The 57671-nt window shown below is 69.8% G+C and carries 58 protein-coding genes, 2 tRNA genes and 1 riboswitch (1 of these 61 running past the window's edge); of the genes, 46 read left to right on the forward strand and 14 right to left on the reverse strand.

Going from position 1 to position 57671, the window contains the following annotated elements; all coding sequences use genetic code 11:
- Positions 1-145: 145 nt before the first annotated feature.
- On the reverse strand, positions 146-751 hold the full coding sequence (locus tag SM418_RS34820; RefSeq protein WP_371945846.1) for a response regulator transcription factor: 606 nt from the start codon (positions 749-751) through the stop codon (positions 146-148).
- Positions 752-877: 126 nt separating this feature from the next.
- Between SM418_RS34820 and SM418_RS34825 the strand changes: the two genes are divergently transcribed.
- Positions 878-1609 carry an ABC transporter ATP-binding protein gene (locus SM418_RS34825; protein WP_371945847.1) on the forward strand — a complete coding sequence of 244 codons (732 nt, stop codon included), beginning with the start codon at positions 878-880 and terminating at the stop codon, positions 1607-1609.
- The gene (locus SM418_RS34830) at positions 1609-4035 is read left to right on the forward strand and encodes an FtsX-like permease family protein (RefSeq protein WP_371945848.1); all 2427 of its coding nucleotides are present in this window, start codon (positions 1609-1611) and stop codon (positions 4033-4035) included. Before SM418_RS34825 ends, SM418_RS34830 begins: the two co-directional genes overlap by 1 nt.
- 35 nt (positions 4036-4070) lie before the next feature.
- Here the strand turns inward: SM418_RS34830 and SM418_RS34835 are convergent, their stop codons facing one another.
- Both SM418_RS34835 and SM418_RS34840 read right to left on the reverse strand, forming a co-directional pair.
- Positions 4071-4817, reverse strand: a complete 747-nt coding sequence (locus SM418_RS34835; RefSeq protein ID WP_371945849.1) for an SDR family NAD(P)-dependent oxidoreductase — start codon at positions 4815-4817, stop codon at positions 4071-4073.
- Positions 4817-5512, reverse strand: coding sequence for an SDR family NAD(P)-dependent oxidoreductase (locus SM418_RS34840; protein ID WP_371945850.1), 696 nt, complete (start codon positions 5510-5512; stop codon positions 4817-4819). The genes SM418_RS34835 and SM418_RS34840 overlap by 1 nt, the downstream gene beginning before the upstream one ends.
- A 192-nt stretch (positions 5513-5704) precedes the next feature.
- Here SM418_RS34840 and SM418_RS34845 point away from each other — a divergent pair, with 192 nt between their 5' ends.
- From SM418_RS34845 to hpnH, 9 genes are all read left to right on the forward strand, one after another.
- Positions 5705-6745: a PucR family transcriptional regulator gene (locus tag SM418_RS34845; protein WP_371945851.1), complete on the forward strand. Its 1041-nt coding sequence runs from the start codon at positions 5705-5707 to the stop codon at positions 6743-6745.
- Positions 6746-7052: 307 nt separating this feature from the next.
- Entirely contained in the window at positions 7053-7865 is an 813-nt protein-coding gene (locus SM418_RS34850; protein WP_371945852.1) for an SAM-dependent methyltransferase, read from the forward strand.
- A gap of 98 nt (positions 7866-7963) precedes the next feature.
- Positions 7964-8863, forward strand: a complete 900-nt coding sequence (locus SM418_RS34855; RefSeq protein WP_371945853.1) for a helix-turn-helix domain-containing protein — start codon at positions 7964-7966, stop codon at positions 8861-8863.
- A 334-nt stretch (positions 8864-9197) separates the two neighbouring features.
- On the forward strand, positions 9198-10055 hold the full coding sequence (gene hpnC, locus SM418_RS34860) for a squalene synthase HpnC (RefSeq protein ID WP_371945854.1): 858 nt from the start codon (positions 9198-9200) through the stop codon (positions 10053-10055).
- A 2-nt stretch (positions 10056-10057) separates the two neighbouring features.
- On the forward strand, positions 10058-10924 hold the full coding sequence (hpnD, locus tag SM418_RS34865; protein WP_371945855.1) for a presqualene diphosphate synthase HpnD: 867 nt from the start codon (positions 10058-10060) through the stop codon (positions 10922-10924).
- Positions 10921-12279 (forward strand): hydroxysqualene dehydroxylase HpnE, encoded by a 1359-nt coding sequence (gene hpnE / locus SM418_RS34870; protein WP_371945856.1) that lies wholly within the window; start codon positions 10921-10923, stop codon positions 12277-12279. The genes hpnD and hpnE overlap by 4 nt, the downstream gene beginning before the upstream one ends.
- Positions 12276-13286 carry a polyprenyl synthetase family protein gene (locus SM418_RS34875; protein WP_371945857.1) on the forward strand — a complete coding sequence of 337 codons (1011 nt, stop codon included), beginning with the start codon at positions 12276-12278 and terminating at the stop codon, positions 13284-13286. The genes hpnE and SM418_RS34875 overlap by 4 nt, the downstream gene beginning before the upstream one ends.
- Before the next feature lie 50 nt (positions 13287-13336).
- On the forward strand, positions 13337-15235 hold the full coding sequence (gene shc, locus SM418_RS34880; protein ID WP_371945858.1) for a squalene--hopene cyclase: 1899 nt from the start codon (positions 13337-13339) through the stop codon (positions 15233-15235).
- Between the two features lie 28 nt (positions 15236-15263).
- A complete protein-coding gene (gene hpnH, locus SM418_RS34885) occupies positions 15264-16268 on the forward strand; it encodes an adenosyl-hopene transferase HpnH (RefSeq protein WP_371945859.1) in 1005 nt (334 codons plus the stop codon).
- Between the two features lie 99 nt (positions 16269-16367).
- On the opposite strand, the gene SM418_RS34890 is transcribed toward hpnH, so the two are convergent.
- The 4 genes from SM418_RS34890 to SM418_RS34905 all read right to left on the reverse strand — a co-directional run bounded on the left by SM418_RS34890 (position 16368) and on the right by SM418_RS34905 (position 20090).
- A complete protein-coding gene (locus SM418_RS34890) occupies positions 16368-17075 on the reverse strand; it encodes an NlpC/P60 family protein (protein WP_371945860.1) in 708 nt (235 codons plus the stop codon).
- 9 nt (positions 17076-17084) lie between these two features.
- Positions 17085-17226, reverse strand: a riboswitch (cyclic di-AMP (ydaO/yuaA leader).
- 536 nt (positions 17227-17762) lie between these two features.
- Positions 17763-17999 carry a hypothetical protein gene (locus SM418_RS34895; protein WP_371945861.1) on the reverse strand — a complete coding sequence of 79 codons (237 nt, stop codon included), beginning with the start codon at positions 17997-17999 and terminating at the stop codon, positions 17763-17765.
- Positions 18000-18035: 36 nt separating this feature from the next.
- Positions 18036-18866, reverse strand: a complete 831-nt coding sequence (locus SM418_RS34900) for an SAM-dependent methyltransferase (protein WP_371945909.1) — start codon at positions 18864-18866, stop codon at positions 18036-18038.
- 105 nt (positions 18867-18971) lie between these two features.
- Complete coding sequence (locus SM418_RS34905; protein ID WP_371945862.1) at positions 18972-20090, reverse strand: DUF5753 domain-containing protein; 1119 nt, start codon at positions 20088-20090, stop codon at positions 18972-18974.
- Positions 20091-20691: 601 nt separating this feature from the next.
- Between SM418_RS34905 and SM418_RS34910 the strand changes: the two genes are divergently transcribed.
- Complete coding sequence (locus SM418_RS34910; RefSeq protein WP_371945863.1) at positions 20692-21255, forward strand: hypothetical protein; 564 nt, start codon at positions 20692-20694, stop codon at positions 21253-21255.
- 290 nt (positions 21256-21545) lie between these two features.
- Here SM418_RS34910 and SM418_RS34915 read toward each other — a convergent pair.
- Positions 21546-21634 (reverse strand) — tRNA-Arg (locus tag SM418_RS34915).
- A 159-nt stretch (positions 21635-21793) separates the two neighbouring features.
- Here SM418_RS34915 and SM418_RS34920 point away from each other — a divergent pair.
- Positions 21794-23158 carry a hypothetical protein gene (locus SM418_RS34920; RefSeq protein WP_371945864.1) on the forward strand — a complete coding sequence of 455 codons (1365 nt, stop codon included), beginning with the start codon at positions 21794-21796 and terminating at the stop codon, positions 23156-23158.
- Here SM418_RS34920 and SM418_RS34925 read toward each other — a convergent pair.
- From SM418_RS34925 to SM418_RS34935, 3 genes are all read right to left on the reverse strand, one after another.
- Complete coding sequence (locus tag SM418_RS34925) at positions 23155-23766, reverse strand: 2'-5' RNA ligase family protein (protein WP_371945910.1); 612 nt, start codon at positions 23764-23766, stop codon at positions 23155-23157. The genes SM418_RS34920 and SM418_RS34925 overlap by 4 nt on opposite strands.
- A 17-nt stretch (positions 23767-23783) precedes the next feature.
- Entirely contained in the window at positions 23784-25037 is a 1254-nt protein-coding gene (locus SM418_RS34930; RefSeq protein WP_371945865.1) for a hypothetical protein, read from the reverse strand.
- A gap of 180 nt (positions 25038-25217) precedes the next feature.
- A complete protein-coding gene (locus SM418_RS34935; protein WP_371945866.1) occupies positions 25218-25562 on the reverse strand; it encodes a helix-turn-helix domain-containing protein in 345 nt (114 codons plus the stop codon).
- A gap of 123 nt (positions 25563-25685) precedes the next feature.
- Between SM418_RS34935 and SM418_RS34940 the strand changes: the two genes are divergently transcribed.
- From SM418_RS34940 to SM418_RS35015, 16 genes are all read left to right on the forward strand, one after another.
- Entirely contained in the window at positions 25686-25835 is a 150-nt protein-coding gene (locus tag SM418_RS34940) for a hypothetical protein (protein WP_184888295.1), read from the forward strand.
- A gap of 45 nt (positions 25836-25880) precedes the next feature.
- A complete protein-coding gene (locus tag SM418_RS34945) occupies positions 25881-26195 on the forward strand; it encodes a WhiB family transcriptional regulator (RefSeq protein WP_371945867.1) in 315 nt (104 codons plus the stop codon).
- Positions 26195-26665, forward strand: coding sequence for a transcriptional regulator (locus tag SM418_RS34950; RefSeq protein WP_371945868.1), 471 nt, complete (start codon positions 26195-26197; stop codon positions 26663-26665). Before SM418_RS34945 ends, SM418_RS34950 begins: the two co-directional genes overlap by 1 nt.
- Positions 26662-27006: a hypothetical protein gene (locus SM418_RS34955; protein WP_371945869.1), complete on the forward strand. Its 345-nt coding sequence runs from the start codon at positions 26662-26664 to the stop codon at positions 27004-27006. Before SM418_RS34950 ends, SM418_RS34955 begins: the two co-directional genes overlap by 4 nt.
- A 72-nt stretch (positions 27007-27078) precedes the next feature.
- Positions 27079-27330 (forward strand): hypothetical protein, encoded by a 252-nt coding sequence (locus tag SM418_RS34960; RefSeq protein ID WP_371945870.1) that lies wholly within the window; start codon positions 27079-27081, stop codon positions 27328-27330.
- A complete protein-coding gene (locus SM418_RS34965; RefSeq protein WP_371945871.1) occupies positions 27327-28490 on the forward strand; it encodes a DUF2637 domain-containing protein in 1164 nt (387 codons plus the stop codon). The genes SM418_RS34960 and SM418_RS34965 overlap by 4 nt, the downstream gene beginning before the upstream one ends.
- Positions 28487-30649 (forward strand): P-loop NTPase family protein, encoded by a 2163-nt coding sequence (locus SM418_RS34970; RefSeq protein WP_371945872.1) that lies wholly within the window; start codon positions 28487-28489, stop codon positions 30647-30649. Before SM418_RS34965 ends, SM418_RS34970 begins: the two co-directional genes overlap by 4 nt.
- Before the next feature lie 126 nt (positions 30650-30775).
- Positions 30776-31054 carry a hypothetical protein gene (locus tag SM418_RS34975; protein WP_371945873.1) on the forward strand — a complete coding sequence of 93 codons (279 nt, stop codon included), beginning with the start codon at positions 30776-30778 and terminating at the stop codon, positions 31052-31054.
- Between the two features lie 18 nt (positions 31055-31072).
- Positions 31073-31582 (forward strand): single-stranded DNA-binding protein, encoded by a 510-nt coding sequence (ssb, locus tag SM418_RS34980; protein WP_371945874.1) that lies wholly within the window; start codon positions 31073-31075, stop codon positions 31580-31582.
- 96 nt (positions 31583-31678) lie between these two features.
- Positions 31679-31918, forward strand: coding sequence for a hypothetical protein (locus SM418_RS34985; protein WP_371945875.1), 240 nt, complete (start codon positions 31679-31681; stop codon positions 31916-31918).
- Positions 31915-32313 (forward strand): RRQRL motif-containing zinc-binding protein, encoded by a 399-nt coding sequence (locus SM418_RS34990; RefSeq protein WP_371945876.1) that lies wholly within the window; start codon positions 31915-31917, stop codon positions 32311-32313. The genes SM418_RS34985 and SM418_RS34990 overlap by 4 nt, the downstream gene beginning before the upstream one ends.
- Positions 32310-33299: a DNA cytosine methyltransferase gene (locus SM418_RS34995; RefSeq protein WP_371945877.1), complete on the forward strand. Its 990-nt coding sequence runs from the start codon at positions 32310-32312 to the stop codon at positions 33297-33299. Before SM418_RS34990 ends, SM418_RS34995 begins: the two co-directional genes overlap by 4 nt.
- Positions 33296-34240, forward strand: a complete 945-nt coding sequence (locus SM418_RS35000; protein WP_371945878.1) for a bifunctional DNA primase/polymerase — start codon at positions 33296-33298, stop codon at positions 34238-34240. Before SM418_RS34995 ends, SM418_RS35000 begins: the two co-directional genes overlap by 4 nt.
- Positions 34237-35487, forward strand: a complete 1251-nt coding sequence (locus SM418_RS35005; RefSeq protein ID WP_371945879.1) for a DUF3631 domain-containing protein — start codon at positions 34237-34239, stop codon at positions 35485-35487. Before SM418_RS35000 ends, SM418_RS35005 begins: the two co-directional genes overlap by 4 nt.
- Positions 35488-35664: 177 nt before the next feature.
- Positions 35665-35853 carry a helix-turn-helix transcriptional regulator gene (locus SM418_RS35010; protein ID WP_075024635.1) on the forward strand — a complete coding sequence of 63 codons (189 nt, stop codon included), beginning with the start codon at positions 35665-35667 and terminating at the stop codon, positions 35851-35853.
- 116 nt (positions 35854-35969) lie between these two features.
- On the forward strand, positions 35970-37271 hold the full coding sequence (locus SM418_RS35015) for a tyrosine-type recombinase/integrase (RefSeq protein WP_371945880.1): 1302 nt from the start codon (positions 35970-35972) through the stop codon (positions 37269-37271).
- A 61-nt stretch (positions 37272-37332) separates the two neighbouring features.
- Here SM418_RS35015 and SM418_RS35020 read toward each other — a convergent pair whose 3' ends face one another.
- The gene (locus tag SM418_RS35020; protein ID WP_371945881.1) at positions 37333-38436 is read right to left on the reverse strand and encodes an MrcB family domain-containing protein; all 1104 of its coding nucleotides are present in this window, start codon (positions 38434-38436) and stop codon (positions 37333-37335) included.
- A 338-nt stretch (positions 38437-38774) separates the two neighbouring features.
- A tRNA-Arg gene (locus SM418_RS35025) sits at positions 38775-38846 on the reverse strand.
- Between the two features lie 128 nt (positions 38847-38974).
- On the opposite strand from SM418_RS35025, the gene SM418_RS35030 reads away from it, so the two are divergent.
- The 13 genes from SM418_RS35030 (at position 38975) to SM418_RS35090 (ending at position 53387) form a co-directional block, all read left to right on the forward strand.
- Positions 38975-39337, forward strand: a complete 363-nt coding sequence (locus tag SM418_RS35030; RefSeq protein WP_371945911.1) for a response regulator transcription factor — start codon at positions 38975-38977, stop codon at positions 39335-39337.
- Between the two features lie 36 nt (positions 39338-39373).
- On the forward strand, positions 39374-40048 hold the full coding sequence (locus SM418_RS35035; RefSeq protein WP_371945882.1) for a DALR anticodon-binding domain-containing protein: 675 nt from the start codon (positions 39374-39376) through the stop codon (positions 40046-40048).
- Positions 40045-41436, forward strand: coding sequence for a diaminopimelate decarboxylase (lysA, locus tag SM418_RS35040; protein ID WP_371945883.1), 1392 nt, complete (start codon positions 40045-40047; stop codon positions 41434-41436). Before SM418_RS35035 ends, lysA begins: the two co-directional genes overlap by 4 nt.
- Positions 41433-42737 (forward strand): homoserine dehydrogenase, encoded by a 1305-nt coding sequence (locus SM418_RS35045; RefSeq protein WP_371945884.1) that lies wholly within the window; start codon positions 41433-41435, stop codon positions 42735-42737. The genes lysA and SM418_RS35045 overlap by 4 nt, the downstream gene beginning before the upstream one ends.
- Before the next feature lie 82 nt (positions 42738-42819).
- A complete protein-coding gene (thrC, locus tag SM418_RS35050; RefSeq protein ID WP_371945885.1) occupies positions 42820-43887 on the forward strand; it encodes a threonine synthase in 1068 nt (355 codons plus the stop codon).
- Positions 43888-43925: 38 nt separating this feature from the next.
- Positions 43926-44846: a homoserine kinase gene (gene thrB, locus SM418_RS35055; RefSeq protein ID WP_371945886.1), complete on the forward strand. Its 921-nt coding sequence runs from the start codon at positions 43926-43928 to the stop codon at positions 44844-44846.
- Positions 44847-45302: 456 nt separating this feature from the next.
- On the forward strand, positions 45303-47345 hold the full coding sequence (gene rho / locus SM418_RS35060) for a transcription termination factor Rho (RefSeq protein ID WP_371945887.1): 2043 nt from the start codon (positions 45303-45305) through the stop codon (positions 47343-47345).
- 252 nt (positions 47346-47597) lie between these two features.
- Entirely contained in the window at positions 47598-48980 is a 1383-nt protein-coding gene (locus SM418_RS35065) for a sensor histidine kinase (protein WP_371945888.1), read from the forward strand.
- A gap of 74 nt (positions 48981-49054) precedes the next feature.
- Positions 49055-49708 carry a response regulator transcription factor gene (locus tag SM418_RS35070; RefSeq protein ID WP_371945889.1) on the forward strand — a complete coding sequence of 218 codons (654 nt, stop codon included), beginning with the start codon at positions 49055-49057 and terminating at the stop codon, positions 49706-49708.
- A gap of 195 nt (positions 49709-49903) precedes the next feature.
- On the forward strand, positions 49904-50119 hold the full coding sequence (gene rpmE / locus SM418_RS35075; protein ID WP_371945890.1) for a 50S ribosomal protein L31: 216 nt from the start codon (positions 49904-49906) through the stop codon (positions 50117-50119).
- A gap of 117 nt (positions 50120-50236) precedes the next feature.
- A complete protein-coding gene (prfA, locus tag SM418_RS35080; RefSeq protein WP_371945891.1) occupies positions 50237-51301 on the forward strand; it encodes a peptide chain release factor 1 in 1065 nt (354 codons plus the stop codon).
- 110 nt (positions 51302-51411) lie between these two features.
- Positions 51412-52272, forward strand: a complete 861-nt coding sequence (prmC, locus tag SM418_RS35085) for a peptide chain release factor N(5)-glutamine methyltransferase (protein WP_371945892.1) — start codon at positions 51412-51414, stop codon at positions 52270-52272.
- A 146-nt stretch (positions 52273-52418) separates the two neighbouring features.
- Positions 52419-53387: an L-threonylcarbamoyladenylate synthase gene (locus tag SM418_RS35090; RefSeq protein WP_371945893.1), complete on the forward strand. Its 969-nt coding sequence runs from the start codon at positions 52419-52421 to the stop codon at positions 53385-53387.
- A 330-nt stretch (positions 53388-53717) separates the two neighbouring features.
- On the opposite strand, the gene SM418_RS35095 is transcribed toward SM418_RS35090, so the two are convergent.
- Positions 53718-54149, reverse strand: coding sequence for a hypothetical protein (locus SM418_RS35095; protein ID WP_371945894.1), 432 nt, complete (start codon positions 54147-54149; stop codon positions 53718-53720).
- Positions 54150-54385: 236 nt separating this feature from the next.
- On the opposite strand from SM418_RS35095, the gene SM418_RS35100 reads away from it, so the two are divergent.
- The 4 genes from SM418_RS35100 to SM418_RS35115 all read left to right on the forward strand — a co-directional run.
- A complete protein-coding gene (locus SM418_RS35100) occupies positions 54386-55567 on the forward strand; it encodes a DUF2207 domain-containing protein (RefSeq protein WP_371945895.1) in 1182 nt (393 codons plus the stop codon).
- A 111-nt stretch (positions 55568-55678) separates the two neighbouring features.
- Positions 55679-56833, forward strand: coding sequence for an MraY family glycosyltransferase (locus SM418_RS35105; protein WP_371945896.1), 1155 nt, complete (start codon positions 55679-55681; stop codon positions 56831-56833).
- Between the two features lie 241 nt (positions 56834-57074).
- A complete protein-coding gene (locus SM418_RS35110; RefSeq protein ID WP_371945897.1) occupies positions 57075-57491 on the forward strand; it encodes a Cg1360 family ATP-synthase-associated protein in 417 nt (138 codons plus the stop codon).
- A gap of 84 nt (positions 57492-57575) precedes the next feature.
- Positions 57576-57671 carry the 5' end (the start) of an AtpZ/AtpI family protein gene (locus SM418_RS35115; RefSeq protein WP_371945898.1) on the forward strand. The gene runs 129 nt beyond the window's last position, so 96 of the gene's 225 nt are visible here — the first part of the coding sequence; the start codon lies at positions 57576-57578; its stop codon lies off the right edge, out of view.

Below are 57671 nucleotides of genomic sequence, written 5' to 3' on the forward strand. Positions count from 1 at the left end.
CCTGGCACAACAAGATCCTTCCAGAAGGACCTCGTTGCAACAGACACTAGAAACCGCCCGCGCTCATACCAACAACACGCCGCAAGTCGACGCACCGGTGAACCTTGGTGGACACCGCACTAGCGGATCGGCAAGCGGGGATCGGCTAGAGCCACCCGGCTTCCAGGGCGATGCGGGCGGCGTCGGTGCGGTTGCGGGCGTTGAGCTTGGTGACGGCGGCGGTCAGGTAGTTGCGCACCGTCCCGGCGGACAGGTGCAGGCACCCGGCGATCTCCGGCGCCTCGGCTCCCTCGGCGGCGAGCCGCAGGACGTCGGTCTCGCGCGGGGTGAGCGGGTTGTCGGCGCTGTCCCAGGCGGTCAGGGCCAGCGCGGGGTCGAGGACGCGCTCCCCGGCGGCGACCTTGCGGATGCCCGCGGCCAGTTCCTGCGGGGGTGCGGTCTTCAGCAGGAACCCGTGGACCCCGGCGGTGAGAGCGCGGCGCAGGTGCCCGGGTTTGCCGTGGCCGGTGAGGATCATGAGCGCGATGTCCGGGACGGCGCCATGCACGGCCGCGGCGGCGGCGAGGCCGTCCAGACCGGGCATGTCGACGTCGAGGACGGCGACGTCGGGACGGGACGCGCGGGCGGCGGGCAGCACCTCGTCCCCCCGCTCCACCTCGGCGACCACGGTCAGGTCGGGTTCCAGGTTCAGCAGGGCGGCGAGGGCGCCGCGCACGATGTGGTGGTCGTCGGCCAGGAGCACCTTGATCACCCTTCATGTCTACCAGCCCTCCATGTCTGCCGATGACGCCGTCACACCCGGACCCATGACGAGGTCACGGGTGACCGGTGATCTCCTCTCTGGTCCGCGAACGCCGAGCTCAGAAGACTTGCAGGCATGGAAGACGCGGTGCGCATGGAGACGGTCAGCAAGGTCTACGGACGGGGCAGGGGAGCGGTCGCGGCGCTGCGGGAGGTGACGACGGCCATCCCGCGGGGCCGTTTCACGGCGGTGATGGGGCCGTCCGGCTCGGGCAAGAGCACGTTCCTGCACTGCGCCGCGGGCCTCGACACGCCGACGGCCGGGACCGTCCGGCTGGGCGACACGGAACTGTCGGCGATGAACGAGACGAAACTGACCGAGTTGCGCAGGCGGCGGGTCGGTTTCGTGTTCCAGGCGTTCAACCTGGTGCCGTCGCTGACGGTGGAGCAGAACATCACCCTGCCGCTGCGGCTGTCGCGGACCAGGGTGGACAAGGCGTGGCTGGCGGAGGTGGTCGCCCGGGTCGGCCTGGCGGACCGCACCGGGCACCGCCCGGCGCAGCTGTCCGGCGGGCAGCAGCAGCGGGTCGCGATCGCGCGCGCTCTGGTGACGCGTCCGGACGTGGTGTTCGGTGACGAGCCGACCGGCGCGCTCGACACGATGACCGCCCGCGACGTGCTGACCCTGCTGCGGGAGACGGTGGACGGCATGGACCAGACGGTCGTGATGGTCACCCACGACCCGGTCGCCGCCTCGTACGCCGACACGGTGCTGTTCCTTGCCGACGGGCAGATCGTCGACTGGCTGGACGCCCCGTCCAGCGACGCGGTCGCCGCCCGCATGACCCGCCTGGGGGCGTGGAAGTGATGTTCCGAATCGTCGTCAACACGCTCTGGCACCGCAAGGCGGGGTTCGCGGGGGCGTTCGTCGCGCTGCTTTTCGCCGCCGCCCTGGTCTGCGCGTGCGGTGTCCTCCTCGACACCGGCCTGCGCGGCTCGATCGCTCCTGAACGGTACGCGGGCTCGCCGGTCGTCGTCACCGGGGACCAGTTCGTCCACAAGACGATCGTGAAGAAGAAGGGCAAGCGGAAGCACAAGGCCAAGGCGCTCGCCGAGCGCGCGTGGCTGCCCGCCTCCGTCGCGGACAAGGTCCGGGCGGCGGACGGCGTCCGGGACGTGGTGACGGAGGTGTCGTTCCCCGCCGAGATAGGCCGGGCCGGCGGCGACCGCGAATCGTGGGGCCACGGGTGGGAGTCGGCTGCGCTCACCCCGTTCACCCTCCGGGAAGGGCGCGCCCCCACGGCGGACGGCGAGATCGTCATCGACGCCGCGACGGCCCGCACGCGCGGGCTCCGCGTAGGCGCGACGGTGCAGGTCGCCTCCGCGGTCCCCGGCACCTACCGTGTCGTGGGCGTCACCGGGCAGTCGCTCGACCACCAGACCGCCGTCTTCTTCTCCACCGCCGAGGCCGCCCGCCTGGCCGGGCACGCCGGCCGGGTCACCGCCGTCGGCGCCCGCGGCTCCGAGAAGGCGATCGAGGACGCGGTGCGCGGCACGAACGCCGCCGTCCACACCGGGAAGGACCGCGGCAGGGCGGAGTTCCTCGGCGCGGAGAACTCCCGGATCAAGCTGATCAGCATGGGCGGCGCCCTCGGCGGGACGGCCCTGCTGGTCGCGATCCTCGTCGTGTCCGGGACGTTCGCGCTGTCGGTCCAGCAGCGGGAGCGGGAGATCGCGCTGCTGCGGGCCGTCGCCGCGACGCCGCGCCAGGTCCGCCGGATGATCGGGCGGGAGGCCCTGCTGGTCGCCCTCGTCGCGGGCCCGCTGGGCGCCGCCGCCGGGCTGCCGGTCGCGTTCTGGCTGCGGGACAGGTTCCGCGGCCTCGGGGCGATGCCGCCGAACCTCGACCTCGTGGTCAGCCCGTTCCCCCCGCTCGCCGCCACCCTGGCCGCCGCCGTCGCGGCCTTCGCCGCCGCCCGGATCACGGCGCGGCGGACGGCCCGGATCCGTCCCGTCGAGGCGCTCGGCGACGCGGCGATGAGCCGCGGCGGGTCCGGTGCCGTCCGGATCGTGGCCGGGCTCCTGGTCACCGCAGGCGCCGTCGCCCTGACGATGGTGCTGTCGACCCTGCACACGGAGGCGGCGTCCAGCCCGGTGACGGTCCTGACCGCGATCGTCTGGACGGTCGCGGCCGCGCTCCTCGGCCCGGCCATCGCCCGTGCGGCGGTCGCCGTCCTGGCGGTTCCGCTGCGGCTCTTCCCGGGGGGCGGGCAGCTCGCCGCCGCGAACCTCCGGGCCGGCTCCCGGCGGCTCGCGTCCGTCGTCACCCCGCTCACCCTGATGATCGCCCTGACCGCGACGATCCTGTTCGTCCAGACGACGATGGGCCACGCGGCGACGAGCCAGGCGAGCGACGGCATCATCGCCGCGCACGCGGCCGGCCCGAAGATCCCGCACGCCACGGCCGAAAGGGTCCGCCGGGCGCCCGGCGTCACCGCCGTGACCGAGGTCCTGCACAGCACCGTCCGGGTGGACCTGGAGAACTACGGCGTCCAGGGCGTCACGCCGGCCGGCCTGGACCGCACCCTGGACCTGGACGTCCGGGCGGGCTCGCTCGACGACCTGAACGCCGCGACCATCGCCGTGAGCGACACCGCCGCAGGCCGCCTCGGCGTCCGGCCGGGCGACCGGCTGGCCCTCACGCTCGGCGACGGCACGCCGATCGAGCCCACGGTGATCGCCGTCTACGGGCGCGGGCTCGGCTTCGGCGACCTGACCGTCGCCCGCGACCTGCTCGCCGCGCACGTGGACGACCCGCGCGGCACCCTGCTGATCGCGGGCGCGGCCCCCGCGGGAGTCGCGACGGCGGACGCCACCACGCTCGCCCGGGACGCGGCGTCCGCGAACGCCGAGGTCAACTATGTCGCCATGGCCCTCATCATCGCGTTCACGGCGATCGCCGTGGTGAACACGCTGGCGATGTCCACCGCCGGCCGGGCCCGCGAGTTCGCCCTGCTGCGCCTGGCCGGGGGGACCAAGCGCCAGATCATGCGGATGCTCGGCTGGGAGACCCTGGCCGTCGTCGCCGTCGCCGCCGTCCTCGGCACCGCGATCGCCCTGGCCACGCTCAGCGCGTTCGGCGGCGGGATGACCGGCGGCCCCCCGCACGTCCCGCCGCTCGCCCACCTGGGCGTGCTCGCCTGGGGCGCCGTCCTCGCCGGGCTCGCGACGGCGCTGCCCGCCCGCCTGGCCATGACGGCCCGCCCCGCCGACGCGATCTCCGCGCGCGAATAGCCGCCCCCGCCCGGCGCCCGCTTCCGCGACCGATCTCAGGCGCGGGAGCGGGTGCTGCCGCCGTCGGCGTGCAGGATCTGGCCGACGAGCGTCGGGAGCCGCTCGTCGGCGAGGAACGCCACCGCCGACGCGATCTCCGCGGGCGTCGCGACCCGGCCGAGCGGCACCCGCGCGGCCTGCCGGGCCCGGAACTCCTCGGCCGTCATCCCCGCGGCCTCCGCCCGCACCGCCAGCCGCGGCGTGTCGATCACGCTCGGCGCGATCGCGTTCACCGCGATGCCGAGCGGCGCCAGCTCCCGGCCGAGCGACTTGGCCAGCGTGATGATCCCGGCCTTGGCCGCCGAGCACGCGGTCGCGCCCGCCGAGCCGATCAGCCCGCCCTCGGACGCCACCAGCACCATGCGGCCGCCGCCGCGCTCCACCATCCCCGGCATGACGGCCTGCGCGCACGCGAACGTCCCGCCGAGGTCGGTGTCGATGACCCGCCACCAGTCGTCCAGGTCGTGCTCGGCGAACGGAGCGGTCGTCAGGTGGGTGGCGCCCGCGACGAGGATCCCGACGTGCGCGCCCGCCAGCCGCTCGACCTTCGCGACCATCTCGGCGACTGCGTCGGGGTCGCGGACGTCCGCGGGCGCGGCGATCCCGCCCAGTTCCCGGACGAGGCCGCCGACGTCCCGGTCCGGCTGGTCGTTGAGGGCGACGCGGTGCCCGTCGGCCGCCAGCCGGCGCGCGACCGCCGTGCCGAGCCCGCCGGCCGCCCCGGTGACCAGCGCGACCGCCATCACATCACCGCCCCGGAGTTCGGCGAGAGGACCTCGCCGGCGCAGAACGTCGCATCCTCCACCAGGTAGGCGGTGGCGAGCGCGACCTCCTCCGGCGACGTGAGCCGCCCGGTCGGCAGCGACTGCAGGTACGAGGGCCGGCGCCAGGGCGAGTCGGGCGGCAGCATCGGCGTGTCGGTCGGGCCGGGCGCGACCGCGTTCACCCGCACCCCGGCCGGGGCCAGCTCGGCCGCCAGCGACCGGACGAGCCCGATCACCGCGCCCTTGGCCGCCGCGTAGTGCGCCTCGCCGTCCGCGCCGCCGATCGCGAGATCGGACGAGACCGCGACGACGGCGCCCCCGCCCCGCTCGACCATGCCCGGGACCACGGCCCGGCACACGTTCAGCACGCCGCCGAGATGCACCCGCAGCATCCGCTGCCAGTCGGCCCAGGCGACGTCGGACACCGGGACGATCGCGTAGTGCCCGGCCGCGCACACCGCCGCCTCGATCGGCCCGAGCTCGCGCTCGATCCGCCGGACGGCGGCGTTCACCTGCTCCGGGACGGCCACGTCCACGCCCACCGTGTGGTCGGCGTCCGCCGCCGGGACGAGGTCGAGGGCGGCCGTCCGCCAGCCGCGCCCGGCCAGCTCGCGCACCATCGCACCGCCGATCCCGCTGGCCGCGCCGGTGACGAGTGCGACCCGCTCGGGCATCTGATCACCTCGAAATCGCTCGGAGTTCCCAGGCAAACCCGGCATAACCCCAGGTGGCAAGGGTGCCGGTGATTTCTTGGCCGAACGCACCGCGGCACGCCCGGGACGTCGTGCCCTTCTCCAACGCACGGTTCTGCCAAAAACACGGTCACGGGCACGGGCCACCGCCCGTCCGGGTGAGAAGGTGAAGCTGTGACCAGCGATCCCGCGGTGCCGCACCTCACCGTCCGGCAGCTACTGGAGGTGCCGCGGTTCCGGCTGCGCCTGGTCGCCGGCGAGGGCGGTCTCGACCGGTCGGTCCGCTGGGCGCACTCCACCGAGCTGCTCGACCCCGGGCCCTACCTGCGCGGCGGCGAGCTCGTCCTGACCGTCGGCGCGTCGCTGCGGGACCCGGCCGCGTGCGCGGCGTTCGCCGAGTCGGTGAAGGCCGGACGGGGGAGCGCGATCGCCTACGGTCTCGGCGACGTGACCGACGACGTGCCGGAGGCGCTGCGCGAGACATGCGACCGCCTCGGCCTGCCGCTGGCCGAGGTGCCGGCCGAGGTCCCGTTCCTGAGCTTCACCGAGTGGTTCGCCGAGCGGCTGGCGTTCACCCGCGACGAGCGGCACGAGCGGGAGGAGACCGGGCGCCTGCTGCGCATGATCCAGCAGGGCCTCGCCTCCGCCGGGGCGCTGCGCGAGCGGATCGAGGACGCCGGGCTCGACCCGGCGGCCCTGCTCGTGATCGCGATGGACGGCGTCGAGGAGGATCTGCCCGGCGTCCTCGGCCTGGACGGCGACACCGCGCTGCTCATCACCAACGACGCCCACGCCTGGAGCGAGCCCGCCGGGGTCGGCAGCGCCGGATCGCTCGACCACCTGCCGGTCTCGCTGAACGAGAGCCTCACCGCGCTGGACGCCGCGCGCAGCTCCGGCGGCGTCGTGCACGCCTCCGACCTGGCCACCTTCCAGGCCCTGCTCGGCCGCCTCGACAACGACCAGTTGGCCCCGTTCGTGGAGCAGATCGCCCGTCCGCTGCACGAGTACGACAGCGCGCACGGCACCCGGCTCATCGAGACCCTCCGCACCTTCCTCGACATGGGCGGCGCGGTCGGCGCGACGTCCCGCGCCCTCTTCCTGCACCCGAACACCCTCCGCCACCGCCTGGCCCGCATCGAGTCCCTGACCGGCCGCGACCCTCTCCAGTTCGAGGACCGGGTGGCCCTGGCGATAGCGGTCTGGGCCGCCCGCTGACCTTGCTGCCCCGTCTGTAGTGCCCTGTCGGTGGTGCTCCGTCCGCGAGCCCTCGCCGCGCTTTCGGGCGCGCCTTCTGCCGGTGGCGAGACAATCGTGGCCCTTCGGTAAGTGATCATTTCGAGGAAATGCCGTTCACCCTCGTCACGTCCGGAACGCGCGGCGCGGTGACCCCACGCGAATACCCGGAATTGGTGTCCTGAATAGCAATGCGGACAAGGCCGAATTTCGCGGTGCGGGGCGGCCCGAGGACGGCGGGTCTAGGTTTGCGGGGACATGCCGGACGCTCGGAAGGAGCGGCTGACCGATGACGGACGCCACCACCGGCCCGGAACAGGAATCGGAATCGAAGATCAACATTGCTGTCCCGCAGTCGGCCCGGATCTGGAACTACTGGCTCGGCGGCACCGACAACTACGAGATCGACCGGATCGCCGGCGACGAGTACGTCTCGCTCTATCCCGGGATCGTGGACATCGCGCGCGCCGGCCGCTATTTCATGGACCGCGCGATCAGGTTCCTCGCCCTCGAACGCGGGATCCGCCAGTTCATGGACTGCGGGACCGGGCTCCCGACCGTCGACAACACCCACGAGATGGCGCAGCGGGCCGCGCCCGAGGCGCGGGTCGTCTACGTCGACAACGACCCCCTCGTCCTCGCGCACGCCCGCGCCCTGATGACGGGCACCGACGAGGGCAGGACGTCCTACATCGACTGCGACCTGCACGACCCCGAGACGATCATGGCCAGGGCGGCGGAGATCCTCGACCTGTCCCGGCCGGTCGGGCTCATGCTGATCGGGGTCATGGGGCACATCGTCGACCCCGGCGAGGCGTTCGGCGTCGTCCGAGGGCTGCTGGAGCCGCTGGCCCCCGGGAGCTACCTCATTCTGCACGACTCCACCGACGAGAACGAGGCGTTCAACGCGGCGCAACGCGCCTACGACGAGACCGGCGCCATTCCGTTCCGGCTGCGCAGCCCCGAGTTCATCGGCGCCTATTTCGACGGCCTGGAGATGGAGGAGCCGGGCCTCGTGACCAGCGGCGCCTGGCGTCCCGAGGTGGAGAGGGGCGACGCCGATGATCTGCCTACCTTGTGCGGCGTGGCACGTAAACCCTGACGTCGAGGCAATGTCGCGCACTGTCTCCCTTTCGCCGCGCTGCGTGAAGCTATAGTGAGGGCCGGTCGTCAAGCCGATCCCCCCGATGAGGAGTCCCATTGGCCTCCGTCACGAGCACCGGCAGCAGGCAGTCGACACGCACGCGCGCGGCAAGCGCCCAGGCGGACCCGCTCGTCCCCCGGATGCTGCTGGGCAGGCGGCTCCGCGAACTGCGGGAGCGGTCCGGGCTGTCCAGGCGCGACGCTGGACAGATCGTGCACGGCTCCGAGTCCAAGATCGCCCGGCTGGAACTGGGCCGCACCGGCGGCAGGCCCCGCGAGGTCGCCCGGCTGCTGGACCGCTACGGCGTGGACGAGGGCGAGCGCACCACGCTGCTCGCCCTCGCCGAGCAGACGACCGCGCATCCCTGGTGGCATGACGACGCCGACATCGTCCCGGGCTGGGTGCGTCCCTACCTGAGCGCCGAGCAGGCGGCCAAGCTGGTCCGCACGTTCGAGGCCCAGTTCGTGCCCGGCCTGCTCCAGACCGAGGACTACGCCCGCGCGGTGATCCGCCGCACGTGCCCCGAGCCGGAGGTCGAGCGGCGGGTGGAGTTCCGGATGCGGCGCCAGCGCGTGCTGCGCCGCCGGCCGCGCCCGCTCAACCTGTGGGTCGTCCTTGACGAGCAGGCGCTGTGGCGTCCGATCGGCGGCCCGGCGACGATGCGCGACCAGATCCGGCACATCATCGAGCTGTGCGGGCGGCCGAACGTCACGGTCCAGATCGCGCCGTTCGGCATCTGCGGCAGGGTCGCGGGGGACGCGCCGCTCACCCTCGTCCGCTTCCAGCCGCAGGGCCTGCCCGACATGGTGTACCTCGAACGGGCCGACAGGGCCGTCTACCCGGTGCGGCGCGCGGAGATCGAGGGGCACTGGCACGTGTTCAACAGGCTGGTGACCGAGGCCGCGCCGCCCGAGCGCACCCCGCGGATCCTCGCCGGGATGCTCGCCACCTACTGAGCCGGGATGCGGGCCGCCTCCTGACCCGGCACGCCCCGACCCGTCCGGGGACTTGAATCGAGTCTTGGAGTTAGACGCAAGTCTCCACTCGGGTCCAACATAACGGAATGGAAAAAACTGCTGCCCACTGGCGGCCGCCGGACGGCGCGGTCACATATTCCCGGCTGACCACTTCCGGCCTATCTCCGCAAATGCCGGTTATTTTTGAGGGTTTTCGGAGCGATTCGGGGACGTAGGTCACAGGGGCCTCATGACGGGCCATGTTTACCGGGCCATCGCCCGGATATCGGGCATCGATGAGCGCCCCGCGCCGCCGCCGCCTCGAAGGAACGCCATGTCCGTCAGCGAGCGTTTGTGGAACGAGACCGAGGAACGCCGCACCAGGATCGAACTCCAGTCCCGGGAGAACTTCCCGGTGGCCACCCGCCTGCTTCCGGCCCGCCATCGCGAGCATCTGCTGAATGTGTACGGGTATGCCCGCCTCGTCGACGACATCGGCGACGAGGCGCCGCCGGACGAGCGGGCCGGCCTGCTCGACCTGGTGGAGCGCGATCTCGACCGGGTCTACGCGAGCGTCAGGCCGGAGCTGCCCGTCCTGCGCGACCTGTCCCGCACCATCACCGCGTGCCGGATCCCGGCCGAGCCGTTCCGCCGCCTCCTGGAGGCCAACCGCCGCGACCAGGAGGTCACCCGGTACGAGACCTTCGACGACCTCGTCGGCTACTGCGCCTACTCCGCCGACCCGGTCGGGCACATCGTCCTGCACGTGTTCGGCGCCGCCACCCCGGCCCGGCTCGGGCTGTCGGACAAGGTGTGCACCGCCCTGCAGATCATCGAGCACTGCCAGGACGTCGGCGAGGACCACCGCAACGGCCGGATCTACCTGCCGGGCGAGGACCTCAGGCGCTTCGGCTGCACCGAGGACGACCTGACCGCCGGGGCCACCCCCACCCGGCTTCGCGGCGTGGTCGCCCTCCAGGCCCGGCGGGCCGCGCGGCTGCTGGACGAGGGCGCCGCCCTCACCGGCGGGCTCCGCGGATTCGCGCGCGTCGCCGTCGCCGGATACGTCGCGGGCGGTCTCGCCGCCCTCGCCGCCCTGGAACGCGGCGCCTACGACGTCCTGGGGAGCGCGGCACGTCCGAGGAAGGCGCGGCTGCTGGCCGAGTGGTCGCGGACACTGGGGAGGGGATAGGGATGGACGCACTCAGCGCCTATCAGCATTGCGAGAACGTCGTGCGTTCGCAGGCGCGCAACTTCTCCTACGGGATCCGGTTGCTTCCCGCGCCGAAACGGCGCGCGCTGAGCGCGGTGTACGCGTTCGCCCGCCGCGTCGACGACATCGGCGACGACCACGGCGCGCCGCCCGCGACCCGGCTGTCGAGGCTCGGCGCCGAGCGCGAGCGCCTCGCCGGGGCGGGCGCGGGCGCCCACCCGTCCGACCCGGTGCTGGTCGCGCTGTCGGACGCCGCGCGCCGCTACCCGATCCCGCTGGAGGCGTTCGGCGAGCTGATCGACGGGTGCGAGGCCGACGTCCGCGGCCAGACCTACGACACCTTCGACGACCTGCTCTGGTACTGCCGGTGCGTCGCCGGCGCCATCGGCCGGCTGTCGCTCGGCGTGTTCGGCACGTCCGACCCCGAGACGGCCCTGCCGCGCGCGGACGCGCTCGGCGTCGCGCTGCAGCTGACGAACATCCTGCGCGACGTCCGGGAGGACGGGCTGAGCGGCCGCGTCTACCTGCCCGCGAAGGACCTGGTCAAGTTCGGCTGCACGCTGGAGCGCGACGAGTCCGGCCGGCCGGCCGACGACCCGGAGCGGCTGGCGGACCTCGTCCGGTTCCAGGCGGACCGGGCGGAGGAGTGGTACGGGACGGGCCTGAAGCTGCTGCCCATGCTCGACCGGCGCAGCGCCGCGTGCGCCGGGGCGATGGCCGGCATCTACCGGCACCTGCTGAAACGCATCAAGGCCGATCCGCTGACCGCGCTCGGCACGCGCACGTCCCTCCCGGCGTGGGAGAAGGCCGCCGTGTCGGCGATGGCGATGGCGGGGATCCACCGATGACCAGCGCGGAGGTGGCCGTCGTCGGCGGCGGCCTCGCCGGGATCACGGCGGCGCTCGCGCTCCAGGAGACCGGGACACGGGCCACGATTTACGAGGCGCGTCCCCGGCTCGGCGGCGCCACGCACTCCTTCACCCGCGACGGGCTGACCGTCGACAACGGGCAGCACATCTTCCTGAAGTGCTGCGCGGCGTACCAGGGGCTGCTCGGCAGGCTCGGCGCGGCGCACCGCGTCCGCGTCCAGGACCGCTTCGACGTCCGCGTCCTCACCCCGGGCGGCCCCGGCGGGCGGCTGCGCCGCGCCAAGGCGCCCGGTCCGCTGCACCTGCTGCCCGCGCTGGCCGGCTACCGGCTGCTGTCGCCCGCCGACCGGCTGCGCGCCGTCCGCGCGTCGCTCGCGCTCGACCGGCTCGACCCGGACGACCCGGCGCTGGACCGGTCCGGCATGGGCGGCTGGCTCGCCGAGCGCGGCCAGCGGCGGCAGGCCCGCGACGCGCTCTGGGACCTGTTCGTCACCGCCTCTCTCAACATCCGGCTGGACGACGCCGCGCTCGGGCCCGCCGCGATGGTGTGCCAGACCGCGCTCCTCGGCCGCTCGGACGCCGCCGACATCGGCGTGCCCACCATCCCGCTCGGCGATCTGCACGGCACGATCGCGGCGGCGCGGATCGAGCGGGGCGGCGGGCGGATCGAGCTCGGCGCCAAGGTGTCGGCGGTCCGGCCCGCCGAGGCGGGACGGCCGGAGCTCGTCGTGAACGGCTCCCCGGTCGGCGCGGACGCCGTCGTGATGGCGGTGCCGCACCGAATGGCGTCGTCGATCGTCCCCGAGGAGGCGTCCCCGGACCGGACGAAATGGGACGGTCTCGGTTCCAGCCCCATCGTCAACGTCCACGTCGTCTATGACCGGCCCGTCCTCGACGAGCCCTTCGTCGCGGCGGTCGGCTCGCCCGTCCAGTGGGTGTTCGACCGGACGGCGGTGAGCGGCCTGACCGGCGGCGGCCAGTACCTCGCGGTCTCGGTGTCGGCCGCCGACCGCTGGATCGACACCCCCACCGCGGAGCTGCGCGGCGTCTACCTCGCCGCGCTGGAGCGGCTGCTCCCGGCCGCCCGCCCGGCCCGCGTCACCGACTTCTTCGTGACGCGGGAACGGCACGCCACATTCCGTCAGAGCCCCGGCAGCGGCGCGCTGCGCCCCGCGTCCGCGACCCGGCTGCCGGGCCTGTTCCTCGCCGGCGCGTGGACGGACACGGGCTGGCCCGACACGATGGAGGGAGCCGTGCGAAGCGGCCTCACCGCCGCCCGCCTCGTCCGGCGGCACCTGAACCGGGTGCGCACCGACGGGGTGAGCGGCCGATGACCACCGTCCCGTCCTCGATCACCGACGGGCGCTCGCTCGTCGACCAGGCGATGCGCACCTCCGCGGACCGGCTCGACCCGTGGACCCGCCGCGTCGTCGCCTACCACCTCGGCTGGACCGACGAGAACGGCCGGCCGGCCGCGGCGGGCGGCAAGGCGCTGCGCCCCGCGCTGGCGCTGCTGTCCGCGCGGGCCGCGGGCGCGCCCCCGGAGACGGCGCTGCCCGGCGCGGTCGCCGTCGAGTTCGTGCACGCGTTCTCGCTGCTGCACGACGACATCATGGACGGCGACCGGACCCGCCGGCACCGTCCCGCCGCGTGGACGGTGTTCGGCCCGTCCGCCGCCATCCTCGGTGGCGACGCGCTGCTCGCGCTGTCGGAGGAACTGCTGCTCGACCAGCACACGCGGGGCGCGCACTGGGCGGCGCGCGCCCTGACCGCCGCGACGCAGCGGCTCATCTCCGGGCAGGCGTGCGACCTCGGGTTCGAGCAGCGCGACGAGGTGACCCTCGACGAGTGCGTCACGATGGCCGCCGACAAGACGGGCGCGCTGCTCGCGTGCGCCTGCTCGATCGGCGCGATGCTCGGCGAGGGGCCCACCCGGCTCGTCACCGACCTGACCGGGTTCGGCGCCGAACTGGGCCTCGCGTTCCAGCTCGTGGACGATCTGCTCGGCATCTGGGGCAGCCCGGAAACGACCGGCAAACCCGTCCTGTCCGACCTGCGGGCCCGGAAGAAGTCGCTGCCCGTGGTGTTCGCGCTCAACGCCGGGACGCCCGACTCCGCCCGGCTCGCCGAGCTGTACCGGCGGCCGGAACCGCCGTCCGAGGACGTCCTGCGGGAGATGGCGCGCCTGGTCGAGGCCGCCGGCGGGCGGGACTGGGCCGCCGCCGAGGCCGGCCGCCGCGTCGCGTCCGCCGAGCGGCGCCTCGACCACTCCGGGATGGACGACCACGTGGCCGCCGAGTTCCGGGACATCGCCCGCTTCGTCACCTCCCGAGACCACTGACCCGGCCACCCGCGGGGGGACGGCCGCCTGCGCGAGAAGGAGACCGCTCGATGACCACGACGGAAGCCCCGGAGCTCACCGGCGCGGCGGCCGCCGCCGTCCAAGCCGCCCGCGACCACCTGCTCGGCCTGCAGTCGCCCGAGGGCTGGTGGAAGGCCGAGCTGGAGACCAACGTCACGATGGACGCCGAGGACCTGCTGCTCCGCCAGTTCCTCGGCATCCGCACCGACGCCGACACGCAGGAGGCGGCGCGCTGGATCCGCTCGCAGCAGCGCGGCGACGGGACGTGGGCGAACTTCCACGGCGGCCCCGCCGACCTGTCCACCACGATCGAGGCGTACCTCGCGCTGCGGCTCGCCGGCGACCCCGTGGACGCCGAGCACATGCGGGCCGCCGCCAAGTACGCGCGCGACGCGGGCGGCATCGAGGGCAGCCGCGTCTTCACCCGGATCTGGCTGGCGCTGTTCGGGCAGTGGTCGTGGGACGACCTGCCCGTCATGCCGCCCGAGCTGATGTTCCTGCCGAGCCGGGTCCCGCTGAACGTCTACGACTGGGCGTGCTGGGCGCGGCAGACGATCGTGCCGCTGACGATCCTCGGGTCGCTGCGTCCCGTCCGGGACCTGCCGGTCGACCTCGCGGAGCTGCGCGGCGGCGTCCCGCCGGCGAGGGACGCGAAGGGCTGGGGGCGGGCCTTCAACGCGCTCGACCGCGTCCTGCACGTGTACGAGAAGCGGCCGGTGCGCCCGCTGCGCGCCGCGGCGCTGCGCCGCGCCGCCGACTGGATCATCGCCAGGCAGGAGGCCGACGGCTGCTGGGGCGGGATCCAGCCGCCCTGGGTGTACTCGCTGATGGCGCTGAACGCCCTCGGCTACGACCTCGAACACCCGGTCGTCAAGCGCGGGCTGGACGGGCTCGAACGGTTCACCATCCGGGACGAGAAGGGGCGCCGGCTGGAGGCGTGCCAGTCGCCGGTCTGGGACACCGTCCTCGCCATGAACGCGCTCGGCGACGCCGGGGCCGCTCCGGACGATCCCGCGCTGGTGCGGGCGGCGCGCTGGGTCGTGGGCGAGGAGGTCCGGGGGCCGGGGGACTGGTCGGTCCGGCGCCCGGACACCCCGCCGGGCGGGTGGGCGTTCGAGTTCGACAACGACGTCTATCCCGACACCGACGACACCGCCGAGGCGATCCTCGCGCTGCGCAAGGTGTCGTTCCCGGAGGCGTCGGAACCGATCGAGCGGGCCGTCCGGTGGCTGAACGGCATGGCGTCGCGGGACGGCGGGTTCGGCGCCTTCGACGCCGACAACACCCGCGAACTGTGCACCAAGCTGCCGTTCTGCGACTTCGGCGCGGTCATCGACCCGCCGTCCGCCGACGTCACCGCGCACGTCGTCGAGGCGCTGTCGGGAGAGGGCCTCGCCGGGACGACCGTGGTCAAGCGCGCCGTGGTGTGGCTGCTGAAGGCGCAGGAGGCGGACGGCTCCTGGTTCGGACGCTGGGGAGCCAACCACGTGTACGGGATGGGCGGCGTGGTGCCCGCGCTCATCGCCGCCGGCGTCCGCCCGGACAAGCCCGCGATCCGCCGTGCCGTGGCCTGGCTCGAACGGCACCAGAACGCCGACGGCGGCTGGGGCGAGGACCTGCGCTCCTACGACGACCCCTCCTGGGTCGGGCGGGGCGAGTCCACGGCGTCCCAGACGGCATGGGCGCTGCTGGCGCTGCTCGCCGCGGGTGAACGCTCCGCCGCCGTGGACGCCGGCGTCCGGTGGCTGGTGCGGGCCCAGCGGCCGGACGGGAACTGGGACGAGGACCAGTTCACCGGCACCGGGTTCCCCGGCGACTTCTACATCAACTACCACCTCTACCGGCTGGTGTTCCCGATCAGCGCCCTGGGCCGCTATCTGGGGACGCCACGTGACCGGGAAGCGCACGGTCACGGTGGAGACGAATGACTCACCCTGCCAAAGGAGTCCGAGCACGATGAGCATGCCGCTTCGCCAGAGCCTGAGAATCGGAACCTATATCCTCCGCAACAAGATGCGCGGCAGGCAGAAGTTCCCGCTGATCGCCGAGCTGGAACCGCTGTTCGCGTGCAATCTCGCCTGCGCCGGCTGCGGGAAGATCCAGCACCCCGCCGACACGCTGAAAAGGCGGATGCCCGTCGAGCAGGCCGTCGCCGCCATCGAGGAATGCGGCGCGCCGATGGTCTCGATCGCGGGCGGCGAGCCTCTCATGCACCCGCAGATCGACGAGCTCGTCGACGAGCTCGTGAAGCGCAAGAAGTTCGTCTTCCTGTGCACGAACGCGCTGCTCATCCCCCGGAAGATCGACAAGTTCCGGCCGTCGCCGTACTTCGCGTGGGCGGTGCACATCGACGGCCTGCGGGAACGCCACGACGAGTCGGTCTGCAAGGAGGGCGTCTTCGACGACGCGGTGGCCGCCGTCAAGGAATGCCAGCGCCGCGGATTCCGCGTCACCACCAACACGACCGTCTTCAACACCGACACCCCGCAGAACGTCATCGAGGTCCTGAACTACCTCAACGACGACCTGAAGGTCAACGAAATGATGATCTCGCCGGGGTACGCGTATGACAAGGCGCCCGACCAGGAGCACTTCCTCGGCGTCCAGGAGTCGCGGGAACTGTTCCGCAAGGCGTTCGCGGACGGGAACCGCAAGCGCTGGCGGCTCAACCACTCGCCGCTCTTCCTCGACTTCCTGGAAGGCAAGGTCGACTTCCCGTGCACGGCCTGGGCGATCCCGTCCTACTCGCTCTTCGGGTGGCAGCGTCCCTGCTACCTGATGTCGGACGGCTACGCCCAGACCTACCAGGAACTCCTGGACGGGACCGACTGGGACTCCTACGGCCGGGGCCGCGACCCGCGCTGCGCCAACTGCATGGCCCACTGCGGCTACGAGCCCACGGCGGTCATGGCCACCGTCAGTTCGCTGAAGGAGTCCATCAGAGCCGTGCGCTCCACCTGACCGAAGCGCCCGGAGAGCAGGGATCGACCCACTCTCCGGGCGTCACTCACCCGGCCCTCGGCATCCCGAAATTCCGTCTGGGAATGGCCGGGATGGCCGTCAGGCGTCGCTGAGCTTCGTCGGCCGGTAGGCCTTGTACTCGCTGCCCGACGAAAGGCCGTAGTCGCGCGTCCGGTAGTCGGTGCCGTAACGGCCGCGCTGCTCGTACGCCCAGTAGGACGTGTGGGCGCTGTTGGCCCACTTCTCGAAGATGACGACATGGCGCGTCGTGTTGCTGCCCTCCGCGTCCATGACGAGGTCACCCTTCTTCAGTTCCGACATCTTGATGCGCTCGGTGAAACGCGACGACGTCAGACCGACCGTGTTCTCTCCCGGCTTGGGCAGCCCCAGAGCCATCGACACGAACCCGGAGCAGTCAGTCCGGTATCCCTCGTGGTATCTGGTCTGGCTGTAGGGCACCCGATCCTCACTGTGGGGGTTCCACGTCTTGGCCCGTGCGATGACCTCGGACCGCTTGTCCAAGGTGCGCTTCGGCTCGGCCACGGTGCGCTTCGGCTTGGCCGAGGTGCGCTTCGGCTCGGCCGAGGCACGCTCCCCATCGGCCTTTACGGACGTGTCCGGCTCGCTCGTGCGCTGCTGCGGGATGGACTTGACGGCGGCGACCGACTGGCCGGCGGTCTCGGGAGGGCTGTCGGCCAAGTGCACCGTAGCTGCGGCCACACCGACCACGGCGATACCGGCCAGCGCACCATTGGCGCGGCGGCTCAGGCCGAAAAGGCCCTTGTTCCTGCTGTGCTTGCCGTTCAAAAGGGGGGCTCCTTCTTCCATGGCCGCCTACCGGGTTAGCTGACGGGTTCGGACGTGGAAGTCGCCCTACGGCCTGGGGGCAGGCCGATTCACCCCAGTGCGAGGGTGGGTCCCCGGCTCCGCCCAACGGCGGACTCGGCGGTTGCCGCTGCGATCCTGAGAGGGCGCGAATGGCCCGAGCACGGAACCTTCTGTCCCGTGTGCGAAAGAGCGGCGCTGATGTTGTAAGGCCCTGGCGAGGCGATCGCCTCAGGGCGGTGCCTGCGAGGCACTGCGCGACACGTGGAGCGCGTCGCCCGGTCACCCGCCCGACGAGCGTGACGGGTGTGACAAGAGAGCCTGGAGGGCGCCTTGGTGAGGGCAAAGCTACAGAAGCTCCCAAGGGATGGCAAACCCCAACAAAATCAAACTCCCAGCTCAGCCGCCTGCAACGCCCCGCCCGCCGCCTCCCCGCCGTCCTGCCGCGGGCAGTCGGAGCCCCCCGCCGGCTCCGTCGCTGGCGGACCCTGCCGCCGGAGAGGCCGTCAACGCACGTTGTCACCGAGGGCATTGCCATCGGCGGGCGCTGCATGCGCGTAAGAGAGCCGCCCACTGATCAGGACGATAAACATGACTGGTGGTCGTGAGTGAGATAGCAGGGCTGGCGAGGATCCGTGATCGACGGCCATTCAGGAATCCATTCGGCCGTCAGCGGAGCATGTCCGCCTCGCCTGTATTCGGGTCTACGGCGATGCTGAGCTTGAACCGACGGCCACCCTGATCGAACTCGGGTCGTGGCATGAAATCGAACACGAGGCAGGGCACGGTACCGTCGAGATCGACCACCGTTTCTTCCCGTGGTCCAACGATCTCCCATTCGTCGGGTGACTCGCCTCGGCCGGCGAACTCCGAGAGAGCGACGGCCCTTGCCTGGTCGTGATCCACCGCCCCAGTATGTCGACGAGAGGGCCTCTTGGGTGCTCAGTCTTTTCTACCGACGCCACCGTAGGCGTGGGCGTCCGGCGTCGGCTCGAAGGGGTTGGGTTCAGGACGCCAGCGGTTGACCGGCACGATACCTGGCTCCACCATGACCAGTCCGTCGAAGAAGTCGGCGACCTGGTCCGGCCGGCGCAGCCGGTACGGAATCGCACCGGTCTCGTCATAGCCCTCCTGCGCTTCAGCGAAAGCCTCATCGGTGTCGGTGCCGTCGTTCAACGCCAGGAAACTGCCCGACGGTAGTCCGGCCAAGAGTCGCCGGACGAGGTCTTGTGCCGTGGCATCGTCGGTGACGTGGCCCATGATGCCGTTGAGGATCAAGGCAATGGGTTCACTGAAGTTCAGCGTCGTGGCGGCACCGCGAAGGATTGTGGGCGGATCGTAGAGGTCGGCATCAACGTAGTCGGTAGCACCGTCAGGGGTGCTCGTGAGAAGCGCCCTGGCGTGGACCAGGACGAGTGGATCGTTGTCGACGTAGACGATGCGTGAGTCCGGGGCGACCCGCTGCGCCACCTCGTGGGTGTTGTCCACGGTGGGCAAGCCGGTCCCCACGTCCAAGAACTGCCGGATGCCTTCGACCTCCGCCAGGTAACGGATCGCTCTGGCGAGAAACGCCCGGGAGTGGCGGGCTAGATCGATGATGTCGGGGAAGACCTGAACGTACTCGTCGCCGGCCTGTTGATCGACCGGGAAGTTGTCCTTTCCGCCCAGCCAGTAATTCCATATTCGGGCCGAGTGAGGCACCGAGGTGTCGATGCTGGTGTCCAGCTCCTTCTCGGTCTCTTGCCCTGCAGCCTGGTCGTTTGGTCTGTTCACACTGGCCTCCCGCGGTTTCGCGGTCTCCTCGCGATGGTGCTTCACGCAGGCGTCGAGCACCTACATGACAGCAGTCTTCGGGGCGTTGGCCAGACAGCGTCGGCGTCAGACGTCACAGCCGCTGAGGATGCTGTGCAGGATTTGCAGCGAGTCGTCCGGGGACGCCGCTGAAACCGCCAGCCTGCCCAGCGCACCATAATACTCCCGCACGAGTAATGAATCGGACGGATAGAGCGCATGCTGCCACTCCTGCAACACGAGCACGTCCGGGACGTCCGCCTCGCGGAAACGCAGCAGCCGAATCGGGCCATTGGCACAGAAGTGGGTGCTGCCCGCGGGGCGAATTTGGATAGTGACCTGGGCCAGGTTGGTCAGGTCGAGTAGGTGCTGCAACTGTCGGCGCCACACGCCGGCTGAAAGGTTCCGATACGGTGGCCGGCGGAGTGCCGTCTCCTCAAGCACGACCCACAATGCGACGGCATCATTGCGGCTCAACATGTGCTGGCCATGAGCTTGCAAGCTGTTCGGCTCCGCTTCCCTGGCATAGGGGGCAGATGTGGCCTGGAGGTGATCGGCCAACTCTGCAGTCTGCAGGTGCGGGGGAACGCCCTGTGGGTCGTAGACGCGCAATCGGCTGCACCACTCCTCAAGCACCAGGCAGGGCCGGAGCGAGCGCGTCACGCGCTGACCGGACGTGGTCACCGCGGACGGCTGCCTCTTCGCCCATTCCAGGAGGACGGCGCGCCGCTCGTCCTCGCTGTCGAAGGGGCCGTCCGTTTCCTTCTGGGAGTGGGATTGTTGCGGTCCAAAAGCCAGGGTTGGTGAACCTGCCGCTGGTCCGATCACCTTCCGTCGCTGGGCCGGTCGTTTCACGCCGGCCAGCAGTTTCAACGACTTCTCGTGTCGCTGCTTCCACTCGGCGACCGTCCCGACAGCGGCATCGGGGTCCAGGTTGCGGCGGGCCGCCATCTCCCGGAACACGATCACCAGCGAGCGGGACATGTCCCATCCGGGTAGCCGCCGCCGCTGCTTGGTGAAGAGATCGTTCACCGTCGAGCTGCGCAGCGGTATCACCGGGCCGCCCGCCGGCTGCTGCGGTCGCCGCGACAGCTCCTCCGCGAGCTGTTCAATGGCGACATAGGAAGGTGGCGCGGCCGCCGCCCTCGCGATGATCAATCCGGCGATGTAGTCGTCGATCACGCGCTGCTTGAACTCGTCAGACAACCCAGGCTCCGAAGTGTGTTCACGAAACGCCGGTCACATTTCGGCGGACATCCTGCCATCCTCGCCAGAAATGGAACAGGCAACTCGACACACTCGCCTCAGAGACCCCGCATGCGTTGATCACTGAGGATTCCAAGATCGACACTTTGTAGGCAAACGCTTACTTGTCGCCTGGGCTGTATCCGGATTTGTCCGGGTACTCGCGATTTGGGTGCCGTCGAGCTTGACGTGCTTCAGCGTTAGCACGTGCCCGAACCGCCACGGTCAGCTCGCGAGGGAGCCGCTTCGACGATGGCCCGCCATGCGCCGGTAAGTCGCCCGCATGGCGTCAGCGCAGATGACGAGGTGCTCGCCCTGTGCCTGTACACGGTATGGGCGCTGCGCACCGGCCGCCCGCTCCCGGCGCTACCGTACACCGACCTGACCCACCCGGAGTTGGAGGAATTCTGGAGTGATCACATCCCCACCCCAGCAAGCGCCACTCAGAAGTCGCCGAGCGGGTAGCGCGCTGGGAATGCACCGGGATTCGCCGAGACAGTTGATTGATCAGGAAACCTCCACCCACACAACCGCACTCAGACTGAGGTATTCGACCGCGACCATGTACACGACCATCATCGCCACCGACATCGTGGGCTATGCCCGCCAGGCCCGCACCGAGGACCTGCAAAGTGTTCTCCGTGCGAGGGCCTATCAGCAATTGGCCGCGGCCTTCGCCATGACGCAAATCCCCTGGGACCAGTGCCAGACCGAGGACCGCGGCGACGGTGCCCTGATCATCGTCCCGGCGACGGTCGACTGCGACTACTGCCTCGACCCCCTGGTGCACCACCTGGCGGTCGCCCTCCGCCGCTACAACCGGCACGCCAGCGAAGCCACCCGCCTACGGCTTCGGCTGGCCATCCATTTCGGCCATGTACAGCGCGATTCCCGCGGCGTGAGCGGGCACGCCGCCACCCATCTCTTCCGCTTGATCGAGGCCTCAGCCTTCAAACGCGCACTACGGAACGTCGGCACCGATCTCGGCGTCCTGATCTCCGACCAGTTGCACAACGAGGCCATCCAGCGCGGCGGCATGTTCAACCCCAGCGCCTACCAGCCGATCAGGGTCAGCATCAAAGAGACCCGCTGCACCGCCTGGCTGTGGCTCGCCCCCCGAGCGTGACGGTGACCCCATCACTCGGCAGAAGGTGAGCACCGCCGCATTTCCCGCACCTTGGTTCCCCCGCGTGAGCGGGGGGACCGAGACACCCTGCACCCCCACCTTCACGAGCTTACGCGGCGTGTGGGAGGCGGGGCATAGACGACGCCCTCGGCGGCTATGCGCTGGAACACAAATGGAACGCGGTCCGTGGCATACGGTGTCCCACGATGGCATCTGATGTCACATGGCTTATGAACGACAAGAGCCGGTTTCCGCTGGTCGAGGGCGGGAACCGGCTGATCGTTTCGAGGTGCCCCCTGCAGGATTCGAACCTGCGCACACGGCTCCGGAGGCCGTTAGCGGCAAGTACAGCACCCGCCACCTGACCAGCCAAAACGGCAACCTAGGTGCTCACGAAGGCGGTCTTCTCTCGTAGCTCTCGCGTGACAAGCCCGCTGTAGTGGACTGAACGGCAGCCAAGCCGGCGTTCAGGGCCGCTAGTCTTGCTTCCAGTCGCAGGCGGGCAGATGGAGTGTCCAAAGGATTCGGGGAGGGCAGTGTGAGGTCTACTGAAGAATTGCTCTCGTTGGTCAGGGACCGAGAGTCTCGTCAATATGTCGGAGAAGCCATCCGAGCATATCAGGCGGGAGCGCACAGGGCAGCGATTGTTTCAGTCTGGATAGCTGTATCGCTGGATATCATCGGTAAAATTCGAGAAAGAGCAACTGCAGGCGATGGGGAAGCGCGCACCTATGTCGAGAATCTCGATAGGACTATCGAATCGGGAAGTATCAAGGCGCTGCAAGATAATGAACGGAGCATCCTGGATGTAGCTAGAGACAAGTTTGAATTGATTGACACTAGGGAGCACACCGAGCTTTCGCGATTGCGTGACGATCGCCACATCTGTGCACATCCTGCTTTCGTTAAAATTGATGAGATTTTTGAACCCACACCAGAATTGGTGCGAACTCACCTTTCAGTAGCCGTTGACGCACTGTTGTCCAAGACGCCGACGCCCGGCAAGGCGGCGATTGAGCGCTTCAAACGGGACTTTGAGAGTAACTCGTTCCCCCGTAGCAGTGACGACGTCACGAGCTACCTGCGGGACACCTTTTATCGCAACGGCAAGACTTCGATGCGTCGCAATCTTTCAGAGCTGATTATCAAGCTTTGTCTCATGGACCACGGGCAGCCTGCTCTTGGAATGCGTTCTCGCACTGTCGCGCAGGCACTGGCTAGGGTGAGTCCAGAACTGTTTACGCAGGCAGTCTCCTCGGTTATTCGGAAGCGAGAGGAGGGTGCCGGTCTCAAAGATAATGAATTGCTCGCGTTTGTTGGTCGCTTGGGCGATATGGGTGAGGCATGGGAAGCGTTTCCGGAGGTTTCTGGCGTTAGGGCTGTTAGCGCAGTACAGCACGCGCCGATTGAGGACCTGATTAAGTATGATGTGTTCCACGCGGACATGACGGGTCATCCTGCAGCGCAAGCGATTTCCGAGCGCGCTGAGACTCTGAATCAGCCGCAGCTACTCAGTGTAATAGAAGGCGGCTCGTTGTCATCGTGCATCATCGATGGTGCGCTCGAATATTTTAGAGATTCCCGTTCGTACAGGGAAGCCGAGTTCAATATGGCGAACTTGGTTCTTCCGGTAACTCCCGAGTTCACTCTAGAGCATCTGGAGCAGGTAAAATCGGCATTCCTTTCAAATGCCCAAATAAATCGGGCAGCGGATATGCCTGAATTGATGGTAGAGCTTTTTAGAGACACGAATCACCTGCTGCCAAGCTCGGCTAAAATGTGGCATGAGCTACGCAAGGCGATCGAGGAGATGAACGGCATAACGGACTTCGACCTTAGTGAAGATGATCACTATCACTATGTGAAGTTGCGTGCGCTAATTTTTGAATTTCCGCCCTTCTAGGAGCCTTGTAGGCACACCGCCCCATAGGGTGACCACTTCCATTCACGTTCGGGGCCGAGTTGAGAGACGAGTGTAAGCTCGCTGATTCTTGCTTGACAATTACCAAACTCCAATCCAAGCGTTTCAATGATCGGTCTTGCTGATTGTCGGGCAGTGCTGTAGCAGAGGGTCATATGAGGGACCCAGCGGCCCGGCCCGCTTGTCGTGTATCCGTCTCGACCGGTGACGCTGTACGCCGCTGCCCTGGCAGCTTCTAGGACAGGATCCAGGGCTCTGGTCGGCTCTACACCAAGCATGATCGCTTCTGGGTGGTAGAGAACGCGGCCTAGAGTGATGTCGATCGGTGGTACACCTGCAAGGATGTCCGAGGCGTGATCAAGCATCCTTGCCATTTCGTCTGGACCGACCTCCTCTGTGCTGCCGACTACGAGTGTCGATATGTGTAGCCAGTCCAGTGGTGTCATGTGGAGGCCGGTGAAATCAGCGAGTTGGTTCTGTGCCTTCTGGGCAAGTGAGCGAACTTCTGGGTATCTGCCCATGAGTATATGCCAGTAGATAGTTCCCTTGCCGCGGGGAGTGTCGGCGCGATTTTGCCAACGGTCCCGCATCTGTGTAGGTAGTGGGCTCACTGTGCCTCCGAGTCGTCATCGCCCTTAAGGGCGTCCGAGTTGAACGCTTGGATGTCCTCGCGCAACTGGGCTGCAGCGGAACTACCTTGAAAGCGTTGATGTTCTAGCCGGCGGTAGAGCTTTTCTAGGTAGCGAGTCACGGTTGACATGCGGAACTGCGGGTCAAGGTCGAGCATCGGTGTAACCTCACCGATCGCTGCCTCAAGCGATCCATTCATGAGATGAGCGATTCCGGCGCCTACTCTGATTTGTGCCCATGTGGCGGGTAGTCGTGGGTCTCCTGATTCCCAACCGGCGTCCGCCATTGCTGCCGCGCGTAGGGCGCTGTCAGCGTCTCCGGTTATGGTCGCCACCGAGAGTGCAAACAATGCCTGTCGTTCTGTGGGGAAGGACCAAACGGACAAGCCTGAGGATGTGTCTAGGCAGGTTTCTGCCGCTTCATGTGCTCGCCGTGCCGCTTCGTTGGCGCGGTTGTGGTCGCCTAGTAGCGCTGCGGCATTCGCTTCGTACCATGCGAGTTGAACCCGTATCGGTTCCTGAGGGCTCCGGTCGTAGCCTTGCCTGGCTAGGTCGGCTGATTCCACATACTTGTCTTGCCAACGTGCCGTTTTGGCTCTGGCGCCCCATGCAACGGCGCCGGTCACCTGGGCTTCATTTGCCAAGAGCGTAGCTGCATACCCGTGCTGTTCGGCTAGTTGGTCTTGTTTCAGGTCGCCTAGCAGCATGCATGCGTGGGCGAGTAGGTCAGAGTTCAGTTTGTAGAGGTCTCGTGTCTCACTGAGCCGCTGCTTTCCGCTCTGCAGGATTGATTGTGTCTGGCGCTGTAGCCGGATGACTTCTGGCAAGAGCTTCTTCGCCGGGGTGTTCGGGTGGGCTCTCGCGAGAGATTCGGTTCCCCTTGCTATCTGTTCTACGGCGTCCCGACTCGTATTGCTCTCGGCTACCCATGTCGTCAGCGATGAAAGGTCACCTGCCGCCATAACCAAGCGTGAATCAGACCCGCGGTCCACGTCTCTAGGCTGACCGATGGTTAGGAAGAAGCGGGCTTTGGCATCCTCTGGTGCGTTGTTTAGGAACGTGTCGAGCACCTGTTGTAATTCCACGGACACCGGCATGCCGGGACTGGCGTTCCACTTGGCCACCGTCCGGACGGACACACCTAGGCGGCCGGCGAATGCTTCATTGGTGCATCGCGTCGCCCGTTGAAGGGCGCTCGCATGGCGTCCCGTCCAGCTCTCGACTACGTCCAACTTTGATGCTCCGTAGGTGGCGTGCAAATGGAGTGCATCGCCGGTGCACTGGCAGTGCACCGACAGTTCATGGTGACAAGGGGTGCCCTGCCTCTTCAATGGGTCGTAGCGAGGAAAGCGGCTCTGAGGAGGTGAACATGGAGCACTCGGCCGGCCTGGACGGTTCGCAACGAGGGAGCGTCATTCGGACGCGCCCTCAGGTAGGCGAGATTCGATGCGCTCAACTCGTTGACGCAGGTTGGCCAGTTCCTCGCGTAGGTCGTCAAGCGCCGGCCTGTCGACGTCCGGCCGGTCCGGCGTCACGCGACCTCGCAACGAGATCTCTCGTAGGTGATCCTCTGGGAAGCCCAGAGCGCGGGAGATCGCTGCGAGCGTCGCGCGGGAGCGCTGCCGAGGTACGCCCTGCTGGATCTGGCGAAGCGTGGCGGGGGAGACCCCGGACACCTCTGCCAGCTCTCGCTGAGTGATCCCACGGTCCTGCATCCGGCCGTTGACGACCTTCGCGACCGCTTCCCAGTTGCCCACACTGTCCTCCCGCTCAGCCCTAGCACCGACTCCCCACTGATCGAAGCGTACTCAGTAGCTCGCGCTATTGACAGCGCTAAAACTAGCGCTCATAGTAGCGCTTACGAAGCAAGGAGAGCCCACATGTTCCCTCAGGGCAAGAAGTCGCTCGGCCCCACCATCGCGGGGTTCGTCCTCCTGGTCTTCGCCGTGAAGAACCCGGAGAAGGCGGCCGGTCTCGTCAACGCGATCTTCGACGCGATCGACCGTTTCTCCAGCGCACTGGGCACCTGACGCGCGCCCACCGTCCCCCGTTACTCCCACCATCGGAGGTTCTACGTGAGAGACCACGACCGCCGGCGCATCCCGCTCGCCGACCTGATTGGCGAGTGCCTGCCGGACGCCGAGTGCCTGTTTGACCCGGACCTGCACGAGGGGCCGGCGGACACCATCGAGTTGCCCGGCGAGCGGGACGCCCGAGAGACGGTTGCCAAGGAGGTGTGCGCGTCCTGCCCGGCGCTGGACGACTGCCGGATCTACACGGCGCGCACCGCCCCGAAGTCCGGTATCTGGGCCGCGATGACGCCGGCCGAACGCACGTCCCGCTACGACATGTCGGACGGTTCGCCGCTCGGCGGGCGGGCGGTGGCCTGATGTTCGGCGCTGACCCGACCGTGTTCCCCGCGGCGTTCGCCGCGCTGTACGCCGCCCACGAGGTGGGAGACCACTGGCTGCAGACGAACGGCCAGGCGTGCGGGAAGGGCGCCAACGGTTGGGCCGGTCGGCTGCTCTGCGCAAAGCACGTGGCGACGCTGACCGCCGTCAAGCTCGCCGCGCTGACCGTGGTGGCCACCGTGCTCGGCCTGCCGCTCAACCCCTACGCCGTGGCCGTCGCCCTGGGCATCGACGCCGTCTCGCACTACTGGGCGGACCGGCGCGTGACGCTCCTGGCGCTCGCCGACTGGTTGGGCCGCACGGTCCTTCCGGGCAAGGGCGAGTTCGCCCGGCTCGGCGACGGCGCCGCCGCGCCGACCGGAACGGGCGCCTACGCCCTCGATCAGTCCTGGCACATCGGGTGGCTTGCGGTGGCCGCGCTGCTGGCATCCCTGGGGGTGGCGTCGTGATGTTCAAGCCGACGGACCTCGGTTCGCGCGACGGGATCGAGCGCGCTCGCCTGCAGGTGGCCAAGGCCAGTCACGCGTTGGGCCACTGGCACGACGGCAGCAACGGTATCGGTGACAAGCCGTACACCGCCTACTGCCACGACACCGTGACCGCGATCGATGCCGCGTTGCGAGCGCTGTACGACGCGCGGTCCGCGCTGATCACGGAGTCACGGCGTGACGAGGATGTGCGCGCCGTCGAGATTGACGAGTTGCTCAGCCGGTTGCGCGCGGAACGGCTGGACGCTGCCGGCGACCCGTCCCCGTCCGTCCAGGCGCCCCGATCCGACCGCAAGTCGTAGAGCGGCCCCCCGGTGCACAGCCGCCAAGCAATCCACCGGGGGCGCCCCACCTCAAGGAGAGGTACCACCATCATGAAGCACCAGCTCACCGCCGTCACGCGGACGCCGGTACCGGCCGCGTCCGTGACGCGGTTGACCCGGCGCCCCGCCCTGCAGATCCGTCCGGCCAAGCTCTACCCGACCTGCCGCACCGCCCTGGACGGCGGCCCGGTCCGCTACCGCTGCGAGCCGTGCGGCAAGTCCGTCATGGCCGCTGACCTGGACAACGAGTTCCACGCCGGCCACGCGAACGCCACCACGGCGAACGGGAGGGCTGCCGCATGAACGCGCCCACTCCGAACCCCGGCCTGGACGTGGCCGACACGGGCCACCGTGACGAGAGCCAGGCACGGAAGCTCAGCCCCAACGAGTTCACCGCGGTTGCCGTGGTGGCCGCAATGGTGGCGATTCTCGGCCTGCTGGGATTCGTCAACAGCTTCGCCGCCGTGGCCGACGCCGCGCGTCCCTCGTTCGGCGGGTTCGCCTGGACGGTCCCGCTCGGCATCGACCTCGGCATTGCCATCTTCGCCGCGCTCGACATCGTGCTCGGCCGACTCGACATGCGGGTTCGGTGGCTGCGGCTCATCCCCTGGACGCTGACCGGTGCGACCGTCTACCTGAACGTGGCCGACGAGACCACGGCGTTCGGCAAGGTCGCCCACGCCGTGCTCCCGTGCCTGTGGGTCGCCGCCGTGGAGATCGGCGCGCACGTCGTACGAGTCCGCGCCGGCATCGAAGCGGGTACCCGCATGGACGGAATCCGCGCGTCCCGATGGTTCCTCGCCCCCGTCCGAACGGGCTCGCTCTGGCGCCGGATGGTGCTCTGGGAGATCCGTTCCTACCCGGACGCGCTCAACCGCGAGCGGTCCCGGTTGCTCGTCCGGACCGACCTGCAGGACACCTACGGCGCGGTGGCCTGGCGCTGGAAGGCGCCCCGCAAGGTGCGCGCGCTGTACCGGCTCGGCGAACTCGCCCCCGCTCCGACCGCACCGAGCACGGACGCACCGAGTCTGCCGAGCGCGGACCGTCCCGCGCTGGACGCCGGACCGTCCGCACCGGGAGAGCCGGACCCGTCCGCCCCTGCAGAGAAGACCGTCCGGCGGACCGGTGGCCAGACGACGCGCGGACGGTCCGTGCCCAAGTCCGCCGGACGGTCCCGGACCGGCGCGCGGACGAGCAAGCGGACGACGAAGCGGACCGTCCCGGACGTGGACGACCTCATGCCGCTCGGTTGGCGCATCGCTGCCGACCTTGAGGCGCGCGACGTGCCGCTCAAGCGGGATGCCCTTGCCGCCGAGATCCGCAAGACCGGCCAGACGGTCAGCAGTGAGCGCGTGGGCGCGCTGCTGGACCGGCTCAAGTCCGAAGCGCCTATCGACCCGACACCCGTCAACGCCACCGACACCGCGGTCTCTGCCGCCGCTGAGGGGAACGATGCGCGATGAGTGCGAACCTGAACAAGCCCATGGGGGAGGTCATCGACTTCCCCGGGCGCCCCGCCGACTCAACCTCGGCCGGCGCCCCAGACCACGCCCAGACCGACGCGCGGACGAGTGCGCCGGCGGACACCTCCTATGAGATCGACCTGGACGAGACCCCGGCCGCCGACGTGGCGAGCACGGTCCCGGCGCCAGTGGACGTCCCAGAGCGGGACGCCACGCAGCGGCCGGTCATCCCCGCGACGCTGCAGAGCTGGGTGAGCATCAAGGCCGCCATCCGGCAGACGGCGAACCGGTGGGCGCACATCGCCGCGTTCCACACGGTTCGCGTCCCCGCCTACGCCGGACTGGCCACCGTGTACGCGGCGGCGGGCGCGTTCCGTCTCGCCGGCCGGCAACTGCGGTGGTGGTGGGTCACCGAACAGTTCTCGCTGCGCAACGGCGCCGCGGCGGCCGGTGACGCCGATCTGTGGCTCAAGCTGCACCGTGAGGCCAAGAACACGCGCACGTGGCGCGGTATCGTCGTCGCCGGCGAGGCGCTCGGCGTCGCCGTGGGCGGGATGATGCTCGTCTCGGCACCGTTCTGGACGCAGGCTCTCACCGCCGGAATCGTCGTCCCGCTGCTGGCTCGGTTCGGCCGCCCGGCGGACAAGCGCATCGTGAGCGCCGCCGTGGTGGCGCCCCGGTTCCGCAAGCTCAACGCCGACATCGTGCTTCGCGCGTACTACGCCGCCAAGCTCGGCGACCCTTCCAAGCCCGGTCAGCAAATCGAGTTCGGGTCAAGCATGTCCCGCGACGGGGAGGGAAGCCGAGTCACGGTCGATCTGCCCTACGGCAAGGGCCTGGACGACGCCATCAAGGCCAAGCCCGCCATCGCGTCCGGCCTGGACGTCTCGCTGTCGCAGGTGTTCATCACCCGCGACCCGACCTCCCACCGCCGTCACGTGCTGTGGGTCGCCGACCGTGACCCGCTCGCCGTGCCCGCCGGCCGGACGCCGCTGCTCAAGCTGCAGCCCACCGACATATGGGAACCGGCCCCGTTCGGCATCGACGAGCGCGGACGCCCCGTGACCATCGACATGATGTGGAACTCCATCCTGGTCGGCGCGCAGCCGCGCCAGGGCAAGACGTTCTCGGCCCGCGCGCTGGCCCTGTACGCCGCGCTTGACCCCTACGTGCGCCTGAGCGTGTTCGACGGCAAGGGCTCGCCCGACTGGCGCAAGTTCAAGCTGGTGGCCGACCGGTGCTCGTTCGGGCTGGCCATGGGACGCGACGGCGACCCGGTAGAGCTGTTCATCCAGGCGCTTCGCGACATCAAGGCCGACGTCCAGGACCGGTATCAGCGGCTCTCGGAGCTGCCCGCCGAGGTGTGCCCGGAGGGCAAGCTCACGCGCGACATCGCCCGCGACCCGGCGTACCGCATGCCAGTCCGTCTGGTGGTGATCGATGAGTTTCAGGAGTACTTCGACACCCCCGACCCCGACGCCAACAAGGAGATCGCCGCGCTGCTGGTCTTCCTGGTCAAGGTCGCCCCCGCCGCCGGCGTCATCGTGCTCGGCGCGACGCAGAAGCCGTCCGGCATCGGCACCGGGCAGGTTGCCCAGCAGTTCAACGCGTTCCGCGACAATCACCAGATCCGGTTCAGCCTGCGCACCGGGTCATGGCAGGTGTCTGACCTGGTCCTGGGGTCGGGCGCCTACTCCGAAGGGTTCGACTCCTCGACCCTGCTGCCCGACTACAAGGGAGTGGGCATCCTGCGCGGCGCCGGCGACGCGACGCCCACGACCCGCACGTTCCTCGCCGACGCCGAGGACGCCGAGAAGATCCTGACCACGGCCCGCGCGTTCCGCGACCGCGCCGGAACCCTGTCGGGCATGGCGGCCGGCGAGGACATCGCCCGACAGGTGCGGGACGTGCTCGCCGACGTCCGCGCCGCCGTCCAGCCCGGCGAGAAGTGGGTGAGCTGGCAGCACCTGGCGACCCGGCTCGCCGAGCGCCTGCCCGACAGCTACGGCGAGGTGACCGCCGACGCGATCTCGGCTCAAGTCCGCGCGTTCGGCGTGCCGAGCGTCAACGGCAAGCGAGACGGCCAAGTCCTCAAGGGCGCCAAGCTCGACGCCATCGAGACGGCCATGCAGCGCCGCGCCGAGAGCCTCGCCCGGTAGCGCACGACCCGCCACCGGTAGCGACCGCGCTACCCACCCCCGCTACCCGATCTACCTGGGCAAATAAGCCCAGGTAGCAGGTAGCCCACGCCCCCGAACCGGCCCGAAAACCGCTCTGGGAGACCCATGGAGACCCTCCACGCCGCTACCGCTACGGCTACCGGCACCCCGGCCCCGATGCTCATCCTCCTCGCCATCATCGCCACCGCCGTCTACCTCGTGTCGTGCTTCATCTGGCCGTTCCGCCCGTGCTCCCGCTGCGACGGCGCCGGCCGGTTCCTCTCCCCGTCCGGCCGCTCGTGGCGCTACTGCCACCGCTGCAAGGGCAAGGGCGCCCAGCTCCGCACCGGCCGCCGCATCCTCACCTACCTCGGCAACACCCGCGACCGCGGAACCCGTCACTGACAGGAAGGCCCCACCGCCATGGCCAACGAGCCCACCATCACCATCACGGGGAACCTGACCCATGACCCCGAACTGAGGTTCACCACGTCCGGCCTGCCGGTCGCGTCGTTCACCATCGCGAGCACCCCGCGATACCGCGACAGCGCCACCGGCGAGTGGAAGGACGGGGACACCTGGTTCGTCCGCTGCTCCGCGTGGCGCGACCTCGGCCAGAACATCGCCGAGTCCCTCAGCCGCGGCTCGGCCGTGGTCGCCGCCGGCCGACTCCGCCCCCGCACCTACGAGGCGACGCCCGGCGACCCGACGACCAAGCGCACCGTGGTTGAGCTGACCGTGGACGACATCGGCCCGTCCCTGCGACGCGCAACGGCCAAGGTCGTCAAGACGTCCCGCGAGCGCCCCAACGAGGGCACGTCGTTCGGCGCCCCGTCGCCGTCGCAGGGCGACCCGTGGGCCACCGCCGGCAGCACCTCGGCGAGTGCCCCCGCGGGCAACGCCGGCGGGTTCTCGGACGACCCGCCGTTCTAGCCCGCTCTCGGCCCCATGGGGCGGTTTCTGGCGCACAGCCGCCAGCAATCCGCCAGGAACCGCCCCGGCCGCCGCTCATCACCTCAAGGAGACACCGTGACGTCCCGACCCTTGCCCCAGACCTTGACCTACCTCGGCGAGCGGTACCGACTCGTTGACGGTCGCATCGTGCTCAACTGGCGCGACCGGCCCGTCTCGACTCGCCCCCGCCCGTGCCACTACTGCGAGAACCCGGCGCACTTCACGGACGACGCCGGCCACCCCGTCCACAAGACGTGCCACGAGATCGCCATCACGGCTGACCTCCTCGCCACCGGTCAGGACGTGGCCGCATGAGCGCCGTCCTACGGGCGGACGCCTTCATGGACCCGACCGGCGAGCGTCACGGCATCCCCACATGGCCGTGGCGCATGGCGCCCCCGCACCTGGCGACCCGTCGGCAGTTGACCGCCATGGGAATGCGCCCCGGCGGACAGCCCGTCCAGGCACAGGTCATGTGGCGTTCCCGCCGCTACAACGCCCCCGGTGGCGTCCGAGTCGCCTACCTCTACGACACGCGCCTTGCTCTGCCGAAGCGCACCGCGACGCCCGGCCAGTTGGCCGCGCTCGGCAAGGCCATGGCCGCACGCCGAACCTGCCCGCGCTGCCAGACGGACGCCGGTTACGTCCTGCCCCGCCGCTACGGCGCATGCCTGGACTGCCTCACAGAGTGGGAGGTGTCCGCCGCATGAAGTCGCCGCTCTCGCTCGGATCGCTGTGCACCGGCTATGGCGGTCTCGACCTGGCTGCAGCCGAGGTGCTCGACGTCCGCCCGGCGTGGGTCGCCGACCCCGCCCCCGGTTCCGTCGCCGTGCTCGCCCACCACTTCCCGACCGTGCCCAACCTCGGCGACATCACCGCCACCGACTTCCGCCAGGTGCCGCGCGTGGACGTGCTGTGCGCCGGCTTCCCGTGCCAAGACCTGTCGTACGCCGGCCGTGGAGCCGGTATCCGTGAAGGGACCCGTAGTGGACTCTGGCACGTCATCGCCGATGCCGTGGGCGTCCTACGACCCCGCTACCTCGTCCTGGAGAACGTCGCAGCCATCATTGCCCGGCGTCCCGGACTCGACGTCGTGCTCGGTGACCTTGCCGACCTCGGGTTCGCTGCGGAATGGACGTGTGTACGCGCGTCCGACGTCGGCGCCCCCCACGCCCGCAACCGCTGGTTCCTTCTCGCCGCCGACCCCGTCGCCGAGCTTGCTGCCGACTCCGCGCACCTCCGACACCAACGGCCCCGGAACCCGCGGAGCCGGCGGCCCGGACCTACGCACCGCCGTGACGGCGTTGCTGCCGACCCCCCGCGCCAGCGACACCGGAACGCCGGGACGCCGCGCGTCGAAGGGATGGCGCCCCCCGCTCTCACAAGTCCTGCTCACGTCGCCGACTGGGGACGCTACGCCCCTGCCGTCGCCCAATGGGAGCACCTCACCGGCCGAACAGCTCCGCATCCCACTGAGCCTGGAACCGACGACCGACGACGACTGAGCCCCCGCTTCGTCGAGTGGCTCATGGGCCTTCCAGACGGATGGGTCACCGACGTTCCCGGACTGTCCCGCAATCGGCAACTGACGTTGCTCGGCAACGGCGTTGTACCGCGCCAGGGCGCTGCAGCTCTCACCGCACTAACCGAGCGTCTCGTCACCGACCGCCCCAACGTTGGAAGGGAGGCAGCGTGAAGACACTCGACAGCCACCCCGGCCGGTTCGCGCTCGCATGTGCCGCGCGGGGATGGCGGGTCTTCCCTCTCGCATCGGGGGAGAAGCGGCCCGTTGCGGGGTTCACCGACTGGGAGGGCAACGCCACCACCGACCCGGCGCGCATTCGCGCGTGCTGGTCACGCGACCGGTACAACGTCGGGATTGCGTGCGGCCCGTCCGGTCTCGTGGTGATCGACCTCGACACGCCCAAGCCCGGCGAACGTCCGCCGGCCGAGTGGGACGTGCCTGGCGTCAACGAGGGAGCGGACGCGTTCGCCCTCCTGTGCGAGCGGCACGGCCAACCGTTTCCATTCGAGACGTTCACCGTTCGGACTCGGCGCGGTGGGTGGCATCTGTACTTCGAAGCGCCGGCCGATGTTCGGCTGACCAACACGGCGGGCAAGTCGCCGCGCGCTCTGGGCTGGAAGATCGACACGCGCGCCCACGGCGGATACGTCGTCGGCCCCGGTAGCCACGTCGACCTCTCGGACGGCGCCGGATCGTACGAGGTGATTCACAGCGTCGCCCCGATGCCGCTGCCCGAGTGGCTCACCGGACTACTCAAGCCCGCCCCCGTCCCCACTCCCGCCTTGAGTGCCTATCGAGAATCCGCGGGAGTCAGTGACCTTGACGCCTACGCACAAGCGGCACTCAAGGCGGAAGCGGATCGGGTGGCGAGTGCCGAGCGCGGTGGACGTAATCGGGCGCTGAACAAAGCCGCGTACAACCTCGGTCGGATCATCGCCGCCGGCGTTCTGCCGGAAGACGTCGCGACGGGCGCCCTGTACGACGCTGCGAGCGTTCACTTCGGCCCGTCCAGTGAAGACGTTCGTCCCAACGAAGCGTGCGCCACGATTCGGTGCGCGATCGAAGCGGGCAAGCGCAACCCGCGCGACATCACCAGGAGGGGCGCAGCATGACGGACGCGACCCACAGCGACCACGGTGAGCGCCAGGCGGCCGGCGGGGAAGGCGTGGCCGCGCTCAATGCGGCTCACGGCTTCATCACCCGGTTCTGTGTGCTGCCTAGCGATGCGGCGTACGACGCCATGGCGCTGTGGGCCGCGCACGCCCACGTCATCGACGCATTCGACTCCACACCCCGCATGGCTTTCCTGTCGCCCGAACCCGGATCGGGCAAGACACGAGCGTTGGAAATCCTGGCCCTGTTGGTCCCGTTCCCCATGCACGCGGTCAACGCGAGCGCCGCCGCGCTCTACCGGTCGGTGGGCAACCGCGAGCGCCGTCCCACGGTCCTCTTTGACGAGATCGACACCGTGTTCGGTCCCAAGGCCAAGGACAACGAGGATCTACGGGGATTGCTCAACGCCGGACACCGACGCGCCGGCGTTGCCTACCGCTGCGTGGGAGAGGGCACCAACCAGGGCGTTCAAGAGTTCCCGGCGTACTCTGCCGTCGCGCTCGCCGGACTCGGCAACCTGCCGGACACGATTCTCACGCGGTCCGTCATCGTTCGCATGCGCCGCCGCGCCCCGCACGAACGAGTGGAGCCCTACCGCGCTCGCATTCATGAGCCTGAGGGTTGGAAGATTCGCGGAATGCTCGCCGATTGGGTCGCCACGCAGGCCGAGCGACTCGGCGACGCATGGCCCGAGATGCCGCCCGGAATCACCGACCGTCCGGCGGACGTCTGGGAACCACTACTGGCTATTGCCGATGCCGCCGGCGGAGATTGGCCCGAACGTGCACGGGACGCGTGCGTGTATCTCGTCAAGCAGGGTGCCGAGCGTGCCGTGAGTCTCGGGATTCGGCTTCTGATGGACCTTCATCGGATCTTTGACGGCGCTCGCGCTCTGTTCACCGAAACGGTACTTGAACGGCTCCACGGCATCGAAGATGCCCCGTGGGCTGAGCTTAAAGGCGTCCCGCTCGACAGCCGCGGACTTTCCCGGTTGCTCTCGCAGTACGACGTAGCGCCGGTGAAGGTGAAAATCGAAGGTAGATCCCTTATGGGATACCGGGCCGATCACCTCGCGGACGCGTGGGCGCGCTACCTTCCCGCCACCTCGGCCCAAGAGCCGGAACCTGCGGAACCTCCGGAACCTGCCCAGCTCACGACGCTCGACCACGGTTCCGGCGAGCGAAGCGGTTCCGGAACCTGCGGAACCGAGCGCCCGCCACCGGTTCCGCAGGTTCCGGAACCCTGACCGGCACACGGAACCCGATACACCCGTCCCGACCTGCACAGGTTCCGCAGGTTCCGGAGGTTCCGCACTTCTAGCCGAAGGGAGGACGACCGCTCCCCGCGCTCTGTCTGGCCCGATGCACAGCCGCCAAGCAATCCATCGGGTCAGGGAAATTCACTCAAGGAGGAGTAGCCCACCGTGGCAAGGAAAGACGAATTGCTCACGATATCCGAGGTGATTGCCGAACTCGGCGTCCCGCGCGCGACGTTCTACCGGTGGCGCCAGCTCGGCAAAGCGCCGCGCAGCATCAAATACCCGAACGGGGACGTTCGGATACGCCGGTCCGTCCTTGAGCGCTGGCTCTGCCAGCTTGAGGAGGCTGCGTGAGCACGGAAGAGGAACCGCGCCCTGGGCGACGAGGGATCCCAGGGAGCAAGGGCCGCACGCGAGACGTACGGCGACCGTGGAAAATCGGTAAAGCCCAGAGCAAGACTCGACCCCACATGGTGCGGTGGGTCGTCGCCGGCGACGTGTGCACCGTCACGTTCGCAACGTTCGCACTCGCGGACGGGTTCCGTTCCGACCTCATCCAGGCCATGACGAGGGGCGAGGAATTCGACGTCGCAACGGGCTTGCCGGCGTCCATGCTCAAGGTCGCGACGGCGCGCACATGGTTCGAGTTCTGTAAGGCGTACGTCGGTGTCCGGTGGGACGGCGCCGCGGCCAAGACACGTGACTCCATCACCGACAGCCTTGCAACGGCGACGCTCGCCATGGTGGAGGACGGTAACAACCGTCCGTCTCACCAGGACTTGCGGAGAGCGTTCCTCTGGGCAGTCACGCCCGCCAACGAGGGCACCGAAGTGCCGGACGAATTCGCCGCGGGCTTGCGGTGGCTGCGAGAGCGCTCGCTACTGCTCAAGGCGCTCGCAGAACCTCAGGTGATCCGGCGAGTGGAGAAGCGGCTCACGGTCACGCTTACGGGCAAGCGCGTGGCGACGGACACCTACAGTCGTCGCCGGCGTGGGCTCAATACCGCGGTGGTCTACGCCATGGAGCTAGGGGAACTCTCGGACAACCCGCTCAAGGCCGTGGGACGGACGCATGAGGCACGCCAGGGCGAGGTAGACCCTCGTGTCGTCATCACGCACGCCCAAGCCCGAGACCTGCTCACAGCGCTCTCCTACGTCGGCTCGTGGGGACGGGGAAGAGGGCGCCGGTTGGTCGCCTTCTTCGCAACGCTCTACTACGCCGGACTACGGCCGGCCGAGTGCATCGCACTGAGGGAGACCGACTGTTTCCTACCGGCCAAGGGATGGGGCCGTCTGACGCTCGTTCAGACGCTCCCGGTCACCTCGAAAAGGTGGACGGACCACGGCGAGCGCCACGAGCGACGGGGACTCAAGCAGCGCTCCGCCGAAGCGGCCCGTATCGTGCCGATACCGCCGTCCCTCGTGGCCATCCTCAAGACGCACGTCGACGAGTTCGGCACAGCCGAAGATGGGCGCCTGTTCCGCAACGAGCGTGGCGGCATCCTGGGTGCCTCTACTTACTCGCGAGCATGGGAGGAAGCCCGCCAGTTCGCGTTCACGCCCGCACAGGTTGAATCCCCGCTCGCTGGCCGCCCGTACGACCTGCGACACGCGGCGCTGAGTACCTGGCTGAACGCGGGGATCTCGCCGGCGGACGTGGCTAAGCGAGCGGGCAACTCGGTTGAGGTGCTGCTCAAGCGCTACGCCGGTTGCCTGGACGGTCAGGAGGACGCCATCAACCGCCGCATTGAGCGGTCTCTGGATGAGGACTGAAGATGTTGTGACGGCGGGGGCGTACTGCCCCGCCGTCGTCAGGGTGAACGAGGGCGGTCGGTCATAGCCCTGTTCTGTACACGTACGACACGACAGATAGGTCTGTCTCATCCACGTACCAGGGCGAGGTACAACACAGCGTCCCGCCGCTGACGGTCACAGGGTCTCCGGCCCTGTCCAGCTTGATCGAGTGCACGACGACTAGGGCGTTGTGAGGGGCTAAGGCACGCTGGCGGACGACTTCGGCACGGGTGAGGACGACCTGTTCGCCCCTTGAAGTTGTCCCCTTCACTTCCACGTGAAGCCGTTCGTCGCCCCTGCTCAGAAGCAGGTCATAGGATTCCTTCGCGCCCACGTCCTTCACAGACCACCCTTGGGCTTGGAAGTAGTCCGTCGCCATGCTCACACTGTGGCGCTCCAGGGCGCGACGTTCTTGCGCGTTGAGACGGATGCCCTGTCCGCGTGCGCGAACGGCCCTTCGCCCGGCGGCTCTAGCTGCAGCTTCTTCAACTTCGATGACTTCCGGTGGCGTATCACCGGGAACATATGACGCAGTCTTCCCCGCCTTGTAGAGCTCTCCTAGCAAGTTGCCCATATAGAGAAGGTCATCTATGAAGGCGGATTCGCCTGGTAGGGCGTCGCGCCGATACTCGATGGCCGTGACGTTCCCGGCTTCGTAGCCTTCGGCGAGTCGCGTCTTACGGGCAGCAAGCTTAATGTCTGCCTGGATCCCGCCCCACTCAGCCAGAAGGTCCTCAACGAGGGGACGAGCCCAGGCTACGCGGGCCCGGATCTCTGCCGGTTGCCTAGGCGCGAAGTCCATCCCCGTCCAAACCGTGGTGCCCTGGTTGAGGGAGAGATAGACGCGCTCGCCATCGGCGCTGAAGAGATAGACGAGGTACCACCCCGTGGTGGCTCTGGGGGATTCCTCGCGAGAGAAGACTCTGATCCAGGGGATTTCAGTCTTCAGACCGGTTCCGTCCTTGCCCTCTACACCCAGGTCGGAGAGGGGGACCCCGATCGTCGTGGCGAGTTCGTCAACATGAGCGCGGATCCGTTCGGGGATCTCTGTCCGCACAAGGACTCCCCGCCGTTGCATCTCAGGGGTGTTGTGCGCTGCCCATTCGAGCTGGAGGTCAAGGGCCTCGGCGAAGAGAACATCCACGTCGTGGAGCGTAACGCGACCGTCTGACAAAGCCTGGCAAATCGCCCCATGTCGTTTGGTAAGGGTTACCAGGAGAGCGAGCTTGTTGTGCGTCGAAGGAGGATGTGCGTAGCCCGCCGCTTGTGCGAGTTCCTGGCCGAGCCGGCTGAAGAGGACCAACGACGATTGATGCAGGCTGTCCACACAGGGAGGCGGCAAGGGCCGAGAGGCTCTCTCGTAGGTCTCTCGCGAACGGTGCTAGACAGTGAGATCGGGCGGGACTCAGTTGGACTGAGGTCCTGCCCGATCTCGTGGTGTCTGTGCTGGTCAGCGGCTTGATTGCGCTGGTCCGTGGAAGGTGCCCCCTGCAGGATTCGAACCTGCGCACACGGCTCCGGAGGCCGTTGCTCTATCCCCTGAGCTAAGGGGGCGTTGCGCCCTTGTGGTGGCGCGGTAGAAGGTTACCAGGGTTGGCGGGGTGACGCGCACCTGGGATTTCGCCGTGCGTGCGGGGGTGGGAGTGGGCTAGCTTCTAGCCGTGACCGAGCCACTGGGACGCGTGCTGGTCGTCGATGATGACGAGGTGATCCGCCAGCTCATCGCCGTGAACCTGCAACTCGAGGGGTTCGAGGTGTCGACCGCGGTGGACGGTCAGGACTGCCTGGAGAGGGTGGGCGAGGTCCGGCCGGACGTCATCACGCTGGACGTGATGATGCCGCGGCTGGACGGGTGGGTGACCGCGGTGCGGCTGCGGGAGGATCCCGGGACCGCGCACATCAGGGTCGTGATGATCACGGCCAGGGCGCAGGAGCACGATGTGCGGCGGGGGCACGAGATCGGGGTCGACGCCTACGTGACCAAGCCGTTCGACCCGAATCAGCTGATCCAGACGGTGCGAAAACTCGCGGCGGTGTCCAGATAGTGGTCGGATAGTCTCACCAGCGTGACTCCAGCGGGTGTGGGCGACGCCCTTGTGCGCGCGGTGCGGGACGCCGTGGCCGAGGGGGAGATCGACGTCGCCGTGCCGGGGAGCGTCGTCGTCTTCGGGCGGGGCCACGGGGTTTTCGAGAGTCCGGTGGCGTTGAGGCTCGGGGTCGATCCGCGGGTGATCGCGCGGCGGGTCGGGGGTGTGGTGGCTTCCGGGTTCGTCAGGGTCGTGCTGACGGCGGAGGAGATGGTGGACGGGATCCTGCGCGATCCGGGTTACGGGACGGCGCGGGTCCCGGGGGGTATGTGGGGCGAGTGGCCCCGGACGTTCGAGAATCCTGGGTTTGCTGTGCGTTACGCCTATGCGCGGGCTTGTTGGGTGGGCCGGTGGGCGCGTGGGCTGGGGATAGAGGCCGGGCCGCTCAGGGCGGGGAGCCTGGAGTCTGAGCTTGTGTGGGCGTTGGGGGACGTGCCGGGGCGGGCCGAGCAGGCGGAGCGGGAACGGGATGCCAGGCCGCTGATGTTCTGTTTGGAGAAGGTGGCCGGGGCGTACCACGACGTGCACGAGCGCTGTCCCGCCGTGCCGAAGGGCGATGAGGAGCCCGGGGCGGTGCATGCGGGACGGGTTGGTTTGGCGCGGGCGGTGAAAGTCGTCCTCGGCAACGGGCTGAACATGATCGGTGAAATTCCTAGAGAGCGGATATGAGTCGAGTACATCCTGCTGGTCCGCGGCACGCTGACGTCCTGCCCGAGGACCACCCCGCCGGGCCGGCGGAGGATCTGAACGCGCTGGAGCCTGCCGTGTGGCCGCGCAGCGCCCGGCGGGACGAGGGCGTCCTGACGGTCGGCGGCGTCGACGTCAGGGACCTGGCCAAGGAGTACGGGACGCCTCTGTACGTCTATGACGAGGAGGACGTGCGGAGCCGGGCCAGGGAGTACGCGGCGGCCTTCCATGACGGGGACGTCCATTACGCGGGCAAGGCGTTCCTGTGTACGGCGGTGGCTCGGTGGCTCAACGAGGAGGGGCTCGGGCTGGACGTGTGCAGCGGGGGTGAGCTTGCCATCGCTCTGGCGGCAGGATTCCCTACCGAGCGCATCACCATGCACGGCAGTAACAAGGCCACGTGGGAGCTGGAGAAGGCTCTTGAGGTCGGCGTCGGACGGGTCGTCCTCGATTCGTTCGAGGAGATAGCGCGTCTGGGGTACCTCGCCCAGGAGATGGGTGTCCGGCCCAAGGTGATGGTGCGCGTGACCACGGGTGTTGAGGCGCACACCCATGAGTTCATCGCGACCGCTCACGACGACCAGAAGTTCGGGTTCTCCAGGAGTTCGGGTGCGGCTCTGGAGGCCGTCCGGAGGGTTCTGGAGCTCAAGCAGCTCGAACTGGTGGGGCTGCACAGCCACATCGGGTCGCAGATCTTCGACGTGGACGGGTTCGAGGTCGCCGCGCACCGGCTGGCCGAGCTTCTGGTGGCGATCCGTGACGAGCACGGGCTGGAGCTTCCGGAGCTCGACCTGGGGGGCGGTTACGGGATCGCGTATCTGCCGGGGGAGGAGCCGCACGACCCCAAGTCGATCGCGGACGGGCTCCGGGACATCGTGGCCCACGAGTGCAGGGCGTACGACCTCGCGATGCCGCGGCTGACCGTGGAGCCGGGACGGGCGATCATCGGTCCGGGCGGCGTGACGCTGTACGAGGTCGGCACGGTGAAGGACGTCGAGGGCCTGCGGACGTACGTGTCGGTGGACGGCGGCATGAGCGACAACCTGCGCACGGCGCTGTACGGCGCCGAGTACACCGGCGCGCTCGCGAGCAGGTCGTCCGACGCTCCGCCCATGCTCAGTAGGCTTGTCGGCAAGCACTGTGAAAGCGGCGACATTGTGGTGCGGGATCTGTGGTTCCCCGAAGATATTGCGGCGGGTGACCTGGTGGCGGTGGCGGCGACCGGTGCGTACTGTCGGTCGATGGCCAGCAACTACAACTTCGTCCCGAAGCCCGCCGTGGTGGCGGTGCGGGACGGCAGGTCGCGCGTGATCGTCCGCCGGGAGAGCCCCGAGGACCTGCTGCGGCTCGATGCGGAGGTCGAAGCGTGAAACCCGGACTGCGCGTGGCGCTGCTCGGATGCGGCGTGGTCGGCACGGAGGTCGTCCGGCTGCTGAACGAGCAGGCGGACGATCTGGCCGCGCGTGTGGGGACGCCGCTGGAACTGGCGGGGATCGCCGTCCGCAGGCCGGACCGGGTGCGCGAGGGCGTCCCGGGGGAGCTGCTGACGACGGACGCGCAGGCCCTGGTGACCAGGGACGACGTCGACATCGTCATCGAGGTCATCGGCGGTATCGAGCCGGCGCGGTCGCTCATGCTGGAGGCGATGAAGTCCGGCAAGTCGGTCATCACCGCCAACAAGGCGCTGCTGGCCGAGGACGGCGACACGCTGTTCGCGGCGGCCCGCGAGTACGGCGCCGACCTGTACTACGAGGCGTCCGTCGCGGGCGCGATACCGCTGCTGCGCCCGCTCAGGGACTCGCTCGTCGGCGACCACGTGCACCGGGTGCTCGGCATAGTGAACGGCACCACGAACTACATCCTCGACCAGATGGACACGCACGGCGCCGGGTTCAACGACGCGCTGGAAGAGGCGCAGACGCTCGGCTACGCGGAGGCCGATCCAACCGCCGATGTGGAGGGTTTCGACGCGGCGGCCAAAGCGGCGATCCTGGCGCAGCTCGCCTTCCACACGCCCGTCACGGCCGCGGACGTCCATCGTGAGGGCATCACGGACGTGAGTGCCGCCGATGTAGCGGGCGCCAAGGGCATGAATTGCGTCGTCAAGCTCCTCGCCATCTGCGAGCGCGTTCCCTCCGACGACGGACGGAACGGCCGTGGCGTGTCCGTCCGCGTGTACCCGGCGATGATTCCGAGGTCGCACCCGCTGGCGAGCGTCCGCGAGGCGTACAACGCGGTGTTCGTGGAGGCCGAGTCGGCCGGATCGCTGATGTTCTATGGCGCGGGTGCCGGTGGCGCGCCGACGGCGTCCGCGATCCTGGGCGACCTGGTCGCGGTCGCGCGAAACGTGGCCGGCGGTACACCAGGCCCTGTCGAGGTCACCTACGCGAAGCTTCCCGTCCTGCCGATGGGCGAGACGATCACGCGCTACTACATCCAGGTGGACGTGACCGACGAGGCGGGCGTCCTCGCCACGGTCGCCGAAGAGTTCGCCCGGCATGGCGTGTCGATACAGGCCGTCCGGCAGGTCGGTCTAGGCGAGGAGGCGCAGCTCGTCGTCGTGACGCACCGCGCGCCGGACGCCGCGCTGACCGCGACGGTGGAGGGCCTGCGCAGGCTGGAGATCGTCCGGGCGGTGGCGAGCGTGATGCGCGTCGAGGGCGAGGAGTGAGACGCCCCCACCGGGCAGCGAAACGGCGCGGCCGACCCCGGTAGACTCCGGGCAACATCCCAGGTCATTCAGGGAGACCGACGTGAACCCGAACGCCCGCGCGTGGCGTGGCCTCATCGAGGAGTACCGCGACCGGCTTCCGGTGACGGACAAGACACCGGTCGTCACGCTCCTGGAGGGCGGCACCCCCCTCGTGCCCGCCCACCGGCTGTCCCAGCTGACCGGCTGCGAGGTGTTCCTCAAGGTCGAGGGCGCCAACCCGACCGGTTCGTTCAAGGACCGCGGCATGACGATGGCGATCAGCAAGGCCGCCGAGGACGGCGCGAAGGCGGTGATCTGCGCCTCCACCGGCAACACCTCGGCGTCCGCCGCCGCGTACGCGGTACGGGCCGGGATGACCTGCGCGGTCCTCGTCCCCAACGGCAAGATCGCGATGGGCAAGCTGGCGCAGGCGCTGGTGCACGGCGCCCGGCTCCTGCAGGTGGACGGCAACTTCGACGACTGCCTCGAACTGGCGCGCAAACTGTCGGTCGACTACCCGGTAGCGCTGGTCAACTCCGTCAACAAGTACCGGCTGCAGGGCCAGAAGACGGCCGCGTTCGAGATCGTGGACGCGCTCGGCGACGCCCCCGACGTCCACTGCCTGCCCGTCGGAAACGCCGGCAACATCTCCGCGTACTGGATGGGCTACAAGGAGTACGCCGCCGACAAGGAGGCGTCCAGGACCCCGCGCATGCTGGGCTTCCAGGCCAGCGGCGCGGCGCCGTTCGTGAAGGGCGAGCCCGTCCTCAAGCCGCAGACCATCGCGACCGCGATCCGCATCGGCAACCCCGCGTCCTGGGACCTCGCCATCGCCGCGCGGGACGAGTCCGGCGGCGCGATCGACTCGGTCACCGACCGGCTGATCCTCGCCGCCTACCGCCTCCTCGCCAGGGAGGAGGGCGTCTTCGTCGAGCCCGCGTCCGCGGCGAGCGTCGCGGGCCTGCTCCAGGCGAGCGAGCAGGGCGTCGTCAAGCCCGGCGCGAGGGTCGTCTGCACGGTCACGGGCAACGGCCTCAAGGACCCCGACTGGGCCATATCCGGTGCCCCCGCGCCGACCACCATCAAGGTGGACGCGCACTCCGCCGCGTCCGAGCTCGGCCTCACCTAGACGTGGCGCCGACAAGACCCGCCTGGACCGAAGGCCCGGTGCTGGTGCGGACCCCCGCGACCAGCGCCAACCTGGGTCCCGGCTTCGACTCGCTCGGCCTCGCGCTCACCCTCCACGACGACGTCGAGGTCGAGGTGACCGGCGGCGGGGTGTCCATCGAGGTGGACGGCGAGGGCACCGAGGTCGCCGACCGGGGCGAGCGCCATCTCATCGTGAAGGTGCTGCGCCGCACGTTCGACGTCCTCGATGACCTGGCCGGATCCGGCCCTGCCCGGCCGCCCGGCATACGGCTGCGCTGCCGCAACCGCATCCCGCACAGCCGCGGGCTCGGCTCGTCGTCCGCCGCGATCGTCGCCGGGATCGTCGCGGCCCGCGCGCTGCATCCGGCCGGGAAGCTGCTCGACGACGCGGCGGCGCTGCGCCTCGCCACCGAGATCGAGGGGCATCCCGACAACGTCGCGCCATGCCTCGCCGGCGGCCTCACCGTCGCCTGGACGACGCCGGCGGGCCCGCGCCTGGTCCGGCTGGAGTCGCAGGTGGTGCGGGTCGTCGCGGTCGTCCCCGAGCAGCGGCTGGCGACCGAGCGGGCGCGCGGGCTGCTGCCCGCGACCGTCCCGCACGCGGACGCCGCCGCCAACGCCGGACGTGCCGCGCTGCTCATCGCGGCGCTCACCACGGACCGGGCCGAGGACGTCCTGCTGGACGCGACCGAGGACCGCCTCCACCAGGACTACCGCGCGCCCGCCATGCCCGATTCCGCCGCCCTGGTCAAGACGCTGCGGGACGCGGGCGTGCCGGCCGTGATTTCCGGGGCGGGACCGACTGTCCTGGCCTTCACAAACGCATCGCGAGTTGATTCAGTGGTTCCCGAAGTGGGTAAAGGGTGGCACATACACCCGCTGGACGTCGCGACCCGCGGCGCACGCGTCATGACCGGAGAATCCGAGGCCCGGGCCTGATCGCGGCGCTACGGGAGGGGCTCTCGCGCCGCTCCGGCCGGTGCCGGTCCCGGCCCGATCCCGCTAGGTAAAATGCGAAGACATCGACCTCTGGGGAATAGCAGTGCGCCCTGGTGATGTTAGGCTTAATGCCGCACCAGATGCCCCGTTCGGGGCAGCGTGCTCGTCAGCCGCGCGTCGCCTGTTCGACCCTCCGGTCGTGACGGTCCCGCGTACCAGGCTCCCCGACACCGTGACATCCCGTTGTCAGGCATTCCAGCGCAACAACTTCGGACGTGACGGTACCGGGGACACGCACGAGCGGAACGTCCCGTCCACCATCTGGCTGTGCCCAGAACACGCAGATCCCGGTTCCATCGTGATCAGCGGAGCCCGTTCCGGCGCCCCCGCCGGGCCGCAATACCGGGTCGACTGGCCGAACGCCGGCCAACGCCCGCTCCCTGGGAAGGACCCTTAGTGAGCGAATCCAGCGAACTCCTTACGGACGCATCAAGCACGGGAACCGTGTCCGACGCCGCTCCGGTCGGCGCGGAGCCCGCCACCCCCCGGCGCCGCCGGTCGGGCACCGGCCTGTCGGCCATGGTGCTGCCCGAGCTCAAGGCGCTCGCGTCCAGCCTCGGCATCACCGGCGTGACCGGGATGCGCAAGAGCCAGCTCATCGCCGCCATCCAGGAGAAGCAGGGCGGCGGCCAGGGGCAGGGCTCGGCGGGGGGCGAGCAGGGAGCCGCTGCTCCGGCGAAGACCGAGCGTCCCCGGCGGACCCGCACCGCGGGCGCCAAGCGCGAGGTCTCCGACGACCAGGTCACCATCGCCGACGCCGCTCCGGCCGCCGAGCAGGCCGCCCCGTCCGACAAGCAGGCCGAGAAGCCGGCCGACACCGCGGACAAGAGCGCTGAGAAGCCGGCCGACAAGCCGGAGAAGGCCGAGCGAGCGGACCGGCAGGGCGGCCGCCAGCGCGGTGACAGGCAGGACCGGGGGGCCGGCGAGGGACGCGGCGAGCGGCAGGGCCGTGAGCAGGGCCGTGAGCAGAACGCCGAGGACGGCGAGTCCCAGGGCGGCCGCGACGGGCGCGAGGGCCGTGAGGGCGGCGGACGCCAGCGGCAGCGCGGCGGCCGGGAGCGCGGCGAGGGCCGCGACCGCGGCGACCGCGGCGACCGCGGCGAGCGCGGTGACCGCGGCGAGCGGGGCGACCGCGGCGACCAGGGCGGCGGCGGTGGCCGGCAGCGCGGGCAGAGCCAGGGCGGCGGCGGCCAGCACGACGATGACGACGGCAGCGGCCGGGGTCGGCGCGGGCGCCGGTTCCGCGAGCGCAACCGGGGCCGCGGCGGCCGCGAGCGCTACGAGGAGCCGGTGATCACCGAGGACGACGTCCTCATCCCGGTCGCGGGCATCCTCGACATCCTCGACAACTACGCCTTCGTCCGGACGACCGGCTACCTGCCCGGCCCGAACGACGTGTACGTGTCGCTGGCGCAGGTCCGCAAGAACGGGCTCCGCAAGGGCGACGTCATCACCGGCGCCGTCCGGCAGGCGCGCGAGGGCGAGCGGCGCGAGAAGTTCAACGCGCTGGTCCGCCTCGACACCGTCAACGGGATGGAGCCGGAGCAGGCCAAGGGCCGCGTCGACTTCAGCAAGCTGACGCCGCTGTACCCGCAGGAGCGGCTGCGGCTGGAGTCCGACCCCGGCATCCTGACGACGCGGATCATCGACCTCGTGTCGCCGATCGGCAAGGGCCAGCGCGGCCTGATCGTGTCGCCGCCGAAGGCCGGCAAGACGATGGTGCTCCAGGCGATCGCCAACGCGATCACCAAGAACAACCCGGAGTGCCACCTGATGGTCGTCCTGGTGGACGAGCGTCCGGAAGAGGTCACCGACATGCAGCGGACGGTGAAGGGCGAGGTCATCCACTCGACCTTCGACCGTCCCGCCGAGGACCACACCACGGTCGCGGAGCTGGCGATCGAGCGGGCCAAGCGGCTCGTCGAGCTGGGCCACGACGTCGTCGTGCTGCTCGACTCGATCACCCGCCTGGGCCGGGCCTACAACCTGGCGGCGCCGGCGTCCGGCCGGATCCTGTCCGGTGGTGTCGACTCGACCGCGCTGTACCCGCCGAAGCGGTTCTTCGGCGCGGCGCGCAACATCGAGAACGGCGGCTCGCTGACGATCCTCGCCACCGCGCTGGTGGAGACCGGGTCCCGCATGGACGAGGTCATCTTCGAGGAGTTCAAGGGCACCGGCAACATGGAGCTGAAGCTCAACCGGAGCCTGGCCGACAAGCGGATCTTCCCGGCGGTGGACGTCGACCAGTCGTCCACCCGCAAGGAGGAGATCCTCATGGCTCCGGAGGAGCTGCGGGTCGTCTGGCAGCTGCGCCGGGTGCTGCACGCGCTCGACACGCAGCAGGCGCTGGAACTCCTCATCGAGAAGATGAAGGAGACCAAGTCCAACGCCGAGTTCCTGCTCCAGGTGCAGAAGACCACGGTCTCCGACGACCGCTGAAGCACCACCCGCTGAAGCACGACACAGCTGAAGCACGACCGCTACGAGCAGGACAGCTACAGCAAGAGCACGATTACAGCAGGAGCACGATGCGCACGCCCCCGTCCGGGTGACCGGGCGGGGGCGTCGCGCGTCCGGCGGGGCCAATGGTGGGGTTAGCCCCACCTCCGATCCGGCGGAGCGCGTCATGTCCGCCCGTTCTCCGGCCAGGCACGCTTGGACCGTAGGTTGGGAACGGGCACGGAGGGCGATGTGGGCGAGCTGAGCAGAGAACCCGGTGGCGGCGGCGCCGTGGGACGGGCCGCGACGCGGTGGGCCGCGGCGACGAGCGGCGGCGGGGGCGCGGCATCGGTCCTGAACGGCTCCTGGCATCCGGTGGCGATGGCGCGGTCGTCGCTGACCTGGCGTTCGGCGCTCTACCTCGGTGTCGGCGCCGCGTTCGGGCTCGCCGGGTTCGTCGTGCTGGTCGTCGGCCTGGCGCTGTCCGCCGGGCTCATGGTCATCTGGATCGGGGTGCCGCTGCTGGCGCTGCTGATGGTCGCGTGGCGGTTCGGGGCGAAGCTGCAGCGACGGTTCGTCCGGCTCGCGTTCGGCGTCCGCGTCCCGGACCCGTACCGTCCGCTGAAGGCGGGCTTCAACCCGCTGGCCAAGTTCAAGGGCATGGCGACCGACCCGGCCACCTGGAAGGACCTCGCTTACCTTCTCCTGCTGTTCCCGGTGACGGTGGTCGAGTTCGTCGTGTCGGTGGCGGTCTGGGGCGCGACGGTCAACACGCTGTTCCTGCCGGTGATCGTCGCTGGGGCCGGCGGCACCGAGATCAATGTCGGGTTCGTGTCGTACTGGGCGGGCAGCCCGCTGGAGGCCGTCCCGGTGATGGGCCTGGGGCTGGTGTTCCTCTGCCTGGCGATGTACGTGACGCGGGCGATGGCGATCGGGCACACCGTGTTCACGGCGCTGCTGCTCGGCGCGAGCCCCGCGCACGCCGAGAACCTCGAGCTGCGCAGGCGCACCGAGCATCTGCGGGCCAGCCGCGCCCGCGGGGTGGACGCCGCCGAGTTCGAGCGCCGCCGCATCGAGCGCGACCTGCACGACGGGGCGCAGCAGCGGCTGCTGGCCGTGGCGATGGACATCGGCCGCGCCCGCGCCAAGCTCGACGAGGACCCGGAGGGCGCGCGGGCGCTGATCGAGCAGGCCCACGCCGGCACCAAGGAGGCCATCTCCGAGCTGCGCGACCTGGCCCGCGGGATCTACCCGGCGATCCTCACCGACCGCGGCCTGGACCCGGCGCTGTCGGGCCTCGCCGGCCGCGCCCCGGTGCCCGTCGAGGTGGAGGTCGACCTGCCGGAGCGTCCGCCGGCGGCCGTCGAGAGCATCGCCTACTTCATCGTCGCCGAGTCGCTGGCGAACGTCGCGAAGTACGCCCGCGCGACTCAGGTGTCGGTCCGGGTGGCCCGCGAGGACCGCTGGGTGGTCGTCGAGGTGATCGACAACGGCGTCGGCGGCGCGGTCGCCCGGCACGGGGGCGGCCTGTCCGGCCTCGCCGACCGGGCCGCGACGATCGACGGGATGCTCATCGTGGACAGCCCGCCCGGCGGCCCCACCATCGTCCGCGCGGACCTCCCCTGCACTTGGTGATCGATGACTCGTGGCCCGGCTCGCGAACCCGCGAGCCGGGCCGTGAGCCGGGCGGCAGGCCCGATAATGGCGGGATGCGGGTTGTGATCGCCGAAGACTCGGTGCTGCTGCGGGAAGGGCTCGTCCGGCTGCTCGACGACGCCGGGATCGAGACGGTGGCGACCGTGGGGGACGGGCCTGGGCTGCTCGGCATCGTCGAGGAGCACGCCCCCGACCTCGCGATCGTGGACGTCCGGATGCCGCCGTCGTTCACCGACGAGGGGCTCCGCGCGGCCATCGCGGTGAGGGAACGGCGTCCGGGCACGCCGATCCTCGTCCTGTCGCAGTACGTGGAGGAGCGGTACGCGACGGACCTGATCGGCGGCGGCGCGGAGGGCGTCGGCTACCTGCTGAAGGAGCGGGTGTCGGACGTCGCCGAGTTCATCGACGCGGTCCGCCGCATCGCGGCCGGCGGGACGGTGATCGACCCGGAGGTGATCGGCCAGCTGCTCGGCCGGCGCCGCACCGGCGACCCGCTGGAGTCGCTGACCCCGCGCGAGCGCGAGGTGCTCGGGCTGATGGCACAGGGACGCTCCAACGGCGCGATCGCCGGGGACCTCGTCGTCACCGAGGGCGCCGTGGAGAAGCACATCTCGAACATCTTCATGAAGCTGGACCTGCAGCCCGCGCAGGGCGGTCACCGCAGGGTGATGGCGGTGCTGGCCTACCTGGGCCACGCCGGCGGGTGACGCCGGGGCGACGGCCGGGTGACGGCCCGCGGCGGCGTCCAAGATCGGGAATGACCGGTGACCTCGCCACGTTCAGGTATCTGGCACACTTGAGGTGCAACCGCTGCGGTACCGGTTCACGCTTCCCACATCTCCCATGGGTCTCCCCATGGCCGCGTGGGGGCGCCCGGCGACCGCTTGAGGCGAGGAGAACCCATGAAGCCCGACATTCACCCGGACTACGTCGTCACGACCGTGACGTGTACGTGCGGCAACACCTTCGAGACCCGCAGCACCGCCGAGAACGGCGTGATCCACGCGGACGTCTGCTCGAACTGCCACCCGTTCTACACGGGCAAGCAGAAGATCCTCGACACCGGTGGCCGGGTGGCGCGCTTCGAGCAGCGCTTCGGCAAGAAGGCCGGCAAGTAGGACGAGCGCCGCACACATACCAGGAACGGCCCGGGGACGCTCCAGGTCCCCGGGCCTTTCGAAATCGGCAACCGGGGACGGCCGCCGTCTCCGGGCCGGAACGGGTCAGGACACAGCGTGAATCTCGACGATCTGATCAGCGAATACGCGGGCATCGAGGAACGGCTCGCCGACCCGTCCGTCCATGCCGACCCGGTCCTGGCGCGCAGGCTCGGCAAGCGCTACGCCGAGCTGCGGCCGATCGTCGAGACGCGGCGGGAACTGGCGTCCACGCACGGCGACCTGGCGACCGCGCGCGAGCTCGCCGGTGAGGACGCGGCGTTCGCCGCCGAGGCCGAGGATCTGGAGAGGCGCCGCGAGGACCTCGAGGAGCGGCTGCGCCGGCTGCTCGTCCCGCGCGACCCGAGCGACTCCAAGGACGTCATCCTGCAGGTGAAGGCGGGGGAGGGCGGCGAGGAGTCCGCGCTCTTCGCCGGCGACCTGCTGCGGATGTACCTGCGGTACGCCGAGCGCGCCGGCTGGAAGACCGAGATCATCGACGCGCATCCGTCCGACCTCGGCGGCTACAAGGACGTCACCGTCGCGGTGAAGGCCAAGGGCTCCGCCGAAGAGGGTGTCTGGACGCGGCTGAAGTACGAGGGCGGCGTCCACCGCGTGCAGCGGGTGCCCGCGACCGAGTCGCAGGGGCGCATCCACACCAGCGCGGTCGGTGTGCTGGTGACGCCCGAGGCCGAGGACGTCGACGTCCAGGTCGACCCGAACGACCTGCGCATCGACGTGTACCGGTCGTCCGGGCCGGGCGGGCAGAGCGTCAACACGACCGACTCCGCGGTCCGCATCACGCACCTGCCGACCGGTGTCGTCGTCTCCTGCCAGAACGAGAAGAGCCAGCTGCAGAACAAGGAGCAGGCGCTGCGCATCCTGCGGTCGCGGCTGCTGGCGATGGCGCAGGAGGAGGCCGACGCCGCCGCGGCGGCCGAACGGCGGAGCCAGGTCCGCACCGTGGACCGGTCCGAGCGGGTGCGCACCTACAACTATCCGGAGAACCGGATCTCCGACCACCGCGTCGGCTACAAGGCCTACAACCTCGACCAGGTGCTGGACGGGGACCTCCACAACGTCACGCAGGCGCTGGTCGACGCCGACATGGAACGCCGCCTGGCCGATGCCCAAAAATCATGAGCGCAGCGAACCCGGGGGGTGTGGGGGGTCGTCCCCCCGCGAAGGGGAGCAGTCATGAGCGCGGCGAACCCGGGGAGTCCGGGGGGCCGTCCCCCGCGGAAGGCAGGATCATGAACCTGCTGCTCGACGAGATCGCCAGGGCCACCGCCCGCCTCGCCGACGCGGGCGCCGCCTCGCCCCGCGCCGACGCCGAGGAGCTCGCGGCGGCCGTGCACGGGGTGCGGCGCTCGGAGCTGCACGGCGTCCCCGACAGCGCGTTCGACGCCCGGTTCTGGGAGTTCGTCGCGCGCCGCGAGGCCGGGGAGCCGCTGCAGCACATCACCGGCCGCGCGTATTTCCGCTACCTGGAGCTGAAGGTCGGGCCCGGCGTGTTCGTCCCGCGCCCGGAGACCGAGGTGATGGTGGGCTGGGCGCTGGAGACGCTCCGCGACATGGACGTCCGCGACCCGCTCGTCGTCGACCTCGGCACCGGCTCGGCCGCGATCGCGCTGTCCATCGCCCTGGAAGCCCCGCGCGCCCGCGTCCACGCCGTCGAGAAGGACCCGACCGCGTTCGTGCACGCGACCCGCAACATCGAGGAGCTGGACGAGCGGGGCCGCGTCCGGCCCCATCTGGACGACTTCGCGACCGCGCTGCCCGAGCTGGACGGCACCGTCGACCTGGTCGTCAGCAACCCGCCCTACATCCCGATGAGCGAGTGGGAGTACGTGCCGCCGGACGTCCGCGACCACGACCCGGCGGACGCGCTGTGGGGCGGCGGAGACGACGGCCTGGACGCGATCCGCGTCGTGGAGCGCACCGCCCGCCGGCTGCTGCGTCCCGGCGGGTACGTCGCCGTCGAGCACAGCGACCTGCAGGGGAACGGCGTCTACTGGACCTTCGCCGAGGAGAACGGCTGGCGCGACGTCCGCAACCGCCGCGACCTCACCAACCGGGACCGCTTCGTCACCGCCCGCCTCGCCGCGGATTGACGGCGCCCGCGGCGGGGCGCGAGACCGTCCGGGGGCGTCCGGCTCGCGGTGGGCGCCGCTATCCTGGTCGGTGCCATAGAGGGACGAGCGCTGCGCAGATGGGAAGACGGGCGACCGTGAGCCGACGTTATGACTGCTCTGAGCCGATGGAGCGTACGCGCGGGATCGCCGAGGCCGTGTCGGCCGTGCGGCGCGGCGAGCTGATCGTCCTGCCGACCGACACCGTCTACGGGGTGGGCGCGGACGCGTTCACGCCGCCCGCCGTGAACGCGCTGCTGGAGGCGAAGGGACGCGGCCGGGAGATGCCCCCGCCGGTCCTGGTCGGGTCCGTGCGGGCCGCCGCGGCCCTGGTGGACGACCTCGGCACCTACGGCCAGGACCTCATCGACGAGTTCTGGCCGGGCGCGCTGACGCTGGTGTGCCGCGCGAACCCGAACCTGATCTGGGACCTCGGCGAGACCAAGGGGACCGTCGCCGTCAGGATGCCGATGCACGAGCTGGCGGTGGAGGTCCTGAAGGAGACCGGCCCGCTGGCCGTCAGCAGCGCGAACCTGACCGGCCGGGCGGCCGCCCGGGACGCCGGCGAGGCCGCGGAGATGCTCGGCGAGTCGGTCTCGGTCTACCTGGACGGTGGCGCGTCGGGTCACGCGGACCCGTCGACGATCCTCGACCTGACCGGCCCCGTCCCGCGCCTGCTCCGTGCCGGCGCCATCCCCGAGGACAAGATCCGCTCCATCGTGGGCGTCCTCCTCACCGACGAGGACGAGCCAGACAAGCCAGACGAGTTGGACGCGTCCGCAGAGGCCGCCTCCGACGCGGAGTCCACGAAGCCTTCTCTCACCAAGGGCGAGACCGCGGAAGCGCGGGACGTGCCCGCAGAGCCCGCCTCCGACGCGCAGCCGGCGCAGCCTTCCCTCACCAAGGGCGAGGTCACGGAAGTGCGGGACGCGCCTGCTGAGGCGCCTGCTGACACGGAGTCCACGAAGCCTTCCCTGACCAAGGGCGAGGCTGCGGAAGCGCCGGACGAGCCCGCTGAGCCCGCTGCCGACGCCGCCGAGCCCGCCGCCAAGCCGTCCCTGGCGAAGAACGAGCCGACCACCGACCGGGAGCCCTGAGCCCGGTCACGGCCCGGTCGCTTCTCGTCCCCGGTTTTTCCAGCGCGGCGAGCGGTGGGCGAACTATTGGTCCGATATGGCGACGGCCATTTGTGTTCAGGTCGTATCCGTGGCGTCCCGGAAGCGCGATTTGGAGAGCCCTGGAAGTGCGGCTGCCGACCCTCGGACGCGCCGGGCCGAAACTGCGGGCGGGCGCCTCGAACCAGTAGCTGATCAGCGGATATACCCGACGGCCAGTTCGGGAAGGCGTTTTCCGAAACGGCCGGAGAATAGCGCAAAGGCCCCGCCGGGCCGGGCGGGGCCTGTGTTCGTCAGGCTGAACTGCGTGGCTTAGAAGAGCTTCTTGCCCTTGCCGTAGTAGTACTTGCCGGTCGACTTGCTCCGGCCGCACTCCTGCACCCACAGGTGGCTGCTGTAGCTGGAGCTCACGCTGATCGAGACGGTCGCCTTGCCGTCGTAGTTGTACTTCGTGCCGCCGGACGTGACGCCGACGATCTTGAAGCGCGACCAGTAGCGCTGGGTGCCCTCGGTGAACAGGAACCGGACGCAGGCGGTCCAGCCGTTCTTCTTGGTGTCGCGGAGGTAGCCCTTCACGTAGGTCTTGCCGCCGCTGCGGGAGTAGGTGCCCCAGGCGTCGATGTAGCTGTAGGAGTTGTAGGGCTTCCAGCTCGTGGCGGCGGCCGCCTCGGCGGGGGCGCCCACGGCGGCCATGCCGGCCATCAGGGTGCCGGCGGTCAGGGCTACTGCAGCGATTCGCCGCATAGGTCCCTCCAGGCTTGTTTTTTGGGGAGTTAGCAGCCGATAACTTAGCAGTGTCCGCATGGTCGCCTTTATGGCGGGCTTACGGTCTGGCCGGGGCAGGCCGACATTCGTGATTCGGCGAACCGATCAGGCTTCGGGCGCGTCCAAGAGTCCCGGAAGCCGTTCGCGCCCGCCCTGCGGGCCGGCCGCCGCGTTAGACCGACACGATCGTGGCAACAGGTGAAACCATGCCTGGCGTGCGTGGCCGAGTCCGGAGGCCCACGATCTTCGCGGGCCTCCTGCTGCTGACCCTCGTGCTCATGCTGCCCGCCCGCGTCGCCGGCGCCGAGCCGGCCCCCGGCGGTTCGGTCGGTGGCGAGCCCGGCGGTCCGTCCAGCGGTGAGTCCGGTGGTCCGGCCAGCGGTGAGTCCGGTGGTCCGGCCGGCGGTGAGCCCGCCCCCGCCGTGTCCGGGGCCGTCCCGCCGCTCCGGCCGGCCGGGGAGAGCATCCCGACCTACGACGTCGTGCTGACCCTCGGCAGCGACGGTGTGCTGTACGTCCGGGAGACGATCACCTACGACTTCGACCGGAGCGGCGAGCACGGGATCGTCCGGCATGTGCCGTTCCGCCGCGGCGACCGCGTCTACGACGTGCGGAACGTGCGCACCAGCTCGTCCACCGGCGCGCCGTCACGGGTCCGGATAACGAGGTTCCTGCACGACGTGCGGATCAGCGTCGGCGACCGGCGCCGCGAGGTCCGCGGACGCCAGGCCTACGTGATCGAGTACGAGGTGGGGCGGGCGTTCACCCCGCGCGCCGACCACGACGAGCTGCTGTGGGACGCGATCGGGACGGCGTGGAGCGTCCCGATCGGGAGCGCGGCGGTGCGGGTGGAGGCGCCGGTCCCGCTGCGGCGTGCGACCTGCCGGGCGGGCGCGCCCGGCGCGACGACCCGGTGCCGGCGCGACCGCGACGGCCCCTACGCGGTGGACTTCATCCAGAACGCGCTGGCCCCGCACGAGGGCATGAGCATCCGGGTCCGGCTGCCCAAGCACGCGATCGCCGTCGCCCCGCCCCAGTACGTCCCGCCCCGCTGGACGGGCGGCTGGCCGGGCACCGCGGTGCTTGCCCTCGCCCTCGGCGCCGTGGCGCTGGTCGCCCGGCGACCGGTGCCGCGGCGAGCCGGAACGGGCCTGGTCGCGGCCGGCCTGCTGCTGATCGTCGCCGACGCGGGGGAGGAGATCGCGGCCCGCGGGGTGTGGGCGTTCTCGCTCGGCGACCGGTGCCTGGCCGGCCTCGCGCTGCTGATCGTCGGCGCCGGGATCATGTGCGCGCACCGGGGTCCGCGCGGCATGATCGGCAGCGCGCGCCCGCCCGGTGGGTCTACAGTTGGTCGGTCGCGGCGCGAACTCATCGTTCCGGCCGGTCGTCCAAGGTAGACGACCGGCCCATCGGCCAGGGCATGGCCGGGGCCTGCTGGTCAGAGCACGTGGGTGGGGCGCGCCGGACGGGGTAGCACGGCACCGGCGATCGGCGAAGGGAGGCGCGGAGTGCGGGAGTACCTGCTCACGATCCTTGTCGCCGCCCTCGTCGCCTACCTGCTGACCCCGTCGGTGCGCCGGTTCGCCGTCTGGTTCGGGGCGCAGGCCGTCCCGCGCGACCGCGACGTGCACGTCATCCCGACGCCCCGGCTGGGCGGTCTCGCGATGTTCGGCGGGATGCTGGCGGCGCTGGTGGTCGCGACCGGGCTGCCGGAGATGCGCAAGGTCCTCGACGACGGCGACATCAGCGTCGCGAAGGCGCTGCTGCTGTCGGGCGGGCTGATCGTGCTGATCGGCATCGCCGACGACCGCTGGGAGGTGGACGCGCTCACCAAGTTCGCCGGGCAGGTCGCGGCCGCCGGGATCTTCATCATGCAGGGCATCCAGATCTACGTGATCCCGCTGCCGACGGGGGAGTCGCTGTCGCTGCCGCCCGCCTACGGGGTGCCGCTGACCGTCTTCGTCGTGGTCGCGACGATCAACGCGGTGAACTTCATCGACGGCCTGGACGGCCTCGCCGCGGGCGTCGTCGGGATCGCCGCGCTGGCGCTGTTCTCCTACGCCTACCTGCTCTCGCGGACGAACGGGCTGACCACGCTGACCGGCGCGACGCTCATCGCCGCGATCCTGTTCGGGATGTGCGCGGGCTTCCTGCCGCACAACTTCAGCCCCGCCAAGATCTTCATGGGCGACACCGGCTCGATGCTGATCGGGCTGCTGCTCAGCGCGTCCACGATCATGCTGACCGGCCAGTTCGACCCGGCCATCCTCGCCAACGGGCTGTTCCCGTTCTTCGTCCCGGTGCTGCTGATCCCGGCGGTGGCGGCGGTCCCGTTCATGGACATGCTGCTCGCGGTGTGGCGGCGCACGAACCAGGGCAGGTCGCCCTTCTCTCCGGACAAGCAGCACCTGCACCACCGGCTGTTGCAGCTCGGCCACTCCACTCGCCGCGCCGTGCTGATCATGTACTTCTGGGTCGGGCTGCTGGCCTCCGGGCTGGTCGGGCTGGCGCTGTTCGACGCCGCGTGGATCACCCTCGGGATCACGCTGCTGGTCGCGACGGCCGGCGTGGTGCTGATGATCCGCAAGCCCCGCCGCGGCAGGTCCGGCATCGACCCGGGCACCGGCGACCACCCTGCGCAGCGCCCCCCGATGCGGGTCTGACCCGCGCTTCTTCCGCCGGTCGCCGGCGGGACGAGGAACAACCGGCCGTCCGGCGCGTGACCGCCGAAGTGGGCAATGCACGAGGTGAGCTGGGCTAAAGTCCAGGTGCGAGCGTTGCCGGAGGTGGCCTCCCGGTCCCCCGGCCGTGCATTACCTCTAGGGTAATTGTGGACAATCCGGACGCTTGTGATACCTTTCACGAACAACAGACGACCACTGAACGTGACCAGCCGGAGCCCTGATGCATACCTCCGACGCCCGGATGTTCCGCGGCGCCGCGATCCCGACCTCGGTCGTCGGGGTGGGCGCCGTCCTGATCGGCCTGCTGACCGCCGGCGCCGAGGGCGCCCTCGCCGCGGTGCTGGCCTCCGTCGTGGTGATCGCCTTCTTCTCCGTCAGCGCGCTGGTGGTCTCCTGGGCCGCCAGGTACTCCGCGCAGACGATGATGCTGGCCGCGCTGGCGAGCTACATGGTGAAGATCCTCGCCGTGATGGTGCTGGTCACCGCGATGGACAGCGTCTCGATCTGGAACACCACGGTCTTCGCCTGGACGGTCATCGGGCTCGCGCTGGTCTGGATCGCCGCCGAGTTCCGCGTCGTGCTGCAGCGGAGGCCCTACATTGACGACACCGAGAACGTCCTGGACCGGAGCCCGTGATGCAGGCCCCGTGGACGGTGCCTGGTCCCGAGGACTACTCCAATATGACCACCGCACGGGTGGCCTGCTATCGTCCGGAGCGCGATGAGCGAGCAGAAGCGTCGGCCGGAAGACGGCCAACGGGAATTCGCCGACGTCGCCTGGTCCGTGCCCAGCTACCTTCTCTCCGGGATGATCATC

The organism is Actinomadura chokoriensis, from assembly GCF_041463665.1.
Lineage (GTDB): Bacteria > Actinomycetota > Actinomycetes > Streptosporangiales > Streptosporangiaceae > Spirillospora > Spirillospora chokoriensis_A.

Bases quoted from the DNA above. Each gene is read 5' to 3' on its own strand.
- SM418_RS34825 (WP_371945847.1), top strand. From the start codon at position 878: ATGGAAGACGCGGTGCGCATGGAGACGGTCAGCAAGGTCTACGGACGG.
- SM418_RS34830 (WP_371945848.1), top strand. From the start codon at position 1,609: ATGTTCCGAATCGTCGTCAACACGCTCTGGCACCGCAAGGCGGGGTTC.
- SM418_RS34835 (WP_371945849.1), bottom strand. From the start codon at position 4,817: ATGGCGGTCGCGCTGGTCACCGGGGCGGCCGGCGGGCTCGGCACGGCG.
- SM418_RS34840 (WP_371945850.1), bottom strand. From the start codon at position 5,512: ATGCCCGAGCGGGTCGCACTCGTCACCGGCGCGGCCAGCGGGATCGGC.
- SM418_RS34850 (WP_371945852.1), top strand. From the start codon at position 7,053: ATGACGGACGCCACCACCGGCCCGGAACAGGAATCGGAATCGAAGATC.
- hpnC (WP_371945854.1), top strand. From the start codon at position 9,198: ATGTCCGTCAGCGAGCGTTTGTGGAACGAGACCGAGGAACGCCGCACC.
- hpnD (WP_371945855.1), top strand. From the start codon at position 10,058: ATGGACGCACTCAGCGCCTATCAGCATTGCGAGAACGTCGTGCGTTCG.
- hpnE (WP_371945856.1), top strand. From the start codon at position 10,921: ATGACCAGCGCGGAGGTGGCCGTCGTCGGCGGCGGCCTCGCCGGGATC.
- SM418_RS34875 (WP_371945857.1), top strand. From the start codon at position 12,276: ATGACCACCGTCCCGTCCTCGATCACCGACGGGCGCTCGCTCGTCGAC.
- shc (WP_371945858.1), top strand. From the start codon at position 13,337: ATGACCACGACGGAAGCCCCGGAGCTCACCGGCGCGGCGGCCGCCGCC.
- hpnH (WP_371945859.1), top strand. From the start codon at position 15,264: ATGAGCATGCCGCTTCGCCAGAGCCTGAGAATCGGAACCTATATCCTC.
- SM418_RS34910 (WP_371945863.1), top strand. From the start codon at position 20,692: ATGTACACGACCATCATCGCCACCGACATCGTGGGCTATGCCCGCCAG.
- SM418_RS34925 (WP_371945910.1), bottom strand. From the start codon at position 23,766: ATGCGGGACCGTTGGCAAAATCGCGCCGACACTCCCCGCGGCAAGGGA.
- SM418_RS34940 (WP_184888295.1), top strand. From the start codon at position 25,686: ATGTTCCCTCAGGGCAAGAAGTCGCTCGGCCCCACCATCGCGGGGTTC.
- SM418_RS34950 (WP_371945868.1), top strand. From the start codon at position 26,195: ATGTTCGGCGCTGACCCGACCGTGTTCCCCGCGGCGTTCGCCGCGCTG.
- SM418_RS34960 (WP_371945870.1), top strand. From the start codon at position 27,079: ATGAAGCACCAGCTCACCGCCGTCACGCGGACGCCGGTACCGGCCGCG.
- SM418_RS34965 (WP_371945871.1), top strand. From the start codon at position 27,327: ATGAACGCGCCCACTCCGAACCCCGGCCTGGACGTGGCCGACACGGGC.
- SM418_RS34970 (WP_371945872.1), top strand. From the start codon at position 28,487: ATGAGTGCGAACCTGAACAAGCCCATGGGGGAGGTCATCGACTTCCCC.
- SM418_RS34975 (WP_371945873.1), top strand. From the start codon at position 30,776: ATGGAGACCCTCCACGCCGCTACCGCTACGGCTACCGGCACCCCGGCC.
- ssb (WP_371945874.1), top strand. From the start codon at position 31,073: ATGGCCAACGAGCCCACCATCACCATCACGGGGAACCTGACCCATGAC.
- SM418_RS34990 (WP_371945876.1), top strand. From the start codon at position 31,915: ATGAGCGCCGTCCTACGGGCGGACGCCTTCATGGACCCGACCGGCGAG.
- SM418_RS34995 (WP_371945877.1), top strand. From the start codon at position 32,310: ATGAAGTCGCCGCTCTCGCTCGGATCGCTGTGCACCGGCTATGGCGGT.
- SM418_RS35005 (WP_371945879.1), top strand. From the start codon at position 34,237: ATGACGGACGCGACCCACAGCGACCACGGTGAGCGCCAGGCGGCCGGC.
- SM418_RS35015 (WP_371945880.1), top strand. From the start codon at position 35,970: ATGGTGCGGTGGGTCGTCGCCGGCGACGTGTGCACCGTCACGTTCGCA.
- lysA (WP_371945883.1), top strand. From the start codon at position 40,045: ATGAGTCGAGTACATCCTGCTGGTCCGCGGCACGCTGACGTCCTGCCC.
- SM418_RS35070 (WP_371945889.1), top strand. From the start codon at position 49,055: ATGCGGGTTGTGATCGCCGAAGACTCGGTGCTGCTGCGGGAAGGGCTC.
- rpmE (WP_371945890.1), top strand. From the start codon at position 49,904: ATGAAGCCCGACATTCACCCGGACTACGTCGTCACGACCGTGACGTGT.
- prmC (WP_371945892.1), top strand. From the start codon at position 51,412: ATGAACCTGCTGCTCGACGAGATCGCCAGGGCCACCGCCCGCCTCGCC.
- SM418_RS35090 (WP_371945893.1), top strand. From the start codon at position 52,419: ATGGAGCGTACGCGCGGGATCGCCGAGGCCGTGTCGGCCGTGCGGCGC.
- SM418_RS35095 (WP_371945894.1), bottom strand. From the start codon at position 54,149: ATGCGGCGAATCGCTGCAGTAGCCCTGACCGCCGGCACCCTGATGGCC.
- SM418_RS35110 (WP_371945897.1), top strand. From the start codon at position 57,075: ATGCATACCTCCGACGCCCGGATGTTCCGCGGCGCCGCGATCCCGACC.